The sequence below is a fragment of the Neisseria sp. 74A18 genome (genome assembly GCF_001308005.1).
GTDB classification, from domain to species: Bacteria; Pseudomonadota; Gammaproteobacteria; order Burkholderiales; family Neisseriaceae; genus Neisseria; species Neisseria dumasiana.
This window is the reverse complement of the sequence record NZ_LGZA01000001.1, coordinates 115,344-171,748: the sequence shown is the minus strand read 5'-3', so window position 1 is coordinate 171,748 and position 56,405 is coordinate 115,344. Positions and strand designations below refer to the sequence as shown.

The following is a 56,405-nucleotide window of genomic DNA, read 5'->3' as shown; positions in this document are numbered from 1 at the left end:
GTTGAAGATGAAAAAGCCGCACCAGATTTGCGTTACCCGGCGGGTATAGCGCACACCTTCGGGCGGCAGATCGGGGTTTTGCAGGCGGGCGAGGCGTTCGATAAGGGTTTGTTTAGCAAACAGACTGGCACCGAACACGGCAAGCATCAGCAGGCTGACGGCAACGGGATACCAATACATGGAATCAGGCCGTCTGAAAACAATCACTACGGCAAAAAAAGCAACCAGCAGCAGGGAACCCGCTTGCTGGGCACGGGTTTTCTGCATCGCGGCGCGTATCAGCCACAAGGCGCACATGGCGGCGGCAAGCCAGAAAAATGCGCCGTGTTCGCGGCCGTAATACCACAATAACGGGTAAGCGATACTCACTATGGCGAGCAAAACTTGGCCGATAATCTTCATAATGGCTTTGAATCAATGTTGTTGAACGTTATAGGCTTTTTGCTTTTAAATCGAATAGACAAAACACGTTTTCAGACGGCCTAAGACCTTTCTACAATCTTATCTGCGGCGCATTTCTCAGTGTGTGCTGTTCGTCCGCTTGCCTATCCATTTAAATATACCTGTATTCGTTGCGCTGCTGGGCCTTGAACTGCTCAGGCTTTCAACCTGTTTTTTGCTATTCTTTAAAAAAAGGCCGTCTGAAAACCGATCCGCACATAGCAAAACGGCGGGCTTAGGATGCCCGCCCTTCGGCTAGAGAACAAGCTGAACACTGCTTATTCTGCCTGTATTTTCAACACGGCCTGTACCACGTCTTCTACGGTGCGCACATTGCGGAAATCTTCGGCCTTGAGTTTGCGGCCGGTTTCGCGTTTGATGTGGTCGATCAAATCGATGGCGTCGATGCTGTCGATTTCCAAATCTTCATAAAGATTGGTTTGAGGTTGGATACGCTCGGGTTCGATTTCAAACAGATTCACCAAAGCATCGCTTAAAATCCGGCGGATTTCTTGTTCGGTCATGATTCACTCCTTAAGCTTGGCGGGTGCGGACAAACTCGGCCAAAGCTGCAACACTGGCAAAGTGGTCGCGCAAATTGTCTTTTTCGCCGTCGAGCTGGAAACCGAAGGTTTTCTGTACCGCCAAACCCAACTCCAAAGCATCTACCGAATCCAAGCCCAAGCCTTCGTCGCCAAACAGGGCGGCATCGGTTTCGATGTCGTCGGCGGTGATGTCTTCCAAGCCCAAGCTGTCGATAATCATTTGTTTGATTTGTGTTTCTAAATTCATGTTGTTTCTCTTGTGAAATAGTCTTGCAAATAAATATTTAAACGCCTTGCAGCAATCGGCAGGGGCTTTTCGGCGAGCCAGTCTTGCGGATGAATATCGTCGCCCACGGTAATTTCATAATGTATGGTACGGGGCGGGATTTTATACCACGGCTGCCCTTTTTTGAAATTCGGCGGATTCATTTTAATGCACACAGGGGTAATCACCCGCGCACTCCTCAAACCGATAGATACCGCACCGCGGTGAAGCTTGATTTGGCCGTCCCAACCCGTGCGCGTGCCTTCGGGAAAAATAAGCAGGCTTTGCCCGCTTTTGAATACGGCATCCACTTCTTCCATCATTTCCAGCGATTCGTCGTTGGGTATATAGCCCGTAGCAAGAATCTGGCTTTTCATGGAAGGATTGTTCAGCAAATCTTTTTTAACGATACAGTTCATTTGAGGCACATGGCCGATCAACAACACTACGTCCAGCAGCGACGGATGGTTGGCCAACACCAACTGCCCCGGCCTGCCCAGCTTTTCCAAACCGTTGAAGCGCACAGTCAACACGCCCGACCAAACCAAATAGCCCGCAAACCATTTCCAAACCCTGCCGATCAGCCGCCGCGCCTGCATTTGACGCGGGATGTCGTTTTGTGTGCCGTTCAAGGTGTAAGGAAGCAAAACGATTTTAAACAGCACGCCCACCACACCGAACAATATGAATCCGAACAATGTTGCAACAAAGCGGCGGTAATAATTCAATAGCTTCATAAAGTTTTCTGCCACAACCAACAGCGTTTTCCGTAGCATCTGGTTTCTTCGTGCCGATTTGAAAGCATGAAGCGTATCCAATCAAGCGCGCCCCAATAGCTTGGGTTTTCATCGCTTTTTTCGCCGTACGACAAAGACAAACTGTATTGCCGCCCCGGTTTCAACAACATTGCAAGCGCATAGGGCATAGGCGCGCGTTCGGCTTCGAGTGCATATTCTTCCGATAAAGGGTCGTCTGCCACTATCAGCAAAACTTGTTGCGCCCCTTCCTGCATCAAGGCATAAGCTTCTGCCAAAGCCGTCTCCAAACCGTCGCTGCCCACCGCCAAAGCGGTGTTTTCACGCATATCTTTGCGCAACATCGACCATTGCCCCACTTGCGCGTTGTGTACCGATAACCCGAAAGACGTAGGCGATACGGTATGGGTTTTCATCAGCTCAAGCCACAGCTCGAAACTACGGTTTAATTCGCCGTCGTGCGAGGCAAACACCAAAGCGCTTTCAGGATACTGTTCTGCCAGATTCCATGCCGCATCACACACCAAACGGGCAGCTTTGCCCAAACGCCGCCGCTGCATGGCAGGTAAAAAAGCCAGCTCGGGTTTATAATCGGGTTGCGTGTCGGCAAACCGTGCATCTGCCGCCCATTGCTGCCAAGCTTCCAAACCTGCCAGCTTTCCCGACGAAGCCTGCCAATCGGCGATATCGAAAGAAAAGTGGCAATGAGACAAAGGATTCATAGCGTTCCCGGCATCAAAAAAGGCGATTATTTTAACCTAAGGTGTTAACAAAAAACAGTAATGCAATATAATCGCCTGATACAGGTGTCGCATGAATGATGATTTTACACTTCACTCATTCCAACACATCGCAACATTTTTTCACCCACATCTTAATTACCACCCCATTGATTACTATATTCCATGAATACTCCGCTTGCCTGCCCGATTACTAACGTCGCCCCGTTGTTGCCTCATAGCGGCCCGATGGTCATGCTCGACTGCATTTCCGATTATGGTGCCGACTACCTTACCGCAACCGCTTCAGTTGGTGAAAACCATATTTTGCTGCGCAACAACCGCCTGCCTTGTTTGTCAGGAATCGAAATCATGGCTCAGGGCATAGGCGCATTGGTAGGTTGCCATGCGGTCAACTTGGGAGAAGCAGTCAAACTGGGCTTTTTGCTCGGCACCCGTAAGTTGGATTTATTTGCCGACAATGTACCGGTAGGCACCAAATTAACGGTTAAAGTTAAAGAGTCCATGCGCGATGCAGGAGGATTCGGTGTTTTTGATTGCACACTTCATTGGACGGATGCCCCCGAACACGAAAAGCACCTGTTGCCTGCCGACGGCTTGCTGTTACAGGCTGCTTTAAATGTTTACAGCCCGAATGAAACCGAATCCGCCTGATTATAAGAAACAAAATTCATTTAAGAATGAAAAAATTTTTGCAATATAAATGCATTAACAATCAAATGTTTCACAATCTTCTCTTGATTCGGCAGCTTAATCCACATTAAAACTCAAGTTTATAAGCCGGTTGCAACCATAAATAACTTTTGCCAACATTGGCTTTTTCAGACGGCCTCATACAAAAATCCCTTAAATACACAAGTATTTAAGGGATTTTTCTCACTCAAATATAAAATCCGGCCGAGCCTGCTTAAGCTGTGAGCGTACCTTTGGTAGAAGGTGTTTGACCTTGCATACGGTCATCAAATTCTACAGCCATGCGCAAAGCGCGGCCGAATGCTTTGAATATCGTTTCGGCTTGATGATGGGCATTTTTACCCCGCAAATTGTCGATGTGCAGCGTCATCATGCTGTGGTTAATCAAACCGATAAAGAATTCGCTAAATAAATCAACGTCAAACTTGCCGATCCATGCACGGGTATATTCAACGTTGTAAACCAAACCCGGGCGGCCGGACAAATCGATAACAACACGGCTCAAAGCTTCATCCAACGGCACATAGGCATGACCGTAACGGCGGATGCCGGCCTTATCGCCCAATGCTTTTTTCAATGCCTGCCCCAAGGTAATACCGATATCTTCTACCGAATGGTGGTCGTCGATATGCAGATCGCCTTTGCAGGTAATGTCCATGTCAATCATGCCGTGGCGGGCAATTTGAGCCAGCATGTGTTCGAGAAAAGGCACGCCGGTATCGAAGCGGCTTTGGCCGGTTCCATCCAAATTAATGGCAACCGTAATTTGCGTTTCATAAGTATTGCGGCTCACAATCGCCACGCGACCTTCTGCCTGCTCGAAATCCAATGCAGGCTGGGGGGCATACATGTGCGCCTCTTCGGATTTACCTTCTGCCAAGCGGGCGGCTGCCTCTGCTTTTTTGCGTTGTTCGGCTTCAGGATCATGCTCGCGGTTCATCCAGCCTTTGCGTTTACCCATGCCGTTTTCCAGCTTGGCAAGCAGCGACGGGCGGATACCGCGGCCGTTTTCATCGTCGCTTTGCAGTTCCAAACGCCGTTTGATTTGCGATAACGACGCCGAATTGTCATAACCGCAGCGTCTGGCCAGCTCGGCCATGGAACCTGCTTCTTTAATTAAAAGGTGTAAGTTTTGTAAGTGAAGTTGCGTTTTATTCATAACTCTTTTCCGAATAAATGTTGTTGGTTGTTTAATACTGATTACCGCTGAACGGTTCAGGCATAAAGTTCGCGGATAACTGCCAAAACCGCATCATTTTGGTGCGGTGCACCTACGGTAATGCGTACACATTGTTCCAATAGCGGATGAACCCCGTGTAGTTTTTTGATTAAGATTTTTTGTCGTTTTAATGTTTCGTAAAGCATGTCAGCATCGGGAACACGCACGGTAATAAAATTCGCATCGCTGGAAAAAGCTTTCAGACGGCCTATTTCAGATAAAGCGGCAAACACGCGTTCGCGCTCTTCTTTCAGTTTGGCTGTTGTATTGCGGATTTGTTCCGCATGGTGCAAAGCAAATTTAGCGGTCGCCAAACTCAACTGGTTCATGTTGTAAGGGGGTACGATTTTCGCCAATTCATCAATAACGGCCGCGCACCCCGAAGCGTAGCCGATACGCAAACCTGCAAAGCCTATTTTGCTGATGGTGCGCATCACAACCAGATTTTCTATGCTGCCGGCTTGGGGCAGGAAACTGTCGCCGCTGAATGCGCCGTAAGCTTCATCCACAACCACAATCCCTTTGGCTGCCGCAATAATCTGCTCCACTTCTTCACGTTTGAAACACACGCCGGTAGGATTATTGGGATAGGCAACAAATACCAAAGCGGGATTGTGCCGTTCGATTGCCTGCAACACGGCGGCCAAATCAAGCGTGAAATCTTCGTTTAGCGGAACCCCCACATAATTCATGCCATACAATGCCGCATTGTGCTTGTACATCACAAAACCCGGCTCCGGAGCCAAAACCGATGCGCCGGCTTTGGCCACCAGCATGGTCAGCAGCTGAATCAGCTCGTCCGAGCCGTTACCTAATGCAATTTTCGCTTGTTGGGGAATATCGAATGCTTTGCGCAAAGCTTCTTGCAAACCGCTGGTAGCAGGGTTGGGATAAAGATGGACGGGTGCTTTTTTGATCAGCTCTGCCCATTCGTCAAGCAGGGCGGGATTGTCTGCAAAGGGATGGTAGGGGCTTTCCATCGCATCCAGCTTGATAAACCCTTCGGGCAAATCGGCAACCTGATATGCCGTGAGAGATTGAATATCCGGCCGGATAAAATCGAATAAGGTTGTCATCTTAATTTTTCTCTTGTCACATTTATCATTTCAAATGTAGGGAGCTAATGTTATAGAGGTTTTGCGTTAATGTATTATAAGTTTCTATCAAAAATTTAATTTCGTATGACATTATATTATTTTCTTCAAGATAATTCACTATTTTTTTAATCGGAAGCCTTAAAAGATTTCTGAAACAGTGATTAAAATTTATTGTTTTGCAACAGAATAATATAGTTTTTTTTAACAAACAATTGCTTTTCTCATTTAGAATGGGCCGAACACAGTTCGATAACTTTGTCTCCACCGCAGGGAATCCATTATGACTTACTATGCCGGACTGAAAAAAATTACCGATCTATCCATACGCCACCGCACCATTGAAGGGTTGCAGCGCTTGCGTACCGCATTGGCCGCGCAGATTCCCACCCGCACCGTTTCCGATACCCTGCTTTTGGCAACTTGGAACATCCGCGAGTTTGATTCGGGCAAATACGGTTACCGCAGCGAAGAGGCTTATTATTACATCGCCGAAATTCTCAATCATTTCGACCTGATTTCCATACAGGAAGTGCGCGACGGCCTTTATCCTCTGCAACATTTGCAACGGCTGCTGGGCGACAATTGGCAGTTTCTCGTTACCGATGTTACCTTGGGCACATCCGGCAACTCCGAGCGCATGGCGTATCTTTACGACCGTCGCAAAGTCAGCTTCACAGGCTTGGCGGCCGAACTCGTGCTGCCTAAAGACAAAAACGCAGAAACCGAACCCTTGCAACTTGCCCGCTCGCCTTATGTGGCAGGCTTCAAAGCCGGCTGGGCCTACCTGACACTCGCCACCGTGCATATTTACTACGGTAAAGGCGTAGCGGTTGATCCGCGCCGGTTCGACGAAATCAAATCGTTCAGCCGAACCATTGCCAAACATGCCGCCAAACTTTCCGGTGCGCCCCAATATGCACCCGGAGCCGAAGTTAAACCAGACAACCTCATCATGCTCGGCGACTTTAATATTTTCAACCGTAACGACGTTACCATGCAGGCCATTACCGAAGCAGGTTTTGTGGTGCCGGAAGAGCTTAAGCACATTCCCGGCTCCAATGTTGCCAAAGACCGCCATTACGACCAAATTGCCTACTACAAACAACTGGCCAGACTCAAACCCACCGGCAACGCAGGCGTATTCGACTTCTTCGAGCACGTTTACCGCCTGGAAGACGAATCGGCCTATGCCCGGGAAAGAGAAACCAAGCCCGGCCGCAGTTTCAAAGACTGGCGCACCTACCGCATGAGCGACCACCTTCCGATGTGGATTGAATTAGGCATCGACGATACCGACACCTACTTAAACAGCTTGAAATAGCATGGGTGTTGGAAAAGGTCGGGTTATTTACACTTTTTATACCAAACAGCTTTTGTTTTTTGCAGGAATGATGGTTTCGTGATTTTTGAGTATTCTCTAGAACGATGCGGCTTCGCCGTGCCTTTCGGCATTCTTGACAACCCTCAAAAATCCCAAAATGGGTCTGCATGCAAAAAACGGAAAGTGTAAACAACGCTAGAATTTCCTACACACATGAGGCTGTCTGAAAATATGCTTTCAGACGGCCTCATGCCTGTGCCGAACGCCACCGCAGGCTGTATAGCAATGGCGCGGCCTGACAAACACTTGGGTCATAAGCTATAATCCATGCTGTTTTTTAGCCGATGAAAGCCGTTATGAAAAAAATACTTCTACCCGCCGCCGCATTGCTGCTCGCCGCTTGCGGCTTTCATTTAAAAGGAACGGGCAGCATCTCCGGCACTCTGCCTTATACCTCTTGGCACGTTGCCGGTGCGGAAATCATGAAACAGCCGCTGGAAAACGCACTCAGACGCGCCGACGGCAAGCCCCTTTCCCCCACGCAGGCTCAAGCGGCGGTTACCGTAACCCATATCGAAACCCGCCGCGACATCTACACCATCACCCGAGCGGCCGACATCAACGAATATCTGCTGGCTTTGCGGGTAGAAGCCCAAGCCAGCGTTAACGGTCGGCCTCAAGGCGACCCGATCGTGGTGCTCATCGAACGCAAAATGGATTATGCCGACAGCGAAGTGCTGGGCAAACAGGAAGAAGAAGCCACCATTTGGGCAGAGATGCGTGCCGATGCCGCCGACCAAATCGTGCGCCGCCTAACCTTTTTGAAGGCTGACTGATGCCGGTGATCAGTATCGAACAGCTGTCGCCCGATTTGCCGTTGAAACCGCTGTATGTGATTCACGGCGAAGAAGATTTACTGCGCGTTGAGGCTTTGGACACTTTACGCGCCGCCGCCAAGCAACAAGGCTACCTCAACCGCGAAGTTTATACCGCCGATAACTCATTCGATTGGAACGAATTATTACAGTCTGCAGGCAGCATGGGCTTGTTTGCCGATCTGAAGCTGCTGGAAATCCATATCCCCAACGGCAAACCCGGCAAAAACGGCGGCGATGCGTTGCAATCGCTGGCGGAAAATCTGCCGGAAGACACCGTGATCATTGTAATGCTCCCCAAACTCGAACGCGCCCAAACGCAGGCCAAATGGTTCGGTGCGTTGGCGGCTCACGGCGTGGTGCTCGAGGCTAAAGCCGTTAGCGGCGCAGCCCTGCCGCAATGGATAAGAGGCCGTCTGAACGCTTTAAAGCTCAATATCGAACCCGATGCGCTGGCTTTGTTTGCCGAGCGCGTAGAAGGCAATCTCTTGGCCGCCAAGCAGGAAATCGACAAGCTCGCCCTGCTGCACCCTGCCGGCCATCTCGTGAATATGGCGGATGCCGAAGCCGCCGTTGCCAATGTTGCCCGTTTCGATGTGTTCCAGCTTGCCGGCGCGTGGATGAGCGGCGACAGTATCCGTGTCGCCCGCCTGCTCGAAGGCTTGGAAGCCGACGGAGAAGAACCGGTGTTGCTGCTGTGGGCGGTGGCCGAAGACATCCGCACCCTTATCCGCCTGACCGCCGCGCTGAAACAAGGCCAAAGCCTACAGGCCGTGCGCAACAGCCTGCGTTTGTGGGGCGACAAACAAACGCTGGCACCGGCGGCAGTCAAACGCATCAGCATTAACCGCCTGCTTGCCGCCTTGCAGGAATGCGCCCGCATCGACCGCATCATCAAGGGAGCAGAAGACGGCAATGCTTGGGCCGAATTCAAACATCTGGTTACGGGCTTGGCGGGATAACGTATAATTACCCCCATCTATCAAACAGGCCGTCTGAAAACTCACTTTCAGACGGCCTGCAATAAACTGCATTGATTTAAGGAAACACAACGTATGGATAACAAAACCAAACTCCGCTTCGGCGGTCTCGCTTTGCTGACTGCCGCGGTATTAAGCTTGATTTTTGTTTTATTTACCGACTCTTGGCCGATTGCCATTTTGCTGGCCGTAGCCGTCGTGGCCGGCACGGTTTTCGGTTTGATTTGGTCTTCGCGCCGCCAACAGCGCCAGTTTCTCGAGCGTTTGAAAAAATTCGACATTGATCCCGAAAAAGGCCGTGTAAACGAAGCCAACCTGCGCCGCATGTATCACAGCGGCGGCCAAGCGCAAAAAGACGTGATTACGATTTTGTGCATGGCACAAAAATGCTCGGTTGAAGAAGCGCACGCCATGATGAAAAACCGCCCTACCCGCCAACAAATGAACCAAATGGCGCAACAGCAAATGAAAGGCCAGCGTCGCCCGCACCGTTGATCGGATGAGCCTTATACCGGTAACACCCTGCTCGGCATAAAAGCTGCCTGATAACTTCAGGCAGCTTTTTTTCATTTCTTATTTATATAGTTAATCAACACATTTTTCATACAGGGCAGCAAGCCGCCGAAATTCAAATCACACTCAAGCCGCACGGATTTGCACAGCTTGGCAAAACTGTTCGTTGTCGGCAAACCATTTCAGCTCTTGGCGCAAAGCCACCACTTCGCCGATAACCATTAATGCCGGCCGGGGAGCCTGCTCGGCCATGTGCGGCAAGTCTTTCAGACGGCCTGTCTGCACACTCTGATGTGCCAGCGTGCCGTTGGATACGATGGCCACCGGCGTGTCTGCGCTGCGGCCGTATTCAATCAGTTTGGCCGTAATGTCGGCGGCCTTGAGCGTGCCCATATACACCACCAGCGTTTGATGGTTTAACGCCAGTGTACGCCAATCGGGTTCGCTGCCGTCGTGGCGGCTGTGGCCGGTGATGAACAACACACTTTGGGCGCAATCGCGGTGGGTCAGCGGAATGCCCGCGTAGGCCGTGGCACCGAGTGCGGCGGTAATGCCCGGCACGATGCGGTAAGGAATGCCCGCTTCGGCCAGCACTTGCGCTTCTTCGCCGCCGCGCCCGAACACAAACGGATCACCACCTTTGAGCCGCACCACACGCTTGCCTTCCTGCGCATATTGAACCAGCAGGCGGTTGGTAGCTTCCTGCTGAACATGATGCGCGCCCGCACGTTTGCCGACGCTGATTTTATCGGCATCTTTGCGCACCATCGCCAAAATTTCGTCCGACACCAACGCGTCGTACAACACCACATCGGCCGCCTGAATCGCTTGCAGCGCATGTATGGTCAGCAAACCCGCATCGCCCGGCCCTGCACCAACCAGCACCACCTCTCCGCGCGGCGTGTCTAAATTGCTGAGCCGTGCCGACAATTCGGCTTCTGCTGCGGCACGGTTGCCCTGTGCCACAAAGGTACTGAATCGGCTTGCAAACAGGTTTTCCCAAAAACGCCGCCGTTCGGGCATCGTGCGGACGGCTTGTTTTACCCTGCTCCGCCATTCGCCCGCAATCTCGGCCATTTTGCCGGTGTGCAACGGCACCAGCGTTTCAATCGCCTGCCGCCAGTAGCGCGCCAACACAGGCGCGGTGCCGCCGCTGGACACGGCGATTTTGATCGGGCTGCGGTCAATCACGGCAGGCACGATAAACGAACACAAATCCAACGTATCCACAGTATTGCACAGCGTGCCGCGCGCTTCGGCGGCCTCAAATACACGACGGTTGAGTTCGGCATCGTCTGTTGCCGCCACAACCAGAAACACGCCGTCTATAAAGGCCGTCTGAAACGATTTACCCAGCCACACAATGCGTTTCTGTTCACGCCATGTTTCAAACTGCGCGCTAAGGGTTTCTGCCACCACCTGCACTTGCGCACCAGCCTGCATCAAACTCTCGGCCTTGCGTTCGGCAACATGCCCTGCGCCCACCAGCAAAACGGGACGGCGTTTCAAATCGGCGAAAATCGGATAATGGCTCATGGCGGTTCCTTATGAATGTGGTCGGCGGTCTGGCTGCCACTTTGGTTATCGAAAATATTAAAACGGTTTATGCCGCAACCAAAGGAACGGTTTTTGCTTTGCTTATGGTGTTTGGTTATATGGTTGGGTGGGGATCAAAAACGATACTTTTGCCATATAGAAAAGCCAAAGTCGGACTTTAAAAAGTTTGAGGCCGTCTGAAAGCAAACCTTTTCAGACGGCCTCAAACGTACAGCCAAACTCCCTCGAATCACGCCGCCCAAAAATCGCGCGGCGCATCCAGCACAGGTTTCACGATGCCGGTGCGCACGGCAAAGTCGCCGAAGCCTTCGTTGTTCAGACGGCCTTTTGCCCATGCGTCCAGCCAGCCGTCGATGATGTCCAAAATCTCCGGCTCGGTGATGTTTTCTTTAAACAGGCGCGGAATGCGCGTGCCTTCGCGGTTGCCGCCGGTGTAAAGGTTGTAGCGGCCTACCGCTTTGCCGACCAAGCCGATTTCGGCAATCATGGCGCGGCCGCAGCCGTTGGGGCAGCCGGTGATGCGCAGCACGATATGCTCTTGCTGCAAGCCGTGTTTGGCAAACAGCGCGTCCAGTCTGTCGGTGAACTGCGGCAGGAAGCGTTCGGCTTCGGCCATCGCCAGCGGGCAGGTCGGCAGCGACACGCACGCCATGCTGTGTTCGCGCTGCGGGGAAACGGCATCGCTGATCAAACCGTGTTTGCGGGCGATTTCTTCGATGGTGTCTTTATCCGCCGGTGCGATGTTGGCCACAATCAGGTTTTGGTTGGCGGTGAGGCGGAAGTCGCCTTTGTGGGCTTTGGCGATTTCGCGCATACCGGTTTTCAGCGGCCGGCCGGGATAATCGAGCAGGCGGCCGTTTTCGATAAACAGAGTAAGATGCCAGTTTTTGTCTTCGCCCTGCACCCAGCCGATGCGGTCGCCGCGCGAAGTAAATTGATACGGGCGCACAGGTTCAAACTTCGCACCCATGCGGTTCTCCACTTCTTCGATAAACACATCTACACCCACGCGCTCGAGCGTGTAGCGGGTTTTGGCGTTTTTGCGGTCGCTGCGGTTGCCCCAGTCGCGCTGTACGGAAACCACGGCGGCGGCGGCATCGAGCGTTTTTTCCAGCGGCACGAAGCCGAATTCTTTGGCGGTGTTGGGATAGGTTTTGGTGTTGCCGTGTTCCATCGACAGGCCGCCGCCCACCAATACGTTGAAGCCGACGAGTTTGCCGTTTTCGCCGATGGCCACGAAGTTCAAATCATTGGCATGTAAATCGACATCGTTGTGCGGCGGAATCACGACGGTGGTTTTGAATTTGCGCGGCAGGTAGTTTTTGCCGAGCACGGGTTCGGTGGCATCGCCGCTTTTCACACTTTCGGGCAGCGGTGCGGGCGCGGTGGTTTCGGTGGATTCGACTTTTTCGCCGTCCAGCCAGATTTCGGCATAGGCGCGGGTTTTCGGCAGCAGGTGCTCACTGATTTTTTTCGCCCATTCATAGGCTTCTTTGTGCAGCCCGCTTTCAACGGGATTGCTGGTGCACAACACATTGCGGTTCACGTCGCCGGCGGTGGCGATGGAATCCAAACCGAGCTTGTGCAGCCATTGGTGCATGGGTTTGATGTTTTCTTTGAGCACACCGTGGAATTGGAAAGTTTGGCGGTTGGTGAGGCGAATGGAGCCGTAAAGGGTGTGGTCGGAGGCAAATTCGTCGATGCCCAGCCATTGCGCGGGCTGGATGATGCCGCCGGGCAAACGGCAGCGCAGCATCACGTTTTTCAGCGGTTCCAGTTTCTGCTCGACACGTTCGGCGCGGATGTCGCGGTCGTCCTGCTCATACATGCCGTGAAAACGGATTAACTGGAAATTGTCTCCCTTAAACCCTCCGGTGAGGCCGTCTGAAAGATCGCTCGTAATCGTTCCTTCGAGATAGCGGCTTTGGTCTTTGAGGCGTTCGTTGTCGGCCAATGGTGCATCAGGCAACTTGGCGCGCGGATCGGCGGCAGTCATAAATAAATATTCCTCGGCTTGATATTGGTTTTATGATGCCGCCAAATCTACACAGGCCGTCTGAAAAAGGGAAAGAATGCTTGGTTTTAATGTAAGAAAGATTGGTTATATAAAACAGCGGATTCGGCTTTGGAGGACAACTTTTTACAATAGAGAAAAAAATTGCCATAAACTACACACAACTGACCCAAGACTAACGAAACCTACCCCGCCACACAGCATCAGCGAAATCGCCAAACAACTTAGCTGCCTCAAAACACCATCGACTGCTAAATGAAACGGCACGGCTCCAAATAAGAAAAACACTTGGCTATGAAACGCCAAGTGTTTGATTTCCGAATCTGTTTCAATCACTACTGCCAGAGTGCCGCACTTGAAATTAGAATTCAAGAGCCTGTTTACAAACTGATTCTATATCCTGCTGATTTTATATCAACGCTTTGAAGTTAAACGTGAAAACTTCCACGCAGCCAATGCTGCACCGGCAATAATGCGGTATTTCCAGCCCAACGGCAGAAAAAAGGTTTTAAACAATATATTTTTTGAAGGCACTGCATCTGCCAAACTGACAACGGTACTCAAGCTGTTTTCAAAAAAGTTATCTTTTTCTTTTGCTCTCCGGGTTTTCAAATGTTCGGCGGTCATTTTCAAACGGGCAAGTTCAGCCTGCATTTCTAAAATTTTACGTTCTTCAGATCGTTTGGCCATCTTTATCTCCTGCTTTGTGTGCTGTTTGTTTTGCGGCACCGCTCAAGTAGGCAAGGTCTTCATGCATATTGCGCAAGGTACCGGCTATTTGCGAATTTTTGTGTTTCCATGATAAAACGGCCCATACTGCCAAAATAAGAATCATCAATAAACAGGCTGCCGAAATGCCGAAAAACACCCAAATTTTGGCTTCGTCGCTCAGCACATGGTTCAAACCCAGCAACAGGCTCACAATACTCAAGGCAAACAATGCGCCGATAATGACGATAGCGGCAAAAATCTTCATCACGCAGCCGGCCTGTTCGCTCAAATCGAGATGCAACATCCGCAAACGCAGCAGCAACAGGTCGATGCCTTGGTTGAATAATATTTGAAAATGGTTGATATTTCTTTTTAAATTCATACTGATTCCTTTTGAATTAAGGCCGTCTGAACCACACATCAACCATATATGAATGCTGTTGTATATGAATGCTGTTGTGTGAATGATGTGGTGTGCCATATTTTATCGAATTCTGATTTTGGCCTGATTGGTATTTTCAGGCTTGTTGATTCGGCATACAAACGGGCAATGAAAGGCCGTCTGAAAGTTTTCAGACGGCCTCTGTTCAGCATATTAACGGCGGTTCAACAAAACGCCCACAACCAAACCGGCCAGTGCAGCAAAGCCCATTGCGTAGTAAGGTTTGTCTTGAATCAGCTCGTCAGCCTGCTTAGCGGTGTTTTTCACCTTTCTTGCGGCCTGATCTTCGAAATCGGAAAACTTCGCTTTAGCGGCGCTCAGTTTATCTTGCAATTTCACTTTCAATGCCTTGGCTTCTTCGGTGCCTGCTTCAACACCGTTGTTGTATAGGTCTTCAACATCGCTCAATACCGAACGGATTTCTTTCATCAATTCATCTTTTTGTTGTTCAAAATCGTGTTTCATCTTACTGCTACCTCCTGATAATGGTTGGGAAAAAACTTCTTTACTGCTTTTCCTATATGGCGCTCAGATAAGATTATTCAACTTATATTTAAGTTATAGAATGAATAAAACTGTCAGATAGCGTTAATTTTTTTCAACCGGAAACAATAAAGCCTTTTTGCATGGGTTGCAAAAAGGCTTTGCTGGTATATCGGGCTGTTTATATTTTATATAGAGCACCGCTTTACAAGTAAAACAGTGATACGCCCGAGCCAATTCAATTAATGTTGCAGGTTACTTGATACGCATATCACCTGTTTCAACAAAACGCTGATGCCAAGACAAAGCTTCGCTCAACATGTGCGGCGTATGCAGACCGCCTGCTTTTTCGGCGCGGTCGAAGTAATCACGCAGCATGTCGCGGTAATCGGGGTGGGCACAGTTATCGATAATCAGCTTGGCGCGTTGGCGGGGAGCCTTGCCGCGCAAGTCGGCCATACCTTGCTCGGTAACAATGAACATTACGTCGTGTTCGGTGTGGTCGTGATGCGAAACCATCGGCACAATGCAGGATATGGCACCGTCTTTGGCTACCGACGGGCTTACGAAGAACGAGAAGAAAGCATTGCGGGTAAAATCGCCCGAACCGCCGATACCGTTCATCATTTTCGTACCCATCACATGAGTGGAGTTTACGTTACCGTAAATATCGGCTTCGATCATGGCGTTCATACCGATAACGCCCAAACGGCGGATAAGCTCGGGGTTGTTGGTGATTTCCATCGGGCGCAAGACGATTTTATCGCGCAGAAACTCGATATTGTCGTTAAAGCGTTGCAAAGCATCGGGGCTGAAAGACAATGCGGTTGCCGAGGCCGATTTCATTTTACCGGCAATAATCAGATCCAACATACCGTCTTGCAATACTTCGGTGTAGCCGGTCAGATCGTCGAACGGAGCATCAAGCAAACCGGCCAACACGGCATTGGCCACATTGCCTACGCCTGATTGCAGGGGCAGCAGGTTTTTCGGCAAACGTCCCGCTTTTACTTCGTGAGAGAAGAAATCAATGATTTGGGAAGCGATACGCTTGGAATTTTCATCGGGATCGGCAAATTTGCTGTTGCGGTCGAACGCATCGGTTAACACGATGGCAACGATCTTATCCAAATCGCATTCCAAATAATGCGTACCGATACGGTCGTCGGGTTTAACCAGCGGAATCGGTTGGCGGTTGGGCGGTGTTCCTACGTCGAAATACACATCGTGCATGGTTTCCAGCAATGCATTCTGTTTGGCGTTAACTTCGATGATAACCTGCTTGGCCGCCTTGAGCACTTCGTTACAATGGCCGATACCCATTGCCGGAATGATTTTACCGTCGGCGGTAATACCGGTGGCTTCAATAATGGCAATCTGCATTTCGCCGTAAAAACCGTTACGGATTTGCTGCTCAACATGCGAAAGGTGCATATCTTGATAGAAAATGTTACCTGCGTTAATGCTGTTGCGGATGCCGGGATCGGATTGGAAGGGATTACGGAAACTCACGCAGTTCGCGGCAGCCAACACACCGTCGCATTCCGGCGCGGTCGAGGCACCGGTAATCATACCGATGGCAAACTCTTCTCCGCGGGCGTGTGCGGCTTTGGCACGTTCGGCGATTGCGGTAGGCAGGGCTTTGGGATAGCCTGCGCCGGTAAAACCGCTGATGCCTAAAGTCATACCGTTTTTAACAAATTCGGCCGCTTGGTCGGCCGACATAATCTTGGCACGGAGGCCTTCGTGCTGTACGCGTTCTGCGTGATTTGCGCTCATTTCTGTCTCCTCTCGGGTAACGGAAGCCGCGAGATCACGGCTTCCGGCAGTTTGATATATCAACAAACGGCCGCTGTGTAATACGGCGTAACCGGTTCAAATGGCAATATATAGTAAAGGTTTTATTGTGTAAAGGCAGGCTGTTGCAACAAGTAGGCGGCATTTGATAAAGCTGTTGAAATCAAATAAAAAGGGGCTGACGTAGATTAGCAGTCATGATAGGCTGAGACCTTTGCAAAAATGAAGATAACCCACTGTAAATTAAAAAAGACGACACAAAGAAAGCTGCCCGAACTATTTTGTATTGGAAGTAACCGCACGTTCCGCTGCCGATATCTTGGGTATCCAACCTAACACCGCCATACTGTTTTACCGCAAGATCCGCCTCGTCATCAGCCATCATCTGGCTTTGGAAGCAGATCAGGTTTTTGAGGAAAGCATAGAATTCGATGAGAGCTATTTCGGCGGTAAGCGTAAAGGAAAGCGTGGTCGCGGTACCGCAGGGAAAGTAGCGGTTTTCGGTATTCTCAAACGCGGCGGCAAGGTATATACCGTGGTGGTGGAAAACGCTAAGCGGGAAAGCTTATTGCATGTTATTAAAAAAAATTATGCCGGACAGTATGGTTTATACAGATTGCCTGAGCAGTTATGATGTTTTGGAAGTAAGTGGTTTTACCCATCACCGCATCAACCACAGCAAACTGTTTGCCGACCGTCAAAACCACATCAACGGTATTGAAAATTTTTGGAATCAGGCAAAACGGGTACTGCGCAAATACAACGGTATCGACCGTAAATCGTTCCCGTTGTTCTTGAAAGAATGTGAATTTCGTTTTAACTTCGGCGCACCAAAGCAGCAGTTAAAAACTCTGAGGCTTTGGTGTAGTATTTAGGGCTAATCTACTTCAACCCCTAATTTTTTAACGTGCTTATTGATAAGATAAAACTTCCACTTCGTCACCCGCTTTCACCACGCCTGTGTTCACAGCAATCAAGTGCACGCCGAATATGGCTTTTCGTGCAACGGCCAAGGTGCTGAGCGGCTCTTGAAACGGGTCTTTCTTAGCTGTTTTTAAATCTACCGTTGTCATAACACAGCGGGTACACGGCTTCAGGTATTCAAATTCCACTTCTCCGATGCGGATGCGCCGCCACTTTTCTTCTTCGTAGGCTTCGGAGCCTGCCACCACGAAGTTGGCACGGAAACGCTCCATTTCCACAGGCGCATCAAGCATTGCATTAAGGTTGTCGAGCGAAGCGGTATTGGTCAGCATAAACGGAGCGCTGTCGGCAAAAGAAAGCGGCGTTTGTGCAGCAGCCAACACCCGCTTGCTCTGCTTGCCCAGCCAATACAGGCGGGCATCGGTGCCGAGTTTTTCAGAAAGCCATGCGTCTGTTTCTGCGCTGCCGTAATAGGCTGGAAAATGATCTTTCCACACCGTTACATCGGCAGGAACAGCCGTTTCACCGGTGGAAACGGTACGCTTGCTGCCGTCTGGGGCTGTTAAAGTCAGCACATCGCCGGCTACATCGGTTTTCCACAACAGCATCTGCGGAAATTTGCGCGCGGTGATAAAACCGCCTTGCGGTGTGGCCACCAGCCATTCGCGGTCGTGCGGAAGACCGACGGCGGCAACCGCGCTTTGCTCCAGCCTGTTTCCGCCCATTGATTTCACAGGGTAACGGGTAATTGAAGTCAGCTTCATTTCAGACGGCCTCTTCCGAGTTTACGCACCGAACCATACCGCACACACAACACCCGCCGCCACTGCCAATGCTGCCAGCAATTTGCCTGCTCCGGCAAACTTGATTACCGGCAGCTTGCCTTCAAGATATTTGTAGCCGGTGATCATAGGGGTAATCAGGTTGTGTTTTTTAACGAATTTATAAATGAAAATGGTGGCCACATGCACGGCGATCAGTGCCAACAGGTAATTGAAAAATTGAACGTGCAGGGTATGGATCAGGCTACCGGTATCTTCGCTCACCCATCCGTTTAAGAAGCCGTTATTAACAAAAGCATTGTTGTCCGGCGCAAACAAGCCGGTGATAATTTGAAACGATACCGCTCCCAACAGCGCTAACACCATCAGCGCACCCAGCGGATTATGGCCGGGCTGTTCGTTTTCGGTGATTTCGCCTTTGAGATAGCGTTTAATCTGTGCCGGGCCGCGTACAAAACTGCCGAAACGGGCGGTGTCGCTGCCCCAAATACCCCAACACAGGCGGAACACAATCATCCCCAATATCAATAAGCCTACACGCAAATGCCATACCATCAGGTTGCCGCCGGTTTCGGCGCTGTACCACATAAATGCAATCGCGATGACCAAAGTCCAATGAAAAAGCCGCGTGGGAACATCCCAAACTTTCAATTTCTGCTTCATAAAATTCTTTCGTTCTTATATGATGGTTTGTGCCGTTTCAGACGGCCTCGATGCCGTCTGAACACCTGCTATTGTAATAGATTTACACAAAGGCATCATGATGTTCGTAAACCATTATACCAGCGGCTGCCTGCCTGCCCAGATTGAAGCCGCCGCGCAGTTTCCACAAGTGTTCGCCCCGCGCGACCCGCAAAGCCACAAAGGTACCCACGGCACCTTGGCCGTTATCGGCGGTGCATCGGGCATGAGCGGAGCGGTTATTCTTGCCGCCACCGCCGCCATTTACAGCGGCTGCGGTAAAGTTTGGGCAGGATTCAACCAAGCCGCCCTGCCCTTGCCGGTTATTCCCGAACGCCCCGAAATCATGCTTTCCACCGGCAATGCACTCCAAAAACGCAGCGACATTCATGCTTGGGTTATGGGATGCGGCATGGACGTCTGCTCCGAAGCCCTTGCCTTACTGCATACGCGGCTTACCGCCCCCGACCGCTCAACCCCGCTGCTGCTCGATGCCGACGCCGTTACCCTGCTTTCCCGCCACGCCGATCTAACCGCTTTGGCGCGCGACTACCCCACACTCGTACTGACGCCCCACCCCGCCGAAGCCGCCCGTCTGCTGAATACCGCCACCGCCGATATACAGTCAAACCGCCAAGCAGCAGTAACCGAGATCAGCCGTATATTTAATGCCTACACCGTGCTCAAAGGCCGTCATAGTTTAGTATGCAGCCCGAACGGCAGCCTCTATACCAACCTCAGCGGCAATGCGGGCTTGGCTACGGCAGGCAGCGGCGACGTGCTCAGCGGCATCATCGGCAGCCTGCTGGCTCAAGGCATAGACACCGAACAGGCCGTGCGCGGCGGTGTGTGGCTGCACGGAGCCGCTGCCGATGTATTGAAAGATTCCGAAATCGGCGAAACCGGCATGTTGGCCGGCGAAATCGCCCCCGCTGCCCGTTGGCTGCGCAATCAGATTATTGCTGCTCAAAAATAATCCCGACACTTCAAACTTTGGCAATGCCTGTTTTCAACAATCTGCCTTTTCAGACGGCCTCGACATGCCCTAAACGCAATAGGCCGTCTGAAAGTATTTCCCAACGATATCCATTCATCTTTTCATATTCAACCCGCCGCAGCGGCCTAAACTTCAAACATCCTGAGACCTTTGCAAACCCCCATCTGCGGCGCATTTCTGCGTTGTGCGCTGCTCGCTCGTTTGCCTATCTATATGATATGTCTGCACTCGCTGTGCTGCTACGCCTTGAACTGCATCCACATCTGGGGGTTTTGCATAGGTCTCATCCTTATTAATTACGCTGACCATTTTTAACCCCAAGCATCATATTTTATACACTTTGCAAGGGTAATATACATACAGCCTGACCCGTGTTGCCCGTTTGCCGCAACACACCCATCAGTTCATCCCGCACAATCTTTATAAGGATTTAATAATATGAAAACGAAAGCCGCTTTACTCCTTTTACCCTTGCTGGCCGGAGGCTGCATCTACATCGAACCGCCCATCGGCTTTCCCGATCTCAACAACGATACACGTGCCGACAAGCCCGCACCGGAACGTAAAACCTATCCCCGTTATCCGTATCCTTCCGAAGATTCCAGAGAAGCCCGCACACACCTTATCCGCAGCGCAGACGGCAAATGCGTCGATCACAGCCGTTCCGACTACAAAGGCATGATTACCTACCCGTGCCACGGCGAGCCTAACCAACAATTTACCCTTTCCCGCAACCGCATCATGGTAGAAGGCCAGTGCCTCGATGTTGCCGGCGGCAGAACGGAAGACGGCACGCCCGTAATCGCCTACGCCTGCCACGGCGGTAAAAACCAGCAGTGGTATCGCGACGGACGCACCATCCGCAGCGCGCTCAACGGAAAATGTTTGGATGCGGGCAAACACGGCAATCAAATCCGCATGTACCGCTGCGACGGCAGTATCGGCCAACGCTTCAACTTTTCCCGCTATTAATCCGCCCTTTCCATAAAACCCATGCCTGCCGGATACCCTATTACGGCAGGCATGGTTTTATGGCCAATAAACTTTATTTCCTCTATGGCGTTGCTGCACCGTAGTAAAAGTTAATAAGTTGACTGACTGTATTGAAGCCTCTGGAAAAACTGTTTCCGATGTTTTGTATTTATCTGTCGATGCCAATCACCCGGATTAAAAATTTTTGCCTTATAGCAGTTTTCCAGCCGTCAAAATTTAACTAAAATCTATTTTTTATAGCTGATTGATGAAAATAACCGCCATGGGTTTCAAACTGACACCGATTGATGTTGTAGATGACATCAGCCGCGAAGACTTCCGCCGTCATTACCTTAAACCGCGCCGCCCCCTCGTGATTAAAAACATGAGCAAACAATGGCCGGCATACGAAAAATGGTCGTTGGATTACATGAAAGAAGTGATCGGTGACATTACCGTACCGCTTTACGACAGCAGCAAAGCCGACCCGGCCGCACCGATTAATGCCGCCAGCACAGAAATGAAGTTTGGCGACTATATCGACTTGATCAAACGCGAACCTACCGATTTGCGTATTTTCTTGTTCGACCCTATCAAGCACGCACCTTCCCTGCTCAACGATTATGTATTTCCCAAAGATCTGATGGGCGGCTTTTTAGATAAATACCCAACCATGTTTTTCGGCGGAATCGGCTCCGAAACCTTTCTGCATTACGACATAGATATGGCGCACATCTTCCACACCCATTTCGGCCGCAAACACATTATTCTTTTTGATTACAAATGGAAAGAAAGGCTTTACCGCATTCCCTACGCAACTTACGCCTTGGAAGATTACAGCGTAGAAAACCCCGATACCGACCGCTTTCCCGCATTGGAAGGCGTCGAAGGCATCGAATGCCATCTTGAGCACGGCGATACTCTGTTTATGCCGACCGGCTGGTGGCATTGGATGAAATATCTCGACGGTTCATTCTCTCTTTCCCTGCGCGCATGGGACGAAAGTTTGGCAGTCAAGGCACACAGCATCTGGAACCTGACGGTACAACGCAAATTCGACAACATGATGAAAGCACGTTACCGCCAACGCTATATGCACTGGAAAGAAAAATTGGCCGTTCAACGGGCCAATAAAGCACTGGCACGGGGAATGCCGCGATAAACCGGCGGCAATAGATATGCCTACATAAGCAAATAAAACCAGACCCTTGCCCCCAAATGTGATCGCGGCACAAGCGCATAATCAATCAACTTATTTTTAATGCAAGGCCGCAGGCGAAGGTTTCTCAAAGGCATCGAAATATCGGTTTTCAAAATAAACATAAGGCGGGTGTTCAAACCCGCCTTATGTTTAATACAGCATTCAACAATCTAACTGCCTAAAGCCCGTTACGCTCCGAAAGAGTCCATAACCAAATAAACCGTATAAGCAATATAAACCAACAACAAACCCAAACCAACCATACGGTTCAGACGGCCTTTCAACAACCACGACAATCCGAATACAGCTACGGTTAAGGCAGACATGATGGCTACATCGCGGTTCAGCACTTCAGGCCCCGGCTGCATGGGTGCAACCACGGCGGCCAAACCGACAACGGCCAATGTATTGAACAAATTAGAACCGATCACATTACCCATAGCGATATCGTGCTGACCTTTGCGTGCGGCAATCACGGAAGAAGCCAACTCAGGCAAGGAAGTGCCTACCGCCACCACGGTCAAACCGATTACCAAATCGGATACACCGAAATTCTGGGCAATCGTTACGGCACCCCACACCAGCAAGCGCGAACTCAGCACCAGCACAATCAAGCCCAAAACCAGCACGATCAAAGCCTTACGCAACGACATGCGGCTCTCTTCGTTTTCAAACTCGGTGGCAATATCTTCCACAATGTTGTCACCACCTTTCAAGGCTTTCATTACGGTAGGCAAAAACGACGCCATCAATGCCGCTATCAATATCACACCGTCCCAACGCGACAAGTCGCCGTCCAGCAGCAAAACAACCGTCAGCGCCGTTACAGCCAACAACACCGGAAACTCGCGCGCAATGATGCCCCGTTGCACGAAAATCGGGCTGATTAAAGCGGTTACACCGAGAATCAAAGCAATATTGGTGATATTGGAGCCATAGGCATTACCCAAAGCAATACCGGAGTTCCCCTGCATAGAAGACAATAGGGAAACCACTATTTCCGGCGCAGACGTACCGAAGCCCACAATCACCATACCGATAAACAGTGGCGACATGCCGAAATGACGTGCGGTTTCCGCCGCACCTTCGATGAAGCGGTCGGCACTCATCGTTAACAATATCAAACCGAAAATCAAACCCAAACAGGCCAATAACATTATTTTGTCCTAAATATAAAAAAGCGCGTATTTTACCTGAAGTGACGGCGGTGTTTGCTTAAATTCGGCATCACTCTGAAGAAGGCCGTCTGAAAATAAAGGTTTCAGCATCCATTCGGCCTAGCCTTGCTATTTGCTGTGCTGTTTCTTCACGCTTACTTTGTTTTTCTTTTTAAAACGGCTTTTTTCTTCTTTACGCCCTTCCCGCTTCTCGATGCGGTTGCTCAAAGCCACCCGACGCAAAGGTTTTTTCTTGGGCTTGTCTTCCGCTTCCTGATACGGATTTTCGGAAACATTGTATTGGATACGCAACGGCGTACCCTGAAGATTAAATGCCTTGCGGAAAGTTTGGGTCAGATAACGGGTGTAGCTGTCTGAAATAGCATGCAGGGCATTGCCGTGTACCACAATCACGGGCGGATTCATGCCGCCTTGGTGGGCGTAACGCATTTTCGGACGTACCAAACCTGCACGCGGCGGTGCTTGACGCTCAACCGCCGATTGAAGCACACGGGTAATTTTGGGCGTAGGCATTTTAATCATCGCCGCATTATAGGCGGCCTGAATGCTGTCGAACAAACCGTCGATGCCGCGCTCTTTCAACGCGGAAATATAATGGAATTTGGCAAAATCCAAAAAATACAGTTTGCGGGCGATATCGCGTTTAACCTGTTCGCGACGTTCTTCGCTGATGCCGTCCCATTTGTTGACAGCCACAACCAAGGCTCTGCCTGCCTCTAAAGCAAAACCGGCAATGGTTGCATCTTGATCGGCGATATCTTGTTGGGCATCCAGCACCAACACCGCTACATTGGCGGCTTCTACCGCCTGCATGGCTTTAATAACCGAAAATTTCTCAACGGCCTCTTCAACCTTGCCGCGACGGCGCACACCTGCCGTGTCGATAATGGTAAAAGGTTTGCCGTTACGTTCGAAATCAATGTGGATACTGTCGCGGGTTGTGCCGGCCATATCAAACGCAATCACACGTTCTTCACCTAAAATGGCGTTAACCAAAGTGGATTTCCCCACATTGGGGCGGCCGATTACTGCGAACACGGGGTGCTTGGGTTGTTCTTCATCTTCCTCTGCATCAGGAAAATATCCAAGAATTTCTTCCATCAAATCATACACACCGTCGCCATGCGAACCGGAAATCACATACGGCTCACCCAAAGCCAACTCGTAAAATTCGGCAGCCAATACCGCACGGTTGCTGCCTTCGCCCTTATTAACGGCTAAATAAACGGGGCGTGGGCTTTGACGCAAACGGTCTGCAATAATCTTGTCCTGCGGCGTCAAACCGGTGCGTCCGTCAACCAAAAACACAACGGCATCCGCTTCATCAATGGCTTGCAAAGTGTGCTTGGCCATTTCATGCAGAATGCCGCTGTCGACCACCGGCTCAAAACCACCGGTATCGATCACCAAATAAGGCTTACCGCCAACCTTGCCGTGACCGTAGTGGCGGTCGCGGGTCAAACCGGGCAAATCGGCTACCAAAGCATCTTTGGTGCGGGTAAGGCGGTTAAATAAAGTGGATTTGCCTACATTCGGGCGGCCGACAAGGGCAATTGTGGGTTTCATAGTGATGCTTTCTTCAGCCGTTGTTTTCAGACGGCCTTAAATATCTTATTTGACTGAATATCTTAAAATGCGTATTGAAACATATGAGGGTTCATATTTTTGAAACAGACAAGGGCTTGCCAAGCAATATACTTGACAAGCCTCATCTTTCAGACGGCCTTATCTCAACTGATCGGCTTTAAATTGCACGGCATCTCTGTTAGGTGAATCTTTTGCCAGCTTTGCCAAAGTTTGATCGTACATCTGTACCGCTTCTTTGTTTTTACCCTGAGCGGCATATACATCGCCTTTGGTTTCGGTTATCAGGGGTTCGAAAGCAGAATCCACAGAAGTGTTCAAGGTAGCCAGGGCTTCGTCATATTTACCCTGCTGCAACTGCACAACGGCCAAACGCTGAACGGCCAATGCCTGTACAGGAGCGGATGTTTGGTGTTTCAACACCCAATTCAGATGGCCTGCCGCAACATCGTAATTGCCTTTGTCGAATTCCAAAGACGCTGCCATCAGAGTGGCTTGAGCTGCCGCCAAACTATCGCTGTAATTTTGCTGTAAATTCTGCAAATCGGCTTGTGTTTCTTTGATGTCGGCCCCCGCTTCGGTTTTCTCGGCAATTTTTACCAAAATACCCGCCGCTTCTTGACGCTTATCCAACTTGTGTCCTTGATACATGATATAACCAAGGTAAGCCAACGCAGCAATCACTAAGCCGCCAAAAAGCCAACGCCCCCAACTTCTCCAAAAATATTTGAAATTTTCAAGTTCTTCTTGTTCCTGGATGTGTCCTGCCATTTAACTGTTCTTCCATCGTTGTAAAGTGGTTGCCAACAAAGCAGCATCAATCGTTATTTGCTCGTGCTTGCCCTGCATGTCTTTAAGGGTAACGGTGCCGTCTGAAAGTTCGTTTTGAGCCACAATAAGTGCAAAACGGGCACCGCTGCCGTCTGCTTTCTTCATTTGCGCTTTCAAGCTTTGGCTGCCTGAATGTTGCAATACGTCAAATCCTTCCGCTCTCAGCAATTGGGCATATTTCATAACCTGCAAATCGGCACCTTCGCCTTGATGCATAGCGTAAACATCGGCTGCGGTTTGACAGCTCAATGACCCATACTCATGCACCAACAGCAGCAAACGCTCAATCCCCATACCGAAACCGATGGAAGGTGCGGGCTTGCCGCCCAACTCTTCGATCAATCCGTCATAGCGTCCGCCGCCGCATACGGTTGCTTGGGCGCCGAGTTTGTCGGTAGTCCATTCAAAAACCGTTTGATTGTAATAATCCAAGCCTCTAACCAAGCGCGGATTTTCAATATATGCGATACCCAAGCCGTCCAACATCGCTTTCAACCGTTCATAATGAACGCGCGACTCTTCGCCCAAATATTCCGTCAAACGAGGGGCGGCATTGCAAATATCCTGCAAATCTGGGTTTTTACTGTCTAAAACACGCAGGGGATTGGTGTGCATACGGCGCTTGCTATCTTCATCAAGCTTTTCTTCATGACTGCTTAAATAAGCAACCAAAGCATCACGGTGTGCGGCACGTTCTTCACGGTTTCCCAAACAGTTAAGCTCAAGGTTTACATATTCGCTTATGCCCAATTCTTGCCACAATGCTGCCGACATTGCGATAATTTCAGCATCCACGTCAGGGCCTGCAAACCCCAAGGCCTCGATACCGACTTGGTGAAACTGCCGGTAGCGCCCTTTTTGCGGCCGTTCCCTACGGAACATAGGCCCCATATACCACAGCTTCTGCGGGCCGTTGTAAAGCAAATTATGCTCGACAACCGCACGCAGGCAAGATGCCGTACCTTCAGGGCGCAAAGTAAGGCTCAGCTTATCGTTGGAGTCTGAAAAAGTGTACATTTCTTTGCCGACCACATCGGTTTCTTCCCCGATTGAACGCACAAACAAACTGGTTTGTTCCACAATCGGAGTACGGATGTGCTGATAGCCGAAACGTCTTGCCCACCGTGCCACGGTTTCTTCAAATGCCTGCCATAAAGGAGCGGTCAGTTGGAAATCTTTCTGCTCTACCGGCAATAAATCATTCATGCCTTTAACGGCTTGGATTTTTTGTCCCATATATCGATAGTCTGTTATTGTTATCTGTATTGTTTATTTTGAAACCTTGGCGAAACTCCCGTTTGCGGTGCTCTGCCTTGTGCACTGCTATGCTTTGAACTGCATCCGCATCCGAAGTTTTTGAAAGGTTTTATTTTGTATTTAGTTATTTTTCAGACGGCCCCAAACCTCAGGCCGTCTGAAATTATTTAAATGACTCCGCCGTTGGTAAACTGGCGCAGCATACTGAAAGTCAAATTAACGAACTGCTTGTATTTGTCGGACTCGGCAATGCTTTCTTTATCCAAATCAATCGAAACCAATACACCGTTTTTATTACCGTACAGCATAATATTTTCAACTTCCCATTGCGGTTGCCTAGCAGCCAAACCGGTCGGCACGATAAAAGCCTGAACCATTTCCCCCGAAGGAAGATTCTGTAAAATCACACTTTTTTTAACATTATCCAACAACTCGGCACTTACAAACTGAAAAGGATTAACAGCCATATCGCTTACACCCTGATAGGTGTAAATAAACACTTGGTGCTCCACTTGAGGGTTATTAATCAGATACAGTCTTAGAAGTAGTTCGCGCAAGTCTGCCATGATCATTTGCCTTACTATTAAAATTTGGGTAACCGCTCTATGCCGATCTCAAACAAGAACATAACGGAAACCGATTATACGGAACGGATAGGAATAATCCGGCTTTCATTTCGCTTTTTTCCGCCCTCTCCGTAATTGGTTTCCACATAATCCTGCACAATAGCTAGAAACTCTGCCGCCATGTTATCGCCTTTGAGCGTTACTTTGCGCTCGCCGTCAACATATACGGGAGCAACAGGTGTTTCGCCCGTTCCCGGCAAACTGATGCCGATATCAGCCAATTTGCTTTCTCCCGGGCCGTTAACCACACATCCCATTACCGCCACATTTAATGACTCCACTCCGGGATATTGTGTCCGCCATACTGCCATCTGATCACGCAAATAATGCTGGATATCCCTGGCCAGCTCTTGAAATACGGTACTGGTTGTGCGTCCGCAGCCCGGACAAGCCGTTACCATAGGCGTGAAGGAGCGCAAACCCATAGTTTGAAGAATCTCTTGCGCAACCACAACTTCTTGAGTACGCGGGCTGCCCGGTTCGGGGGTCAAAGAAATGCGAATCGTATCGCCGATACCCTCCTGCAACAATACGGACAACGCAGCCGTAGATGCCACAATGCCTTTGCTTCCCATACCGGCTTCAGTCAAACCCAAATGCAGAGGATAGCGGCAGCTGTCTCCCAATTTGCGGTAAACCTGAATCAAATCCTGCACTGCACTCACTTTGCACGACAATATGATCTTGTTTTCAGGCAAACCCAAATCCACTGCTTTTTGGGCAGATTCCAATGCCGAAACAATCAGAGCCTCTTTCATCACCGCCTCGGGCGGTTGCGGAGCCGACGATGCCAAGTTCGCATCCATCATACGCTTGGCGAGGCTTTGATCCAGCGATCCCCAATTCACACCGATACGCACCGCTTTGTCGTGTTCGGCAGCCGTGCGGATCATATAGGCAAATTTTTCATCGCCCTTCGCACCTTTACCCACATTACCCGGATTGATACGGTATTTTGATAAAGCTTTGGCGCAATCCGGAAACTCTTGCAACAAACGTTCGCCGTTGAAATGAAAATCGCCTACCAAAGGCGTTTGACAGCCCATATCGTTCAGACGGCTCCTGATTTCTGCAACTTTAGAAGCAGCTTCCGGGCTATTAACCGTAATCCGCACCATTTCAGAACCGGCATCACTTAGTTCCTTCACCTGCAAAGCGGTACCGGCGGCATCGGCGGTGTCCGTATTGGTCATAGACTGCACCACTACCGGCGCATCGGAACCAACGGTTAAGTGATCAATTTTAACTTGATGGGTTTCTCTTCGTTTGATAGGGGAATTGCTCATTACTGTCCCGCGGTAAATGATGAAGTCGTTTTACCGACCATATGCTTACGAACGGCGATTTCCTGACCGCCGTAATTCACAGTTGCACCGGGTGCATAACCGATCCAAACATTATAAGGCGCCCCGCCTTTAAAACGGTGTTCGCTTCCGGCAGGCACAATTTCATTAATCACAAATTGGTCGCTCTTATCTTTGATAACCAATTTAGAGCGATAATAAACTTTAACCAAAAGCTCATCTGCGGCAACAGGCGTTGCACCACTCGCGCCGGCAACAATATCTTGAGAAGCCCCTGATGCAACCGAAACGTTTGTTTGAGCACCGACAGAATCCGAAGCAGCCGTTACAACCGCACCCGAAGCAGTAGAAACCGGGTTGAGAATAGCAGAAGCAACTGCATCACTGCCCATAGAAACCACAGAAACATTATCCGCATTCAAACCGTTAGTTGGAGCACTGCTTAATTCGGGCGGAACAATAGTGTCGTTTTGTTTAGCATATTCTGTTTGTGATTTGCTTTGCCAAACATAAACGCCCCCACCGATTAAAGCCAATAATGCGACACCCAAAATCCATTTTGGAAATGTTTTGGCTACTTCGGTTTGCTGATAGTTTAACGATGAACTGCCGTTTCTTTCCACAGCATAAACATTACTGCGGCTTTGAGGCATAATCCGATCCAGATAGGCGGAAACCTCTTGCTCGTCCAAGCCTAGAAAACGCGCATAAGTACGCAGAAAACCGCGCACAAACACCAACTCGGGCATACCTTCGTAATTTCCGCTTTCCAAGCCTTCAATTTGGCGCGCAGACAACTTCAAGCGCTCGGCAACTTCACCGATAGAAAAACCTTTCTGCTCCCTGGCCTGACGCAATTTCATTCCTAATTCTGCTGCAACACTATTTGCAGAATATTGTTCGGTATTTTGATTATCAGTCATTACAAACGTCCTGTTGTAATTGTTTGCAGTTCTTCGGAATACGGATAATTTGCCCTTAATTGTGCTTCATATTCATAAGCAGCCTGAATATCCCCCAAGTTTTTGTATATTTTCCAGCCCAATAACAAATCATCTGCAGCAAGCATATCCACCTTACTTTGATACTGACGGAAATAATAATCCGCATCGCTGAGATTGCCGGCAAGCATTTTGGTCCGCGCCATCTCTTTCAAGACAGGAAAAAATTGGGGAGCCGCCGCTAAAGCACGTTCGAAATAAGCCTCCGATAGAGAATACTGCCCCATTTTTGCACTGCATATACCCTTGTTTAAATTGGCAATATGTGGAGAAGGATAAGTAGGATCTGCCAAAGCCTTATCAAAATAAGCTATTGACTCGTTGGGGCGGTTTTGAATACTGCACAAAAACCAACCGTAGTTGTTATTGATTTCGGCACTCGCCGGCTTAATAGATAAAGCTTTTTGGAAACTTTCCTCCGCCTTATCCCTAACCTTCAAATATTGATAAATTTGGGCACGTATCAACCAAGCATTTTCATTTTTGGCATCGGCAGCCAATGCTTCGTCAATACTGGCAACTGCTTGACGGTAATCTTGGCCGCGCATATATTCCAACGCCAATTGCGTTTTGATATTGGACACTTGATGGGCTCTCTCGCGCGCACTAGGCTGCTTAACACCGCTTCCGGCGCATGCCCCCAACCCCAACATCAACACACAAACCAAACCGGTATTGAATTTCATATCAGCCCCTTTGTTCCAACATAACCTGTTGCCATTTCTGTTGCCTGCGCGTTTTGTCTTTCACCTGCCCGGCAAGCTGGCCGCAGGCTGCATCAATATCATCGCCGCGGGTTTTCCTAACTGTTACTACGAACCCCGCCTGTTGCAAAATATCTCTGAATACTTGGATATTGGCATTGGTTGAGCGGTTGTAACCCGAATTAGGAAACGAATTGAAAGGAATCAAATTAAACTTACAGGGCACATCACGCACAAGCTGAATCAGCTCTCTTGCGTGTTGAGCCTGATCATTCACACCGTCAAGCATAACGTATTCGAAAGTTACAAAATCCCTTGGCGCTTTTTCCAAATAACGTCGGCATGCCGCCATCAGCTCTTTTAGCGGATATTTTTTATTCAATGGCACAATCTGATCACGAACCGCATCGTTGGAAGCATGCAAGGAAACGGCCAAAGCTACCGGCATAACTTCTTTCAACCTGTCCATTTGAGGAATCATACCCGAAGTAGAAACAGTAACGCGCCGTCGGGATAAACCGTAACCATGATCATCGAGCATGATATTCAATGCAGTTACCACATTATCAAAATTTGCCAAAGGCTCGCCCATGCCCATCATAACCACATTGGAAATAATGCGCTCGTTTTTAGGCGTTACTCCCAGTGCTTTGTTCGCCCACCATAATTGACCGATAATTTCTGCGGCAGTCAAATTACGATTAAACCCTTGGCGCCCGGTTGAACAGAATGTACATTCCAATGCACATCCGATTTGAGACGAAATACATAGTGTTCCGCGCTCCGACTCAGGAATAAAAACGGTTTCTACACCGTTTCCGGTTCCCACATCCAGCAACCATTTACGGGTGCCGTCTGAAGACTCTTGGGCAGTCATCAACTTCGGCACTTCCACAACGGCATTTTCATTTAGCTTTGCACGCAAAGATTTAGCCAAGTCGGTCATCTCATCAAAATCAGAAGCACCTGATTGATGTATCCAACGCATAACTTGTTTGGCTCGAAAGGGTTTTTCACCCATCTGAGCAAAGTATTGGGTTAAACCGTTTAAATCAAAATTCAGCAGGTTGGTTTTCATGTTCATCATTTAAGCTTTTAAATGAAAGCTTTTTATATATATCCAGCTTAATATTTATAAAGCTGCCATTTAAAAACCTTCAGGCCGTCTGAAACATCAGACAGCCCGAAGCACAACAGATATACGTTTAACGGGCGCAGATTTCGCTTTCGCTAAAGAAATATGCAATCTCTTTAGCAGCATTTTCCAGACTATCCGAACCGTGAACCGCATTCGCATCGATAGATTCTGCAAAATCAGCACGAATCGTACCTGCCGCCGCTTCTTTCGGATTGGTCGCTCCCATCAACTCACGGTTTTTAGCTACTGCATTTTCACCTTCCAAAACCTGAATCATTACAGGGCCGCTGGTCATAAAAGAAACCAAATCGGCAAAAAAAGGACGCTCTTTGTGAACAGCATAGAAATCTTGAGCCTCTTTTGTGCTCAGATGTTTCATTTTAGCTGCCAAAACGCGCAAGCCGTTATTTTCGAAGCGACTGTAAATCTGACCGATAACATCTTTAGCTACCGCGTCAGGCTTGATGATAGAAATAGTGCGTTCAATAGCCATGAAAAAGTTCCTTTACATTTATTATTAACTGAAAACAATAAGCTGGGCACGTATTTTATCAAACTCCGCCCCTATTTAGGTTAAACATCAGTATTTTTTTTGTTTTTAACACCTAAAGTCAAATGAGGCTGTGCCAAATATTCTTCCGACTGCATCTCTACCATTCTGCTGACCGTGCGGACAAACTCATGCGCAAAATCGCCCTGTACATAAATTTCTTCTGCCGGCACTTTACTTGTTGCGCAAAATTTAACCCGAAAATCATATAGCACATCTATCAGCCACGTTAAACGGCGTGCTTCGGCTTTTTCACTTTCATTCAGCTTTTCAATACCCGACACAAACACCATTTCATAATTTTCCGCCAAATAGAGATAATCCGCTTGGGAACGCGGACCAAAACACAACGTGCGGAAATCAAACCAGATTGCCTTATCATCATGCGCATTACAGATTAATTCTCGACCGTGTATGATAATCGGTTCGGGAGATTTGGTTTTACCGTGTGCGACTTGCGCAAACAAAGCTGCAAGTTTTTCCTCATTTTCCGGGCTGTCGGGCACATAAAAAACTTCGGCCGGCTTTAAAGTACGCAAACGGTAATCTTCACCTCCATCCACATTCAAAACCGTCAGTTTACTTTCAATCAGCGCAATGGTCGGTAAAAAACTGCTTCGATTTTGCCCTTGAGGATATAACTCCGAAGGTGCATAGTTAGACGTTGCAACCAACACCACCCCATTTTCGAACAGATTTTCTAACAACCTACCCAAAATCATTGCATCTGCAATATCACTTACATGAAATTCATCAAAACACAATACCCGCGTTTCTTTAGCAATCTCGGCCGCAACAGCTTTTAAAGGGTTAGCCTCACTTTTCAGGGTTTTCATGCGCTTATGAACTTCTGCCATAAACGCGTGAAAATGCACACGCCGTTTGCGCCGGTAAGGCAAACAGCCGTAGAACACATCCATAAGGAAGCTTTTCCCCCTGCCGACCCCTCCGTAGAAATACAAACCTTTAGGCAATTGCGGAGAGCGCAAACTGCGCCCCAAAAAACGGTTACGCTTACGCTTGAACATCATCAACTCCGTCCACAAACGGTCGAGATATTCGATTGCCTTAGCCTGCGCCTCGTCGCGGATAAATGCCGGTTGCTCAGAAGCCGCTTGATACCAAGTAAGTGGGCTGTGGTTGCTGAAATCAGGTGCTACAAACCGATTTTCTTTGTTAGTCATCATTGTTATGTAGAGCAAATAAACAGGTTTGCCATTATAAATGATTTCAGACGGCCTCCAAGTGTTTATTATTAAAAGCCTGATTGGGTTTGCTTAAATTAAGAGACAAAAATAAATCAAACACAAAAATTAAATTAGACAGAAAAAGAAAAACGCTGCATTTCTGCAGCGTTTGTTTACATTGCTTATTTGTCTGACATCGCTTGATCGACGCGTTCGCGCAATTCTTTACCCGGTTTGAAGTGGGGTACGAATTTTTCAGGTACTTCCACACGTTCGCCGGTTTTAGGATTGCGTCCGATACGCGCGGGGCGACGGTTAAGATCGAAACTGCCGAAACCACGGATTTCAATGCGTTGGCCTTTTGCCAGTGAGCGGGTCATTGTATCTACCAAAACCTTTACACTGTACTCTACATCTTTGGCCACCAATTGAGTGCCGTTTTTTTCAGCAAAAACTTCTGCCAAACGCACCATTAATTCAGACTTGGTCATGCCTGTATTACTCCTGATCGCCGGACAACTTGGCTTTCAGCAAATCACCCAAGCTGGTGGTGCCTGCGCTTGCAGTTGAAGCAGCATTAACTGAATTCAAAGCATCGCGGCTTTCTTTGGCATCTTTGGCTTTAACAGACAATTTGATGCTGCGGTTTTTGCGATCTACCGTAGAAACAACAGCTTCCACTTCTTCGCCTTCTTTCAATACGTTACGCAGATCTTCCACGCGCTCGCTAGACCATTCGGAAGCAGGCAGATATGCTTCAACATCATCAGACAGGGCGATAACCGCGCCTTTGGCATCTACTGATTTAGCAGTACCTTTTACCAAAGAACCTTTGTCGTTTACGCTGATGAAGTTGCCGAAGGGATCGCCTTCCAATTGCTTGATGCCCAAAGAGATACGCTCTTTTTCAACATCAATCGCCAATACAATGGCTTCCACTTCTTCGCCTTTTTTGTATTTGCGTACGGCTTCTTCGCCTGCTTCAGTCCAAGACAGATCAGACAGGTGAACCAATCCGTCGATGCCGCCGGGCAAGCCGACGAATACGCCGAAGTCGGTAATCGATTTAACCGCACCGGATAATTTGTCGCCTTTGTTGTGGTTGGCGGCAAACTCTTCCCACGGATTGGCTTGACACTGTTTCATGCCCAAGCTGATGCGGCGGCGGTCTTCGTCGATTTCCAGAATCATCACTTCTACTTCGTCGCCCAGCTGAACAACTTTGCTCGGGTGAACGTTTTTGTTGGTCCAATCCATTTCGGAAACGTGTACCAAACCTTCGATGCCTTGTTCGATTTCTACGAATGCACCGTAGTCGGTCAGGTTGGATACTTTACCGAACAGACGGGTGCCTTGCGGATAGCGGCGGGTCAGGCCGTTCCAAGGATCTTCGCCCAGTTGTTTCATACCCAAAGACACGCGTTGTTTGTCTTGGTCGAATTTCAATACTTTAGCTTCAACTTCTTGGCCTACTTCCAACACTTCGCTCGGGTGTTTCACACGGCGCCATGCCAAGTCGGTGATGTGTAACAGGCCGTCGATACCGCCCAAGTCAACGAATGCACCGTAGTCGGTAATGTTTTTAACGATACCTTTAACCACTGAGCCTTCTTGCAAGTTTTCCAGCAGTGCTTTGCGCTCTTCGCCCAAAGTCACTTCCAGAACGGCGCGGCGTGATACCACTACGTTGTTGCGTTTTTTGTCGAGTTTGATCACTTTGAATTCTACTTCTTTGCCTTCAAAGTGTGAGGTGTCTTTTACGGGACGTACGTCAACCAACGAACCGGGCAGGAAGGCGCGGATGCTGTTGATCATAACGGTTAAACCGCCTTTTACTTTGCCGTTGATTACGCCGGACAGGATGTCGCCGTTTTCCATGGCTTCTTCCAAAGCAATCCAATCGGCGGCACGTTTGGCTTTTTCGCGCGACAGTTTGGTTTCGCCGAAACCGTTTTCAACTGATTCGATGGTTACGGTAACGAAATCGCCAACTTTTACTTCAATCTCGCCCTGTGCGTTTTTAAATTCGCTCACGTCGATCAGAGACTCTGATTTCAAACCGGCATTTACGGTAACGAAGTTGTTGTCGATTGCCACTACTTCAGCGGTAATCACTTCACCGGGATTCATCTCTTGAAGGGTAAAGCTTTCTTCCAACAGCTGGGCAAAATTTTCCATAGTCATATATTACTCTTTTCAATACACCGCCAAGGGGTGCGGGGTTGGTTTGCAAAAAGCTTGATGCCCTTGGCACAACAAGCTTATGAATCAAAAAAGTTTTTCAGACGGCCTCTTGTTCAACCGAGGCCGTCTGAAAAAGATTGCGGGATTATACAGTATTAATTAGATTTCTGCATACCAATCAAGCACTTTTTTTACTGCCTGCTCGATGTTTAAATTTGTTGTGTCGAGCAGGTGGGCATCGGGCAGCTGTTGAAGCGGAGCCACCGGCCTTTTGCGGTCGGCTTCATCGCGTGTTTGAATGTCGGCCAATATTCTTTCAAATGCTACGCCGCCGAGCGGCTCGCCTATCTGTTTTGCTCTGCGCTCCGCCCTAACCTCTGCCGACGCGGTTAGGAATATTTTCAAAGCAGCATCGGGAAAAATAACTGACCCCATATCGCGCCCGTCCCCTACCAAGCCTTTTTCGGTAAGGAAATCACGTTGGCGCTGCAATAGTGCCTGCCTGACTTTCGGCAACCCGGCCACGGCAGAAGCACCCATGCCGATAGCTTCTGTGCGGATGGCTTCGGATACGTCTTTACCGTCAAGCAAAATGGTTTTTCCGACAAATTCTACGGGCAGGCCGTGAGCCAATCCGGCTAAGGCTTCTTCATCATCCCAACCGATATTTTGGTGTTTCGCATGTAAGGCGGTGAGCCGGTATAGCGCGCCTGAATCTAAATAATCAAAACCCAATTCAGCCGCCACCCGCGAGGCAACGGTGCCTTTTCCGGATGCGCTGGGGCCGTCGATGGCGATGATTTTTCGGTTTAAATCCATTGTATTGTCTTAAACTTAATGTGAATTTTTTGAAAAAATATGATAACAGACAGTAATGTTCAAATTGGTTTGAATGCTTTTCAGACGGCCTTTTGCATTCAGCCTGCCTGATATGCCGTTTGAAACGCCGGCAAATGCAAACCGAGATATTTCAGGCCTGATTATATCGGCACACCCTGATTCTGCAAGTTATTTTGCTTAAACGGCCAGCCGGATATTTTTGAACCCGGCCGTCTGAAACCTGATGATCTGTAAACACAACCTGCTTTTGCGGCGTTATAATTGCAACCGTTTGACTTCAATAAACTAACGGAACTTAACATGCAACAACTCAAACTGGCCGTCTCGGGCGCGCAGATTTTATTTGTGGCCTTCGGTGCAATGGTACTTGTTCCCCTGCTTACCGGGTTAAACCCTGCTTTAGCACTTTTGGGCGCAGGCATCGGCACGCTGCTTTTCCAAATGGTAACAAAATTCAAAGTGCCGGTTTTTCTCGGCTCTTCTTTTGCATTCATTGCTCCGATTATCTATTCGATAAGCGAATGGGGGCTGCCCTCTACCATGTTCGGCCTGTTTGCCGCAGGCTTTATGTATTTTGTATTTGCGGCACTGATCAAATGGCGCGGATTGTCAACGGTAAACCGCCTGCTCCCTCCGGTTGTTATCGGCCCTGTGATTATGGTAATCGGCCTGTCGGTTGCGGTGGTTGCCAGCCAGATGGCTATGGGGCAGGCAGGTGGCCAACAGGCTGTGGATTACACCCAATCTTTAATACTTTCCGGTTTTACTTTTGCCGTTACCGTGGTGGTGGCCGTGTTCGGCAGCAAAATGATGAAGCTTATCCCCATTCTGATCGGCGTTGCGGCAGGTTATATAGCGGCGTGGATGCTCGGCTTGGTCGATACTGCCCCCATTAGCGATGCCCCTTGGTTTGCCGTACCGCACTTTGAAACGCCGCAAGTCAACTGGCAAGCTGCTTTGTTTATGCTTCCCGTTGCCATCGCTCCGGCAATCGAGCACATCGGCGGTGTAATGGCCATCGGTAAAGTAACCGGAAACAACTATGCCAAAGACCCCGGTTTGGATAAAACGCTCGCCGGCGACGGCTTGGGCGTATGCGTAGCCGGCCTCATCGGCGGCCCGCCCGTAACCACTTACGGTGAAGTAACCGGTGCGGTAATGATCACCAAAAACAGCAATCCCTATATCATGACTTGGGCTGCAATATTTGCCATCTGTATGGCATTTTTCGGCAAATTCAATGCTTTTTTAGCATCGATTCCCTTACCAGTGATGGGCGGCATCATGATTTTGCTGTTCGGCACAATTGCTTCGCTGGGCTTGAAAACCCTGATTGATGCCCAAGTAGATTTAATGCGGCCGAAGAATCTCGTAATCGTAAGCTCCGTATTGACCACCGGCGTAGGCGGCATGGTGATTAAATTCGGCACGGTCAGCTTTGCCGGTGTGGGTTTGTGCGCCATTCTCGCCATTGTGCTCAACTGGTTGATCCCCGATGAAAAACCGGTTGAAATGTTAAACGAAGAAATTTAATACACACGGTTTTGTCTTTATTGCACAGCATTGCACAGCGGAGAAACAAGCTGCTAAAAGCCGAAAAAGCTTTGGCACAATCAGGTTTCTCCGCTGTGCTTTTCTCAGAATCATTTAATTTGATAATACACATCCGACAACCTGAAACCTCTACCTCCATCATCCGCGCTGGCATTTTTGGACTATGAGCTGCCCGCTTGTTTGCCTGTCTATGTGATATATCTGCGCTCTCTGTGTTGTTATCGTAAGTACCCTTAACTTGCTATGTCGTCGCTATACTTTATCTCAAAGAGAGTATTTCATTTAAACTTAACGTGAAGTAAAATCCGTTAAAGCAAATTCATAAAGACACATCATGAGTAATAAACTGACTGCACCGGCCGAACTGCCCGACGAATCTGATCTGCGCGCCGTGTTGGCTTACAACATGCGTCTGTTTCGCGTGAACAAAGGGTGGTCGCAAGAAGAACTCGCCCGCCAATGCGGGCTTGACCGTACTTATGTTTCGGCGGTTGAGCGCAAGCGTTGGAATATCGCTTTGTCCAACATAGAAAAAATGGCAGTAGCTTTAGGCATTCCTGCTTACCAGCTCTTGTTGCCGCCGCAAGCACGCTTGGAAATGATGGAATAAAGCCGGAATAAGCAATCACATTTGATTAAGCCGCCCGTTTCCTATTGATTAGCGTGTTGATTAACATGCTTCAAAATGCAAAATTGCAAAATCGTTAAACCGCTTAACTATATCTGTTTTGAAGGCGCAAAGCTTCGAGATGTTTTTTAACTTCGGCAACATTGGTTTCGGTAAACAGTTTGCCTATATTTTTCCAAATGCTGTGAAAACCGTAAGGGCCTTGCTGCATTTCGTTTTTGGCCTCTTCGATTGTCCACCCCTGGTAAACGATGCGGTACATAGCGGAAATCAAGCCGGTACGGTCGGCACCGTGATAGCAATGTATCAACACCGGGCCGTTTTTTTGATGTTGTTCAATCAGGTAGAGCGTATCGGCAATGTCTTTGGGTTTGATACGCCAAGTGAGCAAGGGGCGGTTGAGCAGCGTGAAGTTACGGCCGGATAGAACGGTTTCATTGTCGTTGCGGTCGAAAAAGCGCAGGTTGATAACGCTTTTTACACCGATTTTTTCTAAATCGGCAGCATCATCGGCGGTAAGTTGTTCGCTGCGGTAGAGATTGGGATCAATGCGGTATAGATTGGCTTCTTGTTTGACCGGTTGAGCCCACACCTTAGCCGTTTCAGACAAAGCATCTTGCTCCAATTGTGAAGCAAAAGCCGGTATTGAAAATACTGCTGAAAGAAATATGGTGGTTAATTTGATATGCACGACGGTTCCTTGTTTTATTTTGATTTTCAGACGGCCTTACTGGTTGTGAATGCAGGCCGTCTGAAACCGGGTGTTGCCCGTATATAGTCAATCAACTTAAACTTTACTATGGCGTTTCTGCGCCTTAGCTCAATGAGAGTGATGGTGTAAACCGCTGAAACGGCAACAGAATCGGTTCCGTACTGCCTGCACTGCCTGCGGCTTGCTGCCTTGTATGAAACATGAAGCGGATTGACTATAACGGTTAAGCGAGCAGTTCGGCCAGCCTGTCAACAATGGCTGCGGCCGCTTGGTTCTTGTCGGTTTCGGGAAAAGCTTTTTCGCCTTGGTTATCGATAATGGTGATTCGGTTCACGGTTTTGCCCATCGCTACCGCCACATCATTTGCCACCAACATGGGAATGCCTTTTTTCAGCCGTTTGGTGCGCGCGTATTCCAATATGTTATTGCTTTCGGCAGCGAAGCCGACGCAGAAAGGCGCATCGGGAAGAGCGGCTACCGAAGCAAGAATATCAGGGTTTTCTTCAAGTTCGATAACGGGCGGGTTGCCGGAGCCGTCTTTTTTCAGCTTGTGGATGCTGCTGTTTTTGACTTTATAATCGGCCACGGCGGCTACGGAAATAAACACGTCCTGCCGTGCGATGTGATTCATTACGGCGCGGTACATCGCTTCTGCGCTGATTGCCTGTTCGGTATGCGCCAACCCTACCGGCAAGGCCGTCTGAATTTGGCCGTAAATCAGGGTAACTTTTGCTCCGGCGGCGCGGCAGGCCCGAGCAAGTGCCATACCCATTTGGCCGCTGGAAATATTGGTGATGCCGCGCACGGGGTCGATGGCTTCAAAAGTTGCTCCGGCCGTGATCAGCACTTTTTTGCCGTGCAGCGGTTTTTCGGCCCATAAATCGGGCAGCAATTCGGCCAGCTCGGCTGCTTCGGGCATACGGCCCACGCCGGTTTCGCCGCAAGCCTGTTCGCCCGACGCAGGTTGGAACACGGTGATGCCGTCTGAAATCAATCGGGCGATATTGCGTTGGTTGGCCGGATTGAACCACATTTCTACATTCATGGCCGGAGCGACGGCTAACGGGCATTTGCGGGCGGCGGCGAGATTGGTAAGCAGGTTGTCGGCTATACCGTTGGCGATTTTGGCGAGCGTGTTTGCGCTGGCGGGCGCAATCAGAAATACGTCTGCTTCGCGGGTAAGATTGATGTGTGCCATGCCGTTGCCGCTGCCGCCATCGTGGGTTTCAGCCAAAACGGGATTGCCGCTCAGGGCTTGGAAACTGAGCGGCGAAACAAATTCGGCCGCGGCGCGGCTCATAGCAACGGTTACGCTGTGCCCTTGTTTTTTTAACAGGCGCACGAGTTCGCAGGATTTATAGGCGGCAATACCGCCGCTGATACCGAGAAGGATATGTTTGCTCATAAACGGTGTAAATGTATGACTGCTAACAAGCAGTTTTATGAAAGTGTTTATATCGATGAGGCCGTCTGAAAAATTATTCAGACGGCCTTAGACCTTTGCAAACGCTTGCTTATCTACATGATATGTCTGCACTTACTGCGCTGCTACGCTTTGAACTGCATCCACATCCGAGGGTTTTACAAAGGTCTCGGCCTTTGAATCTGTCAGGCCGTCTGAATGCCGTTTGCCGCCCGCTTCAGGGCTTGTTCTTGGTGGACGAACAGTTCTTCAATGCCTTTCTTGCCTAAGCCGATTAATTGGCCGAGTTCTTCAATGCTGAACGGCGCACCTTCGGCCGTGCCTTGTATTTCGATGATTTTTCCCGAAGCGGTCATTACCAAATTAATGTCGCTGTCGCAGCCCGAATCTTCGGGATAATCCAAATCCAGTAAAGGAACGCCGCCAACTACGCCTACCGACACGGCCGCCACAGCTTCGCGGATAGGATTGTGTATCAACATGCCGGCATGAACCAGTTTGTTTACCGCCATCTGCAAAGCTACAAACGCACCGGTAATCGAAGCCGTGCGCGTCCCGCCGTCGGCCTGAATCACGTCGCAATCGATCAAAATCTGACGTTCGCCCAACTTATCCAATTCCACTACCGCCCTCAGAGAGCGGCCGATCAAACGTTGGATTTCCTGCGTGCGGCCGCTTTGTTTGCCTGCCGCAGCTTCGCGGCGCATTCGTGAAGCAGTAGATGCAGGCAGCATTCCGTATTCGGCCGTTACCCAACCTTGATCTTTACCACGCAGGAAAGGCGGCAGGTTCTCATCAATCGAAGCCGTGCAGATCACTTTGGTATTGCCGAACTCGATCAGGCACGAACCGTCGGCATGGGGCAGAAAACCGGGCGTGATGGTGATGTTGCGCAGCGAATCGGCGGGGCGCGAAGTGCGGACGTAAGCAGTCATAAAAGTTCCTTTATTCTCAATTGGAGCGGATTATAACATGACGGATTGTGGTATATTTTGCAACGATTCCCCCCAATACCATTTAATTCGGAGTAAGGCATTATGACCATCCACAGTATGACCGGCTTTGCCAATGCGGCAGGCGAGTGCGGCGGCAAACGCATCAATTTGGAAATCCGTGCGGTAAACCACCGCTATCTTGATGTGCAGTTCCGCATGCCTGACGATTTGCGCCATCTCGAAAATACCTTGCGCGAAACCATTGCCGCCAATGCGGCGCGGGGCAAACTGGAATGCCGAATCCAAATTCAGGATATTGCACAAAACGGACAAGGTCTGGCGGTTAACGAAGAACTGGTCGCCCAACTTGCCGCACTAAACAAACAATGGCGTAAAACACACGATGATCTGGGCAAGCTGACAGTGGCCGACATTTTGAAATTTCCCGGTGTGCTGGCCAGCCAAAACGAAGACGAAGAAGCATTTGCCGAAGTATTGAAAAACCTGTTGGCACAAGCATTAACCGATTTTACCGCCGCCCGTGCCCGCGAAGGCGAAAAGCTCGCCCAGCATTTACTGATGCGTTTGTATGAAATGGAAAAAATCATCAACGGTTTAAGCGGCGTATTCCCCGAACTGCTCGAAGCGCACATGGAAAAAGTACGCGGCCGTCTGAAAGAAGCAGTAGAAAATATCGATAACGACCGGCTCCAGCAGGAGTTTGCCCTGTTTATCCAAAAATCAGACGTTGACGAAGAATTCAGCCGCCTGCGCACCCACATCGAAGAAGTCCGCCGTATCGTTACCAGCTCGCAAGGCAGCGTAGGCAAGCGTTTGGACTTCCTGATGCAGGAACTCAACCGCGAAGCCAACACCCTCGGCAGCAAAGCGATTGCCGCCGAATGCACGCAGGCTTCAGTAGAACTGAAAGTTTTGATAGAACAAATGCGCGAACAGGTTCAGAATATCGAATAGCATTTATTCAGACGGCCCGAGATCTCTACAAAAACCGCTAGATATCGATACAGTTTCAGGTAAAGCAGCACAGCGAGCGCAGACATATCACATGATAGGCAAGTAAGCGAGCAGCACAAAAATACCCTTCAGATGCGGGTTTTGTAAGGATCCCGGCCTTTTATTTATTCTTTAACCTTTATTTTATAAAATTTCGTTTGCTCTTTATCTTCAAAAAATCCTACCGACCCCCGTATTAAGTAATAGATTTCAATAGAAATATCCTGTTTTACTTTTGGTATACCGGAGATGACTGTTTCATTATCCCATTTTCCAGTTAATCCGGAATCAGATAAACCAGAATCCGCAGGTAATATAGTAACTTTAAAAAAATCGGGATATGTTCTTTGGCCATTGCTAAAATCTATTCTAACTGAATATGGCTCTCCCAATTCCGCATCGGGTAATATTTGCACGTCTTTTTTTGAATTACAAGCTGCAATTAATGATAATAATGCTAATAAAATCAAATATTTTTTCATGTAAATTTACTTCTTCATATATCCTTAAAGAATAATCGCTCCCAAGCTGGTATCTAAAAGATTTTTAATTTTAAGGGAATATAAAAGAAATATATTATTGGCATTTTAATTATAATTTTTAGATTATCCATCTGTCCGCAAATAAATAATTTCAGATCCACTTTATCTCTAGGTAGAGAATTTAAATCAATCGGCAAATCATTAAAAACGTTTCACAGCAGATGTTCCCATACTCTCTTAGCTACAAAACACCAAGTGCTTTATTCTTGAATCTGTTCTAGCCTGCACTACCTAAGATTTCACTTGAAATTCGAATCCAAAAGCCTTGAGTAAATATGCCTGCCCGACATTCCGCCAAGCAGGCATATTTGCTCAAACTTAGAACTTCGGTTCTTGCTGCAAATAAGGTAACGGGTCGGGGTCTTGGTAAGTCGTATCGATTTTGTAGCCTAATTTAGCTAGTCTTTCTTCTTCCTGCTTACGTTTGGAAAGCTCTATATTCTGATAGCGTTTTAAGTAAGTCGGTAAGTCGGCGTTGATTTTCTTTATTTCTTCGTCAATCTGTTCCAAGCTGGAATCGTCTGGAATAAATTTGTGGTATACAAAATTTCGAGTGTTGTACCGTGTGGTTGTAAATTTAATATCCAGCATATATTGCCCCCATTCGGTGAAATTTAATTTGTTATTGATACGGTCTAAATCTTCTTGATCTTTAACGGTCTGATCAAGAGAAATACTCATTGCAAGACCATTTAGGTGAAAATATGTAAAAATACCTCTTTGGGCAACTACTGTCAGCCATGTTTGAAAATCCGGCAGAATATAAGGGTCTATGGCATGTCCTAAGCCGAAATTTTCTTTATCCTGAAAATACCTGAGTGCATCTTTACCTGACAGCCTTGGCTGGGATAATTCAATAAACGGCTGCCATCCACTGTCTTGAATCTGTTTCATCAGCCTTACCCATAAATCATAGGCTTCGCGATGGCGGATAAGTTCTGCTGCGCTGATGCCGCTGTTTAAATCGATACCGGCAACTCCCTCGCCTTCAGGTTCCGGCCATACCGTTCCCATTGCCCTAAACGTATGTGGAATAACTAAATTATGGCTGCCATGACGGATGGTAACGATACCTAATTTTGAAGGTTTCCAATCCAATTCGAGAAAGCCTGCAATCCCGCCTGCGCTGCGGTTATCTATTACCGCACCTGCTTGTTGAAAAGTTTCCGGCCCTGCTTTGCCCAATTCCAAAGTAACTTCTTGCTGCATGATATTTTCCTTTTCTGCCCGACAGGCTGCCGGAAGTAATAAAACAAGGGTAATGAAGGCGATTAAAACTGCTTGCAAGGGGTTATTGCTTACCTTACGGATGATTGGAATAGACATCGGGTTTTCCTTATTATTTAGTTCTCTAGTCAAACAATTATGTTTCAGACGCCTGCCCGACATTCCGCCAAGCAGGCATATTTGCTCAAACTCAGAACTTCGGTTCTTGCTGCAAATAAGGTAACGGGTCGGGGTCTTGGTAAGTCGTATCGATTTTGTAGCCTGATTTAGCCAGTCTTTCTTCTTCCTGCTTACGTTTGGAAAGCTCTATATTCTGATAGCGTTTTAAGTAAGTCGGTAAGTCGGCGTTGATTTTTTTGATGGCTGCTTGTGTTTCTTCAATATCCAAAGAATCAGGAATGAATTGGTTATGTATGGCGTTACGGGTACTGTAACGTACGGTATCGAAGGTAATACGCATCATATACTGCCCCCATTCCTTAAAGCTTAATGTGTTATTGATACGGTCTAAATCTTCTTGATTGCTGATGGTCGGATCAAAAGAGATACTCATTTCAATACCGTCTAAATAAAATCTTGCAATCATGCCTCTCTGCATCATAACTGCAAACCATATTTGAAATTCCGGAATCAATTGAGGATCAACTATATATCCTAAGCCAAAATGTTCTCTATCCTGTAAGTACTTAAGTGCATCCATACCTGACAGTCTCGGACGTGAAAGGAAAATCATCCTCTGCCAACCACTACTCTGAACCTGCTTTAAAAACTTTATCCACAATTCGTAGGCTTCACGATGGCGGATAAGTTCTGCTGCGCTGATGCCGCTGTTTAAATCGATACTGGCAACTCCCTCGCCTTCAGGTTCCGGCCATACCGTTCCCATTGCCTTAAAAGTATGAGGGATGGTCAGGTTATGATTGCCATGTTTGATAGTAACAATACCCAATTGCGAAGGCCGCCATTTCAAATCTAAAAAACCCGCAATGTTACCTGCTGTTCGGTTGTCTGTTATTGCACCTGCTTGTTGGAAACTTTCCGGCCCCGCTTTGCCCAATTCCAAAGTAACTTCTTGCTGCATGATGTTTTCCTTTTCTGCCCGACAGGCTGCTGAAAATAATAAAACGACAAAAACTAAAACAGCCAAAACTGTCTGTTGATATTTACTGGTTACCTTGAGGATCATTGGAATAGCCATCAGTTTTTCCTTTTTTAGAGCTGTTTATCCAACCCGCTATGATACGCAAATGGCTTTCAACATAGCGATTACCGTTTTTATTTTGCATTAACCGATGATATTTATCGGCCACATCTAAAATCCACTCCATTCGGCTTTCATATTCTTCTGCCTTCATATTTTTAGGTGCGTAAGAATACGGATGCTCTGGCAAACTGTATTTCTGTTTGTCGGAAACGGGTATCGCCCCATGACGCATCAGCGAAGCGGCGGCAGCTCCGTAAGCTTCTACGTCCTGTTCGTAAACACCGTATGCTTCTTCTTCATAGTCACTGTGGAAACGGATAAAGGTTTTCGGTCTGCCCCAAAAACGCTGTGCCGCTGCACCCGATTTCATCCACGGGTGATTCCAGCAGATACTCTGCAAAATGTTTTTCTGTTCTTGCACCGCTATGGCTTTTAAATGATTTATTTGAAAATCTAAAGCATCTCTATGATAAGGTTTTAACCTCTCTATCTCTCGCAGATAAGAAAAAGCTTTGCGAATTTCTTCGGTCAACCTAAACCCCTTTACCCCGGGTAGGGCGGTGGAAGCCCACGGCAAAGCATTAAGTGCCTTTTTTACCGGAGCAGAGTAATTGCTGGCATTGCGGCTGCCTTTACACTGCTCAAACGAGCCGGGGCTAACCGCCCAAGCCCAATGCCACGGTGCCACATCCATAAACAGCCACAAATTGCCTTTGGCAAAAATATGTACCGATTTCGGGGCATCCAAAAAATTGGCGGTTACTTTATTGCCCTGATAACCTGTCCGTGTCAGCCAAGAATCAAACGTAGCCGCTACGGTTTTGGAAGCGAATGCCCCCAGGCCCATCCAATAAAAGCGGCCTTTCAAACGCGGATTGGCTCCCATGTCTTTGTCCGTTTCAAGGTAAATCCGTGCATAAACCGCAGCTATCCTGCGGGCGCGCTGTTCATACCATGCTTCTAAATGGTATTGATTTTTTACCGTTTGATTAGAAAGCAATACATAGCTTTTCTGCTGTAAAAGCGACCAAAATGTAGGGCATCCGCATTGAGAAGCAGCACAACTTTCGGGCGTTTGATTGGTTTCTGCGGTGCTGAAAGTCAGTTGGGTTGTCATAATCAGGCTTCTCCGTATGGAAGGTCGGCGGTAAAGCCAACCCACTTTAATTCAACTTCTAATTCCTGTTTTTGTTCGGTGTGTATGCGTTGGCTCATGCCTTTCGAGGTAGTTTTCCCGGTAATTTCCTGCTCTCCTGACCGTATATTGTATTCAACGAAACGCATAGGGGAAGAATCGGGTAAAAGCAATTGAAACTGCTCATCATACTTTTCAACGGCAGGTATGCCTTGTATATTCACCCCTGCAGAACTCGGCCCCATCACCTGAAACCCCGCACACTTCACCCACACCATCTTCGGGCAGCCCAGTTCGATGTTGCCGTCTTTTATCTTGATATAACCGCCGCCGCTGGTGAGCAGGATTTCGTCTTTGGCGGCTACGGTTACTTTGCCGGCGCTGCTGGTGATGGTGGCATCTTTAAGGGCATTGATCTGCATCTCGTCGTTCTGTGCCTGAATCTTCACCTTGCCCTGATTGGTCTGGAGTTTCGCCCCGTTGCTCTGCGCGAACAGGTTGACGCTTCCGACCGCATGGGCGGTGAAGTTGCGGCCGGCGCTGATGTCGGTGTCGCCGCCGCTGATGTGGTGGATGTGTTGGCCGGCGGTGTGCAGTTGGCTTTGCGGGGTGGCGGTGGCGATGCCGTCGGGGGCGGATTGGATGATGCCGGCGCGTTGCAATTGTTTGAGGCTGTCGTTCAGACGGCCTGCCTGCTCTTCGGCCTCGGTGGCTTCGTTTTGGGCGGTGTGGGCAGCTTTATTGAGGCTTTTGGCTAGGGAGATTGCTTGTTCGAGCTGGGCGATGGCGGCATCCATATCCAATACCTGTCCCGAAGCCTGATTTTGAGCGTCGGTACTGATGAACAAACCCTTGCCCGCCCGCAATGCGCCCCAGCTGTCGGTACGCAGCTCGAAGCCTTCGCCGTTGTCGCCGCGTTTTTGCCTTTGGCTGTCGACGATATGGCCGAGGTTGAGCTGGGTTTTGCCGTATTCGGTCGCCAGTTTGATGTGTTCCTGACCCTGTTTGTCTTCCATCCGCAGTTTGTTGTTGGCCCAGGTGCGGATGACGTTGCGGGTGTTCCAATCGGCGGGAACGTGGTCGGGGTGGGAACTGTCGTGCATCACTCCGCTGATATAGGGTCTGTCGGGATTGCCCTGTACAAACGACAGCATCACTTCGGTGCCTTCGTGGAGCGGGAAGTGTTGGCCGTAGTCGGAGCCGGCATAGGGTTTGGCTAGGCGGATGGGGCGGCTTTCCCCGCCCGGGCTCCATTCGTCGAGGTCGAACGGCAGTTTGACGCGGTAACGGCCCATGTTGTCGATATAGGCGTAGGTGTAGTTGCCGGGGCTGGTGACTCGTGCGGGAAGGCTGCCCTGGATCTTTGGCAGCGGAGTGATGCGTTCGGGGCGGAAGATGCTGTCGGCGGGAATGGCGGTAAAGCGGTGGCTGTACGCTTGGTCGCGGCTGCCGCTGTGGTGCAATGAACAAACCAGCCAGCCGTTGGGTGCTTCGCTGAAACTTGAGGCCGTCTGAAACACTTGGCCGGGACTAAGGGCGGTAATGTTGCCGCTGCCGGAAGCAACGATGCGGCGGCTGTGGTCGAGCTGTTGCAGTAAGGCCGCCTGAAGTTGCGCTTCTGCGGGCGTTTTTTGATGCAAACCCCAATGGCTGTCGCTGCCGAGTAAAACGCTGCTGTCGGTTTCCGTACCCTTCGCCGTTACTGCGGACGATAAGTCGGTGTCCGCATCGCGGTAGTTGTAGTCGCCGACGCGGATGGATTCGAGAATCGGGTTGTGTTTCACCTGTAAGGCAAACACCGCTTCCTCGCCGACGCTCTCCAATCCGCCGTGGGGGCGGTAGGGATAGGGGGAGGTGTGGTTACGAAAATAATGGGCGGCATCGTCACCGAATACCGCCACATCGCCATATTGGGCGTTCTGCTCGAAGGCATACCAAATCCCTTCTTCTTCGCACAGCCGGTTGAGAAAGGCAAAGTCGCTTTCCTGATACTGGGTTACATACTCGCGCACACCGTATTCGCGGGAAGTGTTGAAACGGAAATCGACACCGGCAAAACCGTGATGTTTCAGCAGCGACGAAATAATGTCGGGCACGTTTTGGTTTTGAAACAGACGCGAAGTGCGGTGATGCTTCAATGCGGCGATGCGCGGTTCCAATACCATACGGTAACGGGTCTCGTCGGCCGATACCGACAGCTTCTCGCAGGATGTGATGATGCCGCTCCATTCCTTCAACGCTTGAGGCGCGATCATTCCCTCAATCAATCCCAACGCATCAGAGCTTACCGGCGTTACCGTAAACTTGGCCGCCTGATTGATGTAGGACGACAGCGGTAAGTCGGCATCGGCGGAGGTGAGCTCGATGTCGAGACGGTAGGCTGTGTTGAGTGCTTCGGTAGCGGTGAAGGAAACGACGGAGAGGGAGGGGCTGAAGCGGGAGAAGCTGAGGTGGTAGGATTGGGTTTGGGTCATCGCGGGCGCTCCAAAAGCGGTGTGTCTAAAGGAGGTATTGAAGATATATGCTTTGAAAATATAGCAGAATGAATATTTTTGCCCAATATGGGTATGACAAAAGGCCGTCTGAAACAATAAGCGTTTCAGACGGCATCAATCATCATTTAGCAACTCTTTCAACCGCTTGGAAGAGCACGTTACAATTAAACAAAGCGTACATGATTTCTTATGAAGAAATTATTCTTAAACAAAAAAATTATGTATCTATAAAAAAGAAATATTCATACTGTTTTTATTTTTCAAAAATATGAATAATGGGAAATAAAGACAAGCCACTACCAACCTATTTGTTTCAGACGGCCTTTGAGCCTGAAAAAACTTGATGGGGTTAATACTGCTGCTTTATAAAAATCAAAACGCCGTAAACCGATATTAATGTATTTGCCGGTAACAAACATTTAAACCAACAAAAGGCCGTCTGAAAGTGTTCAGACTGCAAACTGCTCCTATATCTTTGCGTTAATGCTATCTTATTGAAACAAATTGATAAATCTGTATATATATTTCAAACGGAACCCGTTAGATTTCAGGTAGTAACATGAACAGAATCCCTGCTTTATTTCTCGGCCACGGCAGCCCGATGAATGCAATCGAAGCCGATAACCCTTTTAACACAGGCTTTAAACAGGTGGCGGAAAAGTTTCCCAAGCCCCGTGCCATATTGATGATTTCTGCCCATTGGTATAGCGATGGTCTGCAAGTGTCCGGCAGCGCGGCTCCGGCTATGATTTATGATTTTTACGGTTTTCCCGAAGCACTGAACCAAGTGCAGTATCCTTCGCCCGGCAGCCCCGAACTCGCCGCCGAAGTGCAACGATTGCTTGCGCCCGAAACGGTATTTGTCGACATGCAGCGGGGCTTCGACCACGGCGCATGGAGCGTACTCAAGCATCTTTATCCTGAAGCCGATATTCCTGTCGTGCAACTGAGCATGAATCGAAATCAGCCTGCCGAATGGCATTTTGCTCTGGCACAAAAGCTCAAGCCGTTGCGCGAACAAGGTGTATTGATTGTCGGCAGCGGTAATATCGTTCACAACCTGCGCACCATCAGCTTTGCCCATATCCGCCAAGCGGGTGCGGCTTACGAATGGGCGGAAACCTTCCGCCGCGACATCAACCAAGCCATTTTGAATCGGGACAACGAAACCTTGATCCACTACTTGCGCTTGGGCGAGGCTGCCGCTTTATCTGTGCCCACGCCCGAACATTACCTGCCCCTGCTCTACATCATGGCGTTGCGCGATGAAGAAGATGAAGTCAAGCTGTTCAACGACGAGATTGTCGGCGGTTCGTTAAGCATGACTTCGGTGTTGCTGGGATAATTTTTTCACTTATACTTTGAATCAATGGCTTATACTTTTCAGACGGCCTCAGTTATATAGGATGAGCCTTTGCAAAACCCTTAGATGTGGATGCAGTTCAAGGCGTAGCAGCGCAGCGAGTGCAGACATATCAGATAGATAGGCAAACGAGCGAGCAGCGCACAACGCAGAAATGCGCCGCAGATGGGGGGGTGCAAAAGTCTCAGGCCGTCTGAAAATCCCACATGGAGGACATGTTATGAATATCCCCAACATTATCCGTTTTGCCGATTATCTGGTTGACCGCCCCGCCGAATCGGTACGCACGGTGCTGCATCAAGGGCGACAGATGAACATGGTGCTGTGGCAGATTCCGCCCGGCGGCAAACTGCCTGCACACCGCCATCCGCAAGGGCAGGATATTTGGCTGGTGCTGCAAGGCCGCGCCGAATTATTGGATGATGAAAACAGTGGCCGAATAATCGGCGCGGGCGAAAGCATTGTGATCGATTCAGGCTTGATACACGGAGTGCGCAACAACGAGGCAGAAGATTGCGTGCTGGTTTCCGTGGTGTATGCCGAAGCGGGGTTTGAAGCGGTTTGAACAAATGCCTGTCTGATAGGGTTTCAGACAGGCATTTTTGTTAGGAAACTGGCTTAAGTCGGCATCCATCAGAGATGCGCCAACAAATCCAGCGGTGCATCAATGCGCGCATCATGCGGCCATTCTTCGGTTTTGTCTTCGGCGGCGATATAGCCCCAGTTTACCAATACGGTTTTCATGCCGGCATTTTTGCCTGCCTGCATATCGCGCTCGGCATCACCTACATAGATACAATTTTCAGGTTTTACGCCGATTTGTTCGCAGGCATAAAACATGGGCTTGGTGCTGGGTTTGGCTTCGCCGCAGGTATCGCCGCTGACAACCACGGCCGGCGGGATGCTGAAGCCGAGTTTAGGCACGAGGCGGTGGGTGAAGGTGTGCGGCTTGTTGGTGATGATGCCCCATTTGATGCCGCGTTTGTCGAGTTCGGCAATCAATCGGTCGATATCGTCGAACAACACGGTTTCATGGTCGAAGCAGCGTTCGTATTCGGCCAGATATTCCTGCCGCCAGCGGGCGTGTTCGGGATGGTCTTTGCCGATGCCCGCACCCATCAGAATCAGGCCGCTTGCGCCGTGGCTGGCGACGGGGCGGATTTCTGCCATGCTTTTTTCGGGTAAATTATGGCGGCGCAGCAAAGTGTTGAGTGCGCCGCCCAAATCGAGTGCTGTGTCGGCGAGGGTGCCGTCCAAGTCGAACAATACGGCTTCGGTCATGGGTGTCCTTAATGATGATGGGTAACGGTTTTCTATGCTTTGAGGCCGTCTGAAAAGATGTAATCAGGTTTCAGACGGCCTGAATTCTAGCAGATTTAATGTGCATGATGATGGCCGTGCGTTTCATGCTCATGCGGATGAATCGAGCACAATACGCTGTCTTCGTGCGGATGCCGGCTGCTTTCCACCTGCACTGTGGTGTGTTGGATATTTTGATGCGCCAGCGCATGTTCGATGCGGTAAACGATTTGTTCGGCCTCGACCACGCTCAAATCGCCGTCGACAACGATATGGCAGGATAAGGCGTTGATGTTGCTGGTAATCGTCCACACATGCAAATCATGCACCGACTGTACGCCTTCGGTTTGGCGGATGGTTTCAAGCAATAATCCGACATCGACATTATCGGGCGTGCCTTCCATTAAAATGTGCAGGGTTTTGCGGAATACCTGCCAACCGCTGCGGCCGACCAAAGCCGCCACCAAAATGCTGGCGATCGGGTCGGCCCACTTCCAGCCGAACGCCATCATCAGCACGGCGGCGGCTATCGCGCCGAACGAGCCGAACAAATCGCTCAACACATGCAGATAGGCTCCGCGCATGTTGATATTGCCTTCGGTGTCGCTGCCGCGCAGCATGTACCACGCCACGAAAAGATTCACCAGCAGCCCGATCACGCTGATTACCAGCATGCCGACGGTGGCGATTTCGGGCGGATGGCGGAAGCGTTCGACGGCTTCGTAAAAAATCATCGCGGCAATCACTATCAGCGTGATGCCGTTAAACGCGGCCGTTAAAATTTCAAAGCGTTTATAGCCGAACGTTTTGTCGAAAGTGGTGGCTTTTTCACTCAGTTTGAACGCCAGCAGGGCAATGCCGAGCGAGAAAGCGTCGCTGAACATATGTCCTGCGTCCGACAACAACGCCAGCGAGTTGGTGAGCCAGCCGCCGACTGCTTCCACCACCATAAAAGACGTGATAACGGCAAACGACACCGCCAATACTTTTTTATTGGCGGTGTGGCTGTGGGCATGGTGATTGTCGTGCGGCATGGCAGGTATTCCTTGTCCCTTTTGAGCTTATTCAGAATATTTTCAATACAAAAACCGCTTCACAAAAAAACTTTGAACAAACTCTCAGGCCGTCTGAAAAGAATGTCGGCAGAAGAATGTTCAGACGGCCTCAGGTTTCAGTTTTGAAACAGCATCCGCACGCCAACCGGCGGGGCAAATGGTGCGGTGCCGTTTATTGGATTCGCGTTTAGGCGGTTTGTTCGCTCAAAATCGCCTGAATCAGCTCTACCGCACCGTCGTCCGCCAATTTCTTGGCAACAGCACGGCCGAGCGAATCGGCATAGGCCACCGGAGCTTCGGCTTCGGCCCGCAAAACCACCGAGCCGTCGGGATGGCCGACTAAGCCGCGTAAGGTCAAGAGACCGTTTTCTTCGGTGCAATAAGCCGCCAACGGCACTTGGCAACTGCCGTCCAACGCGCGGGCAAGCGCACGTTCGGCGGTTACGCAGGCATTGGTAACGGCATGGTTCAGCGGGTTCAACACTTCCAGCAAATCATAGCGGTTGGCGGCAATCTCGATACCCAATGCGCCCTGCCCTGCGGCAGGCAGGCTGTCGAACGGCGACATAATCAGGCGGATACGCTCGTCCAGCCCCAAACGCTGCAAACCGGCGGCGGCCAAGATAACGGCATCGTAGTCGCCGTTATCCAGCTTGGCCAAACGGGTTTGCACATTGCCGCGCAACGGCTTAATGTTCAAATGCGGATAACGGGCACGCAACTGCGCTTCGCGGCGCAGGCTCGATGTGCCCACCACTGCGCCTTCCGGCAGCTCTTCCAAACGCGTATATCGGTTAGACACGAATGCGTCAAACGGGTTGGCACGCTCGCAAATGGCGGCCAGCGCAAACCCTTCGGGCAGCACCATCGGCACATCTTTAATCGAATGCACCGCCAAATCGGCGCGGCCTTCTTGCAGGGCTTGCTCCAACTCTTTGATAAACAAACCCTTGCCGCCGATTTTCGAGAGCGTTTTATCGAGAATCTGGTCGCCGCGCGTAGTCATGCCCAAAATGCTCACATCGCATTTGGGATAAAGCTGTTTCAGACGGCCTTGAATATGCTCGGCCTGCCACATGGCCAGCGCACTTTCGCGGCTGGCGATTACAAGTTTTTTCGGAGTCATAAAAATATATTCGCGCTACATCATACTAACCGCGCAAGTCTATCATGTTTTTCAGACGGCCTTATGCTATATTTCAGCCTGAACCACATTCCCGCAACGATTTATGAAACGCGCCAAAACATTCCCTTTTATCAAGCTGCAACAACAGCGTTTTACCCTGCATTTCGACAACCAAAGCAGCCTTTCCGGCCTGCCGTCCGAACAAGATTTCTACCGTTGGGCATGGCACGCGCTCAAAAACGAATACCGCCGCGCCGACATCAGCATCATATTGCTCGACGAAGAACCCGCCCGCGCCTACAACCGCGACTACCGCGGCAAAGACTACGCCACCAACGTATTGAGTTTCGCCCTCAACGAAGGCGAAATCATGCCCGACCAACTTTCAGACGGCCTCTACGGCGATTTGATCATCTGCCCGCAAGTGGTACTGAAAGAAGCCGCCGAACAAAGCAAAACGCCCGCACAGCACTTCGCCCACCTCACCATACACGGCACGCTGCACCTGATGGGCTACGACCACATCGAAGACAGCGAAGCCGAAATCATGGAAACACTTGAAACCCGCCTGCTGAATCAGTTAGGATACCCCAACCCTTACCAACAGGATTAATCAGAAATGGACGACAGCCAGTCGAAGCCCTCTTTTTTTGAACGCCTCGTAGCCCGTATTTCGGGCGATGCTCCCGATTCCGCCGAAGACGTGATCAACCTGCTGCGTCAGGCCCACGAGCAGGAAGTGTTCGACAGCGAAACCCTGCTGCGCTTGGAAAAAGTGCTCGATTTCGCCGAACTCGAAGTGCGCGATGCCATGATTACCCGCAGCCAGATGGACGTAATCAAAGCCGACGAAAGCATGGAGCGCATCATCCCCTACATCATCGAAACCGCCCGCTCGCGCTTTCCCGTTATCGGCGAAGACAAAGACAACGTGCTCGGCATCCTCCACGCCAAAGACCTGCTCAAATACGCGCTCAACCCCGAGCAATTCAACCTGCAAGCCATCTTGCGCCCCGCCGTGTTTGTGCCCGAAGGCAAATCGCTCAATTCGCTTTTGAAAGAGTTTCGCGAACAGCGCAACCACATGGCCGTCGTGGTCGATGAATACGGCGGCATTTCCGGGCTGGTAACGTTTGAAGACATCATCGAACAAATCGTCGGCGACATCGAAGACGAGTTCGACGAAGACGAAAGCGGCGACAACATCTTTCCGGTATCCGCCGAACGCTACCGCATCAACGCCATCACCGAAATCGAAGACATCAACAAATATTTCGGCACCGATTACAGCGACGAAGAAGTCGACACCATCGGCGGCTTGGTAATTCAGGAAATCGGCCACCTGCCCGTGCGCGGCGAAAAAGTGGTTATCGGCCCGCTGCAATTCACCGTAGCCCGCGCCGACAACCGCAGGCTGCATACACTGATGGCGATTCGGGTCAAAGAATAGTAAGTAAGTAAACAACCACCCGGCCGGCCTTGCTGATGGCAAGTATAGAGTCAATCAACTTCTTGATTGATGCGCTTCACGAAGGCCGTCTGAAAAATAAAATGCCTGTCTGAACAATTTCAGACAGGCATTTTATTTTTCAGACGGCCTTATTTCTTCAATTCCGCCAGAATCTCATCCACAGTCGCTTTCGCATCGCCGAAGCACATCACGCTGTTTTCATTGAAGAACAGCGGGTTTTGTACGCCGGCATAGCCTGTGTTCATCGAGCGTTTGAATACCACCACCTCTTTGGCTTTCCACACTTCCAATACCGGCATGCCGGCAATCGGGCTGTTCGGATCGGTTTGGGCGGCAGGGTTCACGGTGTCGTTCGCGCCGATCACCAGCACCACGTCGGTTTCGGGGAAATCATCGTTAATCTCATCCATCTCCAACACGATGTCGTAAGGTACTTTAGCTTCGGCCAGCAATACGTTCATGTGCCCGGGCAGACGGCCTGCTACGGGGTGGATACCGAAGCGTACTTCCGCGCCTTGTTTACGCAGTAAGTCGGTGATTTCGGCAACGGGGTATTGCGCTTGGGCAACGGCCATACCGTATCCGGGCGTGATGATCACTGAGTTTGCACCTTTGAGCATTTCGGCCACTTCGGCGGGTTTCACTTCGCGGTATTCGCCGATTTCTTCTCCGCCTGCTGCTGTGGAAGAACCGTCTGTGCCGAAGCCGCCGGCAATCACGGAAATGAACGAGCGGTTCATGGCTTTACACATGATGTAAGACAAAATCGCACCGCTTGAGCCGACCAACGCGCCGGTAACAATCAGCAAGTCGTTGGCAAGCATAAAGCCCGC

The 56,405-nt window shown here is 49.5% G+C and carries 59 protein-coding genes and 1 pseudogene (2 of these 60 cut by a window edge); 18 read left to right on the top strand and 42 right to left on the bottom strand.

Annotated features, from left to right (window positions below):
• The 5 genes from AKG43_RS00780 to AKG43_RS00760 all read right to left on the bottom strand — a co-directional run.
• Nucleotides 1–402, bottom strand: the 5' portion of a protein-coding gene (locus AKG43_RS00780; protein ID WP_054598669.1) for a hypothetical protein. Its footprint begins 138 nt before the window's first position; 402 of the gene's 540 nt are visible here — the first part of the coding sequence; the start codon lies at nt 400–402; its stop codon lies off the left edge, out of view.
• Nucleotides 403–719: 317 nt separating this feature from the next.
• Nucleotides 720–965, bottom strand: a complete 246-nt coding sequence (locus AKG43_RS00775; protein ID WP_054598668.1) for an acyl carrier protein — start codon at nt 963–965, stop codon at nt 720–722.
• Between the two features lie 10 nt (nt 966–975).
• Nucleotides 976–1,233 (bottom strand): phosphopantetheine-binding protein, encoded by a 258-nt coding sequence (locus AKG43_RS00770; RefSeq protein WP_054598667.1) that lies wholly within the window; start codon nt 1,231–1,233, stop codon nt 976–978.
• The gene (locus tag AKG43_RS00765) at nt 1,230–1,988 is read right to left on the bottom strand and encodes a 1-acyl-sn-glycerol-3-phosphate acyltransferase (RefSeq protein ID WP_054598666.1); all 759 of its coding nucleotides are present in this window, start codon (nt 1,986–1,988) and stop codon (nt 1,230–1,232) included. Before AKG43_RS00765 ends, AKG43_RS00770 begins: the two co-directional genes overlap by 4 nt.
• The gene (locus AKG43_RS00760) at nt 1,985–2,728 is read right to left on the bottom strand and encodes a beta-ketoacyl synthase chain length factor (RefSeq protein WP_054598665.1); all 744 of its coding nucleotides are present in this window, start codon (nt 2,726–2,728) and stop codon (nt 1,985–1,987) included. Before AKG43_RS00760 ends, AKG43_RS00765 begins: the two co-directional genes overlap by 4 nt.
• Nucleotides 2,729–2,911: 183 nt before the next feature.
• Here AKG43_RS00760 and AKG43_RS00755 point away from each other — a divergent pair, with 183 nt between their 5' ends.
• Nucleotides 2,912–3,400, top strand: coding sequence for a thioester dehydrase (locus AKG43_RS00755; RefSeq protein ID WP_082402920.1), 489 nt, complete (start codon nt 2,912–2,914; stop codon nt 3,398–3,400).
• Between the two features lie 253 nt (nt 3,401–3,653).
• Here the strand turns inward: AKG43_RS00755 and hisB are convergent, their stop codons facing one another.
• Together hisB and hisC are read right to left on the bottom strand one after the other, a co-directional pair.
• Nucleotides 3,654–4,598, bottom strand: a complete 945-nt coding sequence (hisB, locus tag AKG43_RS00750) for an imidazoleglycerol-phosphate dehydratase HisB (RefSeq protein WP_054598663.1) — start codon at nt 4,596–4,598, stop codon at nt 3,654–3,656.
• Nucleotides 4,599–4,654: 56 nt separating this feature from the next.
• On the bottom strand, nt 4,655–5,734 hold the full coding sequence (gene hisC, locus AKG43_RS00745; RefSeq protein WP_054598662.1) for a histidinol-phosphate transaminase: 1,080 nt from the start codon (nt 5,732–5,734) through the stop codon (nt 4,655–4,657).
• 301 nt (nt 5,735–6,035) lie between these two features.
• Here hisC and AKG43_RS00740 point away from each other — a divergent pair, with 301 nt between their 5' ends.
• The 4 genes from AKG43_RS00740 (at nt 6,036) to AKG43_RS00725 (ending at nt 9,426) form a co-directional block, all read left to right on the top strand.
• On the top strand, nt 6,036–7,076 hold the full coding sequence (locus AKG43_RS00740) for an endonuclease/exonuclease/phosphatase family protein (RefSeq protein WP_054598661.1): 1,041 nt from the start codon (nt 6,036–6,038) through the stop codon (nt 7,074–7,076).
• Between the two features lie 356 nt (nt 7,077–7,432).
• Nucleotides 7,433–7,912, top strand: a complete 480-nt coding sequence (gene lptE, locus AKG43_RS00735; RefSeq protein ID WP_054598696.1) for an LPS assembly lipoprotein LptE — start codon at nt 7,433–7,435, stop codon at nt 7,910–7,912.
• Nucleotides 7,912–8,913 carry a DNA polymerase III subunit delta gene (holA, locus tag AKG43_RS00730; RefSeq protein WP_054598660.1) on the top strand — a complete coding sequence of 334 codons (1,002 nt, stop codon included), beginning with the start codon at nt 7,912–7,914 and terminating at the stop codon, nt 8,911–8,913. Before lptE ends, holA begins: the two co-directional genes overlap by 1 nt.
• Before the next feature lie 93 nt (nt 8,914–9,006).
• Nucleotides 9,007–9,426: a hypothetical protein gene (locus AKG43_RS00725; protein WP_054598659.1), complete on the top strand. Its 420-nt coding sequence runs from the start codon at nt 9,007–9,009 to the stop codon at nt 9,424–9,426.
• 144 nt (nt 9,427–9,570) lie between these two features.
• On the opposite strand, the gene cysG is transcribed toward AKG43_RS00725, so the two are convergent.
• Nucleotides 9,571–10,980 (bottom strand): siroheme synthase CysG, encoded by a 1,410-nt coding sequence (gene cysG, locus AKG43_RS00720; protein ID WP_054598658.1) that lies wholly within the window; start codon nt 10,978–10,980, stop codon nt 9,571–9,573.
• 11 nt (nt 10,981–10,991) lie between these two features.
• Here cysG and AKG43_RS12655 point away from each other — a divergent pair, with 11 nt between their 5' ends.
• Nucleotides 10,992–11,162, top strand: coding sequence for a hypothetical protein (locus AKG43_RS12655; protein WP_156300589.1), 171 nt, complete (start codon nt 10,992–10,994; stop codon nt 11,160–11,162).
• Between the two features lie 68 nt (nt 11,163–11,230).
• Here AKG43_RS12655 and cysI read toward each other — a convergent pair whose 3' ends face one another.
• From cysI to AKG43_RS00695, 5 genes are all read right to left on the bottom strand, one after another.
• Entirely contained in the window at nt 11,231–12,997 is a 1,767-nt protein-coding gene (gene cysI / locus AKG43_RS00715) for an assimilatory sulfite reductase (NADPH) hemoprotein subunit (RefSeq protein ID WP_054598657.1), read from the bottom strand.
• Between the two features lie 432 nt (nt 12,998–13,429).
• Nucleotides 13,430–13,744 carry a hypothetical protein gene (locus AKG43_RS00710; RefSeq protein ID WP_156300588.1) on the bottom strand — a complete coding sequence of 105 codons (315 nt, stop codon included), beginning with the start codon at nt 13,742–13,744 and terminating at the stop codon, nt 13,430–13,432.
• Complete coding sequence (locus AKG43_RS00705) at nt 13,689–14,108, bottom strand: phage holin family protein (RefSeq protein ID WP_054598655.1); 420 nt, start codon at nt 14,106–14,108, stop codon at nt 13,689–13,691. The genes AKG43_RS00710 and AKG43_RS00705 overlap by 56 nt, the downstream gene beginning before the upstream one ends.
• A gap of 213 nt (nt 14,109–14,321) precedes the next feature.
• Nucleotides 14,322–14,633: a YqjD family protein gene (locus AKG43_RS00700; protein ID WP_054598654.1), complete on the bottom strand. Its 312-nt coding sequence runs from the start codon at nt 14,631–14,633 to the stop codon at nt 14,322–14,324.
• A 273-nt stretch (nt 14,634–14,906) separates the two neighbouring features.
• Entirely contained in the window at nt 14,907–16,430 is a 1,524-nt protein-coding gene (locus AKG43_RS00695) for an acetyl-CoA hydrolase/transferase family protein (protein WP_054598653.1), read from the bottom strand.
• 240 nt (nt 16,431–16,670) lie between these two features.
• On the opposite strand from AKG43_RS00695, the pseudogene AKG43_RS11960 reads away from it, so the two are divergent.
• A pseudogene (locus AKG43_RS11960) lies at nt 16,671–17,323 on the top strand (IS1595 family transposase).
• 36 nt (nt 17,324–17,359) lie between these two features.
• Here the strand turns inward: AKG43_RS11960 and AKG43_RS00680 are convergent.
• On the bottom strand, nt 17,360–18,136 hold the full coding sequence (locus tag AKG43_RS00680; protein WP_054598650.1) for an MOSC domain-containing protein: 777 nt from the start codon (nt 18,134–18,136) through the stop codon (nt 17,360–17,362).
• 21 nt (nt 18,137–18,157) lie between these two features.
• Nucleotides 18,158–18,817: a cytochrome b/b6 domain-containing protein gene (locus AKG43_RS00675; RefSeq protein WP_054598649.1), complete on the bottom strand. Its 660-nt coding sequence runs from the start codon at nt 18,815–18,817 to the stop codon at nt 18,158–18,160.
• Nucleotides 18,818–18,914: 97 nt separating this feature from the next.
• Between AKG43_RS00675 and AKG43_RS00670 the strand changes: the two genes are divergently transcribed.
• The 4 genes from AKG43_RS00670 to AKG43_RS00660 all read left to right on the top strand — a co-directional run bounded on the left by AKG43_RS00670 (nt 18,915) and on the right by AKG43_RS00660 (nt 21,966).
• The gene (locus AKG43_RS00670; protein WP_054598648.1) at nt 18,915–19,811 is read left to right on the top strand and encodes an NAD(P)H-hydrate dehydratase; all 897 of its coding nucleotides are present in this window, start codon (nt 18,915–18,917) and stop codon (nt 19,809–19,811) included.
• Between the two features lie 116 nt (nt 19,812–19,927).
• On the top strand, nt 19,928–20,128 hold the full coding sequence (locus tag AKG43_RS13050; protein WP_082402924.1) for a hypothetical protein: 201 nt from the start codon (nt 19,928–19,930) through the stop codon (nt 20,126–20,128).
• Nucleotides 20,129–20,270: 142 nt separating this feature from the next.
• Entirely contained in the window at nt 20,271–20,804 is a 534-nt protein-coding gene (locus AKG43_RS00665; protein WP_054598647.1) for an RICIN domain-containing protein, read from the top strand.
• Between the two features lie 268 nt (nt 20,805–21,072).
• Nucleotides 21,073–21,966: a cupin-like domain-containing protein gene (locus tag AKG43_RS00660; protein ID WP_231718072.1), complete on the top strand. Its 894-nt coding sequence runs from the start codon at nt 21,073–21,075 to the stop codon at nt 21,964–21,966.
• 227 nt (nt 21,967–22,193) lie between these two features.
• Here AKG43_RS00660 and AKG43_RS00655 read toward each other — a convergent pair whose 3' ends face one another.
• From AKG43_RS00655 to cmk, 14 genes are all read right to left on the bottom strand, one after another.
• Nucleotides 22,194–23,162 carry a calcium/sodium antiporter gene (locus AKG43_RS00655; RefSeq protein WP_054598646.1) on the bottom strand — a complete coding sequence of 323 codons (969 nt, stop codon included), beginning with the start codon at nt 23,160–23,162 and terminating at the stop codon, nt 22,194–22,196.
• A 129-nt stretch (nt 23,163–23,291) separates the two neighbouring features.
• Nucleotides 23,292–24,749 (bottom strand): ribosome biogenesis GTPase Der, encoded by a 1,458-nt coding sequence (gene der / locus AKG43_RS00650; RefSeq protein ID WP_054598645.1) that lies wholly within the window; start codon nt 24,747–24,749, stop codon nt 23,292–23,294.
• Nucleotides 24,750–24,908: 159 nt separating this feature from the next.
• A complete protein-coding gene (locus AKG43_RS00645) occupies nt 24,909–25,538 on the bottom strand; it encodes a tetratricopeptide repeat protein (RefSeq protein ID WP_054598644.1) in 630 nt (209 codons plus the stop codon).
• On the bottom strand, nt 25,539–26,834 hold the full coding sequence (gene hisS, locus AKG43_RS00640; RefSeq protein ID WP_054598643.1) for a histidine--tRNA ligase: 1,296 nt from the start codon (nt 26,832–26,834) through the stop codon (nt 25,539–25,541).
• A gap of 188 nt (nt 26,835–27,022) precedes the next feature.
• Complete coding sequence (locus AKG43_RS00635) at nt 27,023–27,421, bottom strand: hypothetical protein (RefSeq protein WP_332888951.1); 399 nt, start codon at nt 27,419–27,421, stop codon at nt 27,023–27,025.
• A 74-nt stretch (nt 27,422–27,495) separates the two neighbouring features.
• Complete coding sequence (ispG, locus tag AKG43_RS00630) at nt 27,496–28,767, bottom strand: flavodoxin-dependent (E)-4-hydroxy-3-methylbut-2-enyl-diphosphate synthase (protein ID WP_054598641.1); 1,272 nt, start codon at nt 28,765–28,767, stop codon at nt 27,496–27,498.
• Nucleotides 28,767–29,708 carry a RodZ domain-containing protein gene (locus AKG43_RS00625; protein WP_054598640.1) on the bottom strand — a complete coding sequence of 314 codons (942 nt, stop codon included), beginning with the start codon at nt 29,706–29,708 and terminating at the stop codon, nt 28,767–28,769. The genes ispG and AKG43_RS00625 overlap by 1 nt, the downstream gene beginning before the upstream one ends.
• Nucleotides 29,708–30,472 carry a type IV pilus biogenesis/stability protein PilW gene (gene pilW, locus AKG43_RS00620; RefSeq protein WP_054598639.1) on the bottom strand — a complete coding sequence of 255 codons (765 nt, stop codon included), beginning with the start codon at nt 30,470–30,472 and terminating at the stop codon, nt 29,708–29,710. Before pilW ends, AKG43_RS00625 begins: the two co-directional genes overlap by 1 nt.
• 1 nt (nt 30,473) lies before the next feature.
• Entirely contained in the window at nt 30,474–31,568 is a 1,095-nt protein-coding gene (gene rlmN, locus AKG43_RS00615) for a 23S rRNA (adenine(2503)-C(2))-methyltransferase RlmN (RefSeq protein WP_054598694.1), read from the bottom strand.
• A 127-nt stretch (nt 31,569–31,695) separates the two neighbouring features.
• The gene (gene ndk, locus AKG43_RS00610) at nt 31,696–32,121 is read right to left on the bottom strand and encodes a nucleoside-diphosphate kinase (protein ID WP_054598638.1); all 426 of its coding nucleotides are present in this window, start codon (nt 32,119–32,121) and stop codon (nt 31,696–31,698) included.
• Nucleotides 32,122–32,201: 80 nt separating this feature from the next.
• Nucleotides 32,202–33,362, bottom strand: coding sequence for a cell division protein ZapE (zapE, locus tag AKG43_RS00605; RefSeq protein WP_054598637.1), 1,161 nt, complete (start codon nt 33,360–33,362; stop codon nt 32,202–32,204).
• 185 nt (nt 33,363–33,547) lie between these two features.
• Nucleotides 33,548–33,856, bottom strand: coding sequence for an integration host factor subunit beta (locus AKG43_RS00600; RefSeq protein ID WP_054598636.1), 309 nt, complete (start codon nt 33,854–33,856; stop codon nt 33,548–33,550).
• A 7-nt stretch (nt 33,857–33,863) separates the two neighbouring features.
• Nucleotides 33,864–35,549 carry a 30S ribosomal protein S1 gene (gene rpsA, locus AKG43_RS00595; RefSeq protein ID WP_054598635.1) on the bottom strand — a complete coding sequence of 562 codons (1,686 nt, stop codon included), beginning with the start codon at nt 35,547–35,549 and terminating at the stop codon, nt 33,864–33,866.
• Between the two features lie 159 nt (nt 35,550–35,708).
• Entirely contained in the window at nt 35,709–36,368 is a 660-nt protein-coding gene (gene cmk / locus AKG43_RS00590; protein WP_054598634.1) for a (d)CMP kinase, read from the bottom strand.
• Nucleotides 36,369–36,689: 321 nt separating this feature from the next.
• On the opposite strand from cmk, the gene AKG43_RS00585 reads away from it, so the two are divergent.
• Together AKG43_RS00585 and AKG43_RS00580 are read left to right on the top strand one after the other, a co-directional pair.
• Nucleotides 36,690–37,922, top strand: coding sequence for a uracil-xanthine permease family protein (locus AKG43_RS00585; protein ID WP_054598633.1), 1,233 nt, complete (start codon nt 36,690–36,692; stop codon nt 37,920–37,922).
• A gap of 355 nt (nt 37,923–38,277) precedes the next feature.
• Complete coding sequence (locus AKG43_RS00580; protein WP_054598632.1) at nt 38,278–38,553, top strand: helix-turn-helix domain-containing protein; 276 nt, start codon at nt 38,278–38,280, stop codon at nt 38,551–38,553.
• Between the two features lie 103 nt (nt 38,554–38,656).
• Here AKG43_RS00580 and AKG43_RS00575 read toward each other — a convergent pair whose 3' ends face one another.
• From AKG43_RS00575 to rph, 3 genes are all read right to left on the bottom strand, one after another.
• Nucleotides 38,657–39,217, bottom strand: coding sequence for a tyrosine-protein phosphatase (locus AKG43_RS00575; protein ID WP_231718074.1), 561 nt, complete (start codon nt 39,215–39,217; stop codon nt 38,657–38,659).
• Nucleotides 39,218–39,506: 289 nt separating this feature from the next.
• Entirely contained in the window at nt 39,507–40,688 is a 1,182-nt protein-coding gene (gene coaBC / locus AKG43_RS00570; RefSeq protein ID WP_054598631.1) for a bifunctional phosphopantothenoylcysteine decarboxylase/phosphopantothenate--cysteine ligase CoaBC, read from the bottom strand.
• 203 nt (nt 40,689–40,891) lie between these two features.
• A complete protein-coding gene (gene rph / locus AKG43_RS00565) occupies nt 40,892–41,641 on the bottom strand; it encodes a ribonuclease PH (protein WP_054598630.1) in 750 nt (249 codons plus the stop codon).
• Nucleotides 41,642–41,743: 102 nt separating this feature from the next.
• Between rph and AKG43_RS00560 the strand changes: the two genes are divergently transcribed.
• Nucleotides 41,744–42,616 carry a YicC/YloC family endoribonuclease gene (locus tag AKG43_RS00560; protein ID WP_054598629.1) on the top strand — a complete coding sequence of 291 codons (873 nt, stop codon included), beginning with the start codon at nt 41,744–41,746 and terminating at the stop codon, nt 42,614–42,616.
• Between the two features lie 164 nt (nt 42,617–42,780).
• Here AKG43_RS00560 and AKG43_RS00555 read toward each other — a convergent pair whose 3' ends face one another.
• The 5 genes from AKG43_RS00555 to AKG43_RS00535 form a co-directional block, all read right to left on the bottom strand.
• On the bottom strand, nt 42,781–43,137 hold the full coding sequence (locus AKG43_RS00555; RefSeq protein ID WP_054598628.1) for a hypothetical protein: 357 nt from the start codon (nt 43,135–43,137) through the stop codon (nt 42,781–42,783).
• 378 nt (nt 43,138–43,515) lie between these two features.
• Nucleotides 43,516–44,523, bottom strand: coding sequence for a hypothetical protein (locus tag AKG43_RS00550; RefSeq protein ID WP_054598627.1), 1,008 nt, complete (start codon nt 44,521–44,523; stop codon nt 43,516–43,518).
• 91 nt (nt 44,524–44,614) lie between these two features.
• Nucleotides 44,615–45,622 (bottom strand): hypothetical protein, encoded by a 1,008-nt coding sequence (locus tag AKG43_RS00545; RefSeq protein WP_054598626.1) that lies wholly within the window; start codon nt 45,620–45,622, stop codon nt 44,615–44,617.
• Nucleotides 45,588–46,496, bottom strand: a complete 909-nt coding sequence (locus tag AKG43_RS00540; protein ID WP_156300587.1) for a hypothetical protein — start codon at nt 46,494–46,496, stop codon at nt 45,588–45,590. The genes AKG43_RS00545 and AKG43_RS00540 overlap by 35 nt, the downstream gene beginning before the upstream one ends.
• Before the next feature lie 251 nt (nt 46,497–46,747).
• Nucleotides 46,748–49,237, bottom strand: a complete 2,490-nt coding sequence (locus tag AKG43_RS00535) for a type VI secretion system Vgr family protein (RefSeq protein ID WP_054598624.1) — start codon at nt 49,235–49,237, stop codon at nt 46,748–46,750.
• 580 nt (nt 49,238–49,817) lie between these two features.
• Here AKG43_RS00535 and ygiD point away from each other — a divergent pair.
• Nucleotides 49,818–50,603: a 4,5-DOPA dioxygenase extradiol gene (gene ygiD / locus AKG43_RS00530; RefSeq protein ID WP_054598623.1), complete on the top strand. Its 786-nt coding sequence runs from the start codon at nt 49,818–49,820 to the stop codon at nt 50,601–50,603.
• 48 nt (nt 50,604–50,651) lie between these two features.
• Here the strand turns inward: ygiD and AKG43_RS13615 are convergent, their stop codons facing one another.
• A complete protein-coding gene (locus AKG43_RS13615; RefSeq protein ID WP_082402923.1) occupies nt 50,652–50,822 on the bottom strand; it encodes a lipoprotein signal peptidase in 171 nt (56 codons plus the stop codon).
• Between the two features lie 19 nt (nt 50,823–50,841).
• On the opposite strand from AKG43_RS13615, the gene AKG43_RS00525 reads away from it, so the two are divergent.
• Nucleotides 50,842–51,186 carry a cupin domain-containing protein gene (locus tag AKG43_RS00525; protein WP_054598622.1) on the top strand — a complete coding sequence of 115 codons (345 nt, stop codon included), beginning with the start codon at nt 50,842–50,844 and terminating at the stop codon, nt 51,184–51,186.
• A gap of 68 nt (nt 51,187–51,254) precedes the next feature.
• On the opposite strand, the gene AKG43_RS00520 is transcribed toward AKG43_RS00525, so the two are convergent.
• From AKG43_RS00520 to hemC, 3 genes are all read right to left on the bottom strand, one after another.
• Nucleotides 51,255–51,902 (bottom strand): HAD family hydrolase, encoded by a 648-nt coding sequence (locus tag AKG43_RS00520; protein WP_054598621.1) that lies wholly within the window; start codon nt 51,900–51,902, stop codon nt 51,255–51,257.
• Nucleotides 51,903–51,997: 95 nt separating this feature from the next.
• Complete coding sequence (locus AKG43_RS00515) at nt 51,998–52,954, bottom strand: cation diffusion facilitator family transporter (RefSeq protein WP_054598620.1); 957 nt, start codon at nt 52,952–52,954, stop codon at nt 51,998–52,000.
• A 208-nt stretch (nt 52,955–53,162) separates the two neighbouring features.
• Entirely contained in the window at nt 53,163–54,101 is a 939-nt protein-coding gene (gene hemC / locus AKG43_RS00510) for a hydroxymethylbilane synthase (protein ID WP_054598619.1), read from the bottom strand.
• 103 nt (nt 54,102–54,204) lie between these two features.
• Between hemC and ybeY the strand changes: the two genes are divergently transcribed.
• Nucleotides 54,205–54,714, top strand: coding sequence for an rRNA maturation RNase YbeY (gene ybeY / locus AKG43_RS00505; RefSeq protein WP_054598618.1), 510 nt, complete (start codon nt 54,205–54,207; stop codon nt 54,712–54,714).
• Nucleotides 54,715–54,720: 6 nt separating this feature from the next.
• A complete protein-coding gene (locus AKG43_RS00500; protein ID WP_054598617.1) occupies nt 54,721–55,551 on the top strand; it encodes an HlyC/CorC family transporter in 831 nt (276 codons plus the stop codon).
• A gap of 149 nt (nt 55,552–55,700) precedes the next feature.
• Here AKG43_RS00500 and pntB read toward each other — a convergent pair whose 3' ends face one another.
• Nucleotides 55,701–56,405 carry the 3' portion of a Re/Si-specific NAD(P)(+) transhydrogenase subunit beta gene (gene pntB / locus AKG43_RS00495; RefSeq protein ID WP_054598616.1) on the bottom strand. Its footprint extends 684 nt past the window's final position, so 705 of the gene's 1,389 nt are visible here — the last part of the coding sequence; the start codon falls outside the window, past its right edge; the stop codon is at nt 55,701–55,703.

Coding starts and splice junctions, on each gene's coding strand:
- AKG43_RS00775 (WP_054598668.1), bottom strand. CDS start 965: ATGACCGAACAAGAAATCCGCCGGATTTTAAGCGATGCTTTGGTGAAT.
- AKG43_RS00770 (WP_054598667.1), bottom strand. CDS start 1,233: ATGAATTTAGAAACACAAATCAAACAAATGATTATCGACAGCTTGGGC.
- AKG43_RS00765 (WP_054598666.1), bottom strand. CDS start 1,988: ATGAAGCTATTGAATTATTACCGCCGCTTTGTTGCAACATTGTTCGGA.
- AKG43_RS00760 (WP_054598665.1), bottom strand. CDS start 2,728: ATGAATCCTTTGTCTCATTGCCACTTTTCTTTCGATATCGCCGATTGG.
- AKG43_RS00755 (WP_082402920.1), top strand. CDS start 2,912: ATGAATACTCCGCTTGCCTGCCCGATTACTAACGTCGCCCCGTTGTTG.
- hisB (WP_054598663.1), bottom strand. CDS start 4,598: ATGAATAAAACGCAACTTCACTTACAAAACTTACACCTTTTAATTAAA.
- hisC (WP_054598662.1), bottom strand. CDS start 5,734: ATGACAACCTTATTCGATTTTATCCGGCCGGATATTCAATCTCTCACG.
- AKG43_RS00740 (WP_054598661.1), top strand. CDS start 6,036: ATGACTTACTATGCCGGACTGAAAAAAATTACCGATCTATCCATACGC.
- lptE (WP_054598696.1), top strand. CDS start 7,433: ATGAAAAAAATACTTCTACCCGCCGCCGCATTGCTGCTCGCCGCTTGC.
- holA (WP_054598660.1), top strand. CDS start 7,912: ATGCCGGTGATCAGTATCGAACAGCTGTCGCCCGATTTGCCGTTGAAA.
- AKG43_RS00725 (WP_054598659.1), top strand. CDS start 9,007: ATGGATAACAAAACCAAACTCCGCTTCGGCGGTCTCGCTTTGCTGACT.
- cysG (WP_054598658.1), bottom strand. CDS start 10,980: ATGAGCCATTATCCGATTTTCGCCGATTTGAAACGCCGTCCCGTTTTG.
- AKG43_RS12655 (WP_156300589.1), top strand. CDS start 10,992: ATGAATGTGGTCGGCGGTCTGGCTGCCACTTTGGTTATCGAAAATATT.
- cysI (WP_054598657.1), bottom strand. CDS start 12,997: ATGACTGCCGCCGATCCGCGCGCCAAGTTGCCTGATGCACCATTGGCC.
- AKG43_RS00705 (WP_054598655.1), bottom strand. CDS start 14,108: ATGAATTTAAAAAGAAATATCAACCATTTTCAAATATTATTCAACCAA.
- AKG43_RS00700 (WP_054598654.1), bottom strand. CDS start 14,633: ATGAAACACGATTTTGAACAACAAAAAGATGAATTGATGAAAGAAATC.
- AKG43_RS00695 (WP_054598653.1), bottom strand. CDS start 16,430: ATGAGCGCAAATCACGCAGAACGCGTACAGCACGAAGGCCTCCGTGCC.
- AKG43_RS00680 (WP_054598650.1), bottom strand. CDS start 18,136: ATGAAGCTGACTTCAATTACCCGTTACCCTGTGAAATCAATGGGCGGA.
- AKG43_RS00675 (WP_054598649.1), bottom strand. CDS start 18,817: ATGAAGCAGAAATTGAAAGTTTGGGATGTTCCCACGCGGCTTTTTCAT.
- AKG43_RS00670 (WP_054598648.1), top strand. CDS start 18,915: ATGATGTTCGTAAACCATTATACCAGCGGCTGCCTGCCTGCCCAGATT.
- AKG43_RS00665 (WP_054598647.1), top strand. CDS start 20,271: ATGAAAACGAAAGCCGCTTTACTCCTTTTACCCTTGCTGGCCGGAGGC.
- AKG43_RS00660 (WP_231718072.1), top strand. CDS start 21,073: ATGAAAATAACCGCCATGGGTTTCAAACTGACACCGATTGATGTTGTA.
- AKG43_RS00655 (WP_054598646.1), bottom strand. CDS start 23,162: ATGTTATTGGCCTGTTTGGGTTTGATTTTCGGTTTGATATTGTTAACG.
- der (WP_054598645.1), bottom strand. CDS start 24,749: ATGAAACCCACAATTGCCCTTGTCGGCCGCCCGAATGTAGGCAAATCC.
- AKG43_RS00645 (WP_054598644.1), bottom strand. CDS start 25,538: ATGGCAGGACACATCCAGGAACAAGAAGAACTTGAAAATTTCAAATAT.
- hisS (WP_054598643.1), bottom strand. CDS start 26,834: ATGGGACAAAAAATCCAAGCCGTTAAAGGCATGAATGATTTATTGCCG.
- AKG43_RS00635 (WP_332888951.1), bottom strand. CDS start 27,421: ATGGCAGACTTGCGCGAACTACTTCTAAGACTGTATCTGATTAATAAC.
- ispG (WP_054598641.1), bottom strand. CDS start 28,767: ATGAGCAATTCCCCTATCAAACGAAGAGAAACCCATCAAGTTAAAATT.
- AKG43_RS00625 (WP_054598640.1), bottom strand. CDS start 29,708: ATGACTGATAATCAAAATACCGAACAATATTCTGCAAATAGTGTTGCA.
- pilW (WP_054598639.1), bottom strand. CDS start 30,472: ATGAAATTCAATACCGGTTTGGTTTGTGTGTTGATGTTGGGGTTGGGG.
- rlmN (WP_054598694.1), bottom strand. CDS start 31,568: ATGAAAACCAACCTGCTGAATTTTGATTTAAACGGTTTAACCCAATAC.
- ndk (WP_054598638.1), bottom strand. CDS start 32,121: ATGGCTATTGAACGCACTATTTCTATCATCAAGCCTGACGCGGTAGCT.
- zapE (WP_054598637.1), bottom strand. CDS start 33,362: ATGACTAACAAAGAAAATCGGTTTGTAGCACCTGATTTCAGCAACCAC.
- AKG43_RS00600 (WP_054598636.1), bottom strand. CDS start 33,856: ATGACCAAGTCTGAATTAATGGTGCGTTTGGCAGAAGTTTTTGCTGAA.
- rpsA (WP_054598635.1), bottom strand. CDS start 35,549: ATGACTATGGAAAATTTTGCCCAGCTGTTGGAAGAAAGCTTTACCCTT.
- cmk (WP_054598634.1), bottom strand. CDS start 36,368: ATGGATTTAAACCGAAAAATCATCGCCATCGACGGCCCCAGCGCATCC.
- AKG43_RS00585 (WP_054598633.1), top strand. CDS start 36,690: ATGCAACAACTCAAACTGGCCGTCTCGGGCGCGCAGATTTTATTTGTG.
- AKG43_RS00580 (WP_054598632.1), top strand. CDS start 38,278: ATGAGTAATAAACTGACTGCACCGGCCGAACTGCCCGACGAATCTGAT.
- coaBC (WP_054598631.1), bottom strand. CDS start 40,688: ATGAGCAAACATATCCTTCTCGGTATCAGCGGCGGTATTGCCGCCTAT.
- rph (WP_054598630.1), bottom strand. CDS start 41,641: ATGACTGCTTACGTCCGCACTTCGCGCCCCGCCGATTCGCTGCGCAAC.
- AKG43_RS00560 (WP_054598629.1), top strand. CDS start 41,744: ATGACCATCCACAGTATGACCGGCTTTGCCAATGCGGCAGGCGAGTGC.
- AKG43_RS00555 (WP_054598628.1), bottom strand. CDS start 43,137: ATGAAAAAATATTTGATTTTATTAGCATTATTATCATTAATTGCAGCT.
- AKG43_RS00550 (WP_054598627.1), bottom strand. CDS start 44,523: ATGTCTATTCCAATCATCCGTAAGGTAAGCAATAACCCCTTGCAAGCA.
- AKG43_RS00545 (WP_054598626.1), bottom strand. CDS start 45,622: ATGGCTATTCCAATGATCCTCAAGGTAACCAGTAAATATCAACAGACA.
- AKG43_RS00535 (WP_054598624.1), bottom strand. CDS start 49,237: ATGACCCAAACCCAATCCTACCACCTCAGCTTCTCCCGCTTCAGCCCC.
- ygiD (WP_054598623.1), top strand. CDS start 49,818: ATGAACAGAATCCCTGCTTTATTTCTCGGCCACGGCAGCCCGATGAAT.
- AKG43_RS00525 (WP_054598622.1), top strand. CDS start 50,842: ATGAATATCCCCAACATTATCCGTTTTGCCGATTATCTGGTTGACCGC.
- AKG43_RS00520 (WP_054598621.1), bottom strand. CDS start 51,902: ATGACCGAAGCCGTATTGTTCGACTTGGACGGCACCCTCGCCGACACA.
- AKG43_RS00515 (WP_054598620.1), bottom strand. CDS start 52,954: ATGCCGCACGACAATCACCATGCCCACAGCCACACCGCCAATAAAAAA.
- hemC (WP_054598619.1), bottom strand. CDS start 54,101: ATGACTCCGAAAAAACTTGTAATCGCCAGCCGCGAAAGTGCGCTGGCC.
- ybeY (WP_054598618.1), top strand. CDS start 54,205: ATGAAACGCGCCAAAACATTCCCTTTTATCAAGCTGCAACAACAGCGT.
- AKG43_RS00500 (WP_054598617.1), top strand. CDS start 54,721: ATGGACGACAGCCAGTCGAAGCCCTCTTTTTTTGAACGCCTCGTAGCC.